General features: G+C 61.1%; 59 protein-coding genes (2 of these 59 only partly in view). 29 read left to right on the forward strand and 30 right to left on the reverse strand.

The genetic code is table 11. The features are described from left to right. Positions 1-297, reverse strand: partial view of an N-acetyltransferase DgcN gene (gene dgcN / locus GTF44_RS16135; RefSeq protein WP_171560003.1) — the 5' portion only. Its footprint begins 705 nt before the window's first position; only the first 297 of its 1,002 coding nucleotides appear in the window; the start codon lies at positions 295-297; its stop codon lies off the left edge, out of view. A 175-nt stretch (positions 298-472) separates the two neighbouring features. Next, positions 473-820 carry a hypothetical protein gene (locus GTF44_RS16140; RefSeq protein ID WP_171560002.1) on the reverse strand — a complete coding sequence of 116 codons (348 nt, stop codon included), beginning with the start codon at positions 818-820 and terminating at the stop codon, positions 473-475. Positions 821-1,022: 202 nt separating this feature from the next. On the opposite strand from GTF44_RS16140, the gene GTF44_RS16145 reads away from it, so the two are divergent. From GTF44_RS16145 to GTF44_RS16160, 4 genes are read left to right on the forward strand one after another with little or no spacing between them, the layout of a single operon-like run. Further along, entirely contained in the window at positions 1,023-2,012 is a 990-nt protein-coding gene (locus tag GTF44_RS16145; protein WP_171560000.1) for a glutathione S-transferase family protein, read from the forward strand. A gap of 21 nt (positions 2,013-2,033) precedes the next feature. Further along, positions 2,034-3,026 carry a threonine-phosphate decarboxylase gene (locus GTF44_RS16150; RefSeq protein ID WP_171559998.1) on the forward strand — a complete coding sequence of 331 codons (993 nt, stop codon included), beginning with the start codon at positions 2,034-2,036 and terminating at the stop codon, positions 3,024-3,026. After that, entirely contained in the window at positions 3,023-3,925 is a 903-nt protein-coding gene (gene cbiB / locus GTF44_RS16155) for an adenosylcobinamide-phosphate synthase CbiB (RefSeq protein WP_171559996.1), read from the forward strand. The genes GTF44_RS16150 and cbiB overlap by 4 nt, the downstream gene beginning before the upstream one ends. Positions 3,926-3,985: 60 nt before the next feature. Beyond that, positions 3,986-5,161, forward strand: a complete 1,176-nt coding sequence (locus GTF44_RS16160) for a lytic murein transglycosylase (protein ID WP_171559995.1) — start codon at positions 3,986-3,988, stop codon at positions 5,159-5,161. Here GTF44_RS16160 and GTF44_RS16165 read toward each other — a convergent pair. Beyond that, complete coding sequence (locus GTF44_RS16165; protein ID WP_171559993.1) at positions 5,158-5,511, reverse strand: hypothetical protein; 354 nt, start codon at positions 5,509-5,511, stop codon at positions 5,158-5,160. The genes GTF44_RS16160 and GTF44_RS16165 overlap by 4 nt on opposite strands. Positions 5,512-5,660: 149 nt before the next feature. On the opposite strand from GTF44_RS16165, the gene GTF44_RS16170 reads away from it, so the two are divergent. Continuing rightward, entirely contained in the window at positions 5,661-7,049 is a 1,389-nt protein-coding gene (locus GTF44_RS16170) for a GntP family permease (RefSeq protein ID WP_171559991.1), read from the forward strand. Here the strand turns inward: GTF44_RS16170 and smc are convergent. Continuing rightward, a complete protein-coding gene (smc, locus tag GTF44_RS16175) occupies positions 7,046-10,501 on the reverse strand; it encodes a chromosome segregation protein SMC (RefSeq protein ID WP_171559990.1) in 3,456 nt (1,151 codons plus the stop codon). The genes GTF44_RS16170 and smc overlap by 4 nt on opposite strands. A 166-nt stretch (positions 10,502-10,667) precedes the next feature. Between smc and GTF44_RS16180 the strand changes: the two genes are divergently transcribed. Both GTF44_RS16180 and GTF44_RS16185 read left to right on the forward strand, forming a co-directional pair. After that, on the forward strand, positions 10,668-11,117 hold the full coding sequence (locus GTF44_RS16180) for a GNAT family N-acetyltransferase (protein ID WP_171559988.1): 450 nt from the start codon (positions 10,668-10,670) through the stop codon (positions 11,115-11,117). A gap of 239 nt (positions 11,118-11,356) precedes the next feature. Then, positions 11,357-12,550 (forward strand): hypothetical protein, encoded by a 1,194-nt coding sequence (locus GTF44_RS16185; protein WP_171559986.1) that lies wholly within the window; start codon positions 11,357-11,359, stop codon positions 12,548-12,550. A gap of 7 nt (positions 12,551-12,557) precedes the next feature. Here the strand turns inward: GTF44_RS16185 and GTF44_RS16190 are convergent, their stop codons facing one another. Beyond that, positions 12,558-12,770, reverse strand: a complete 213-nt coding sequence (locus GTF44_RS16190) for a helix-turn-helix transcriptional regulator (protein ID WP_171559985.1) — start codon at positions 12,768-12,770, stop codon at positions 12,558-12,560. Beyond that, entirely contained in the window at positions 12,770-13,312 is a 543-nt protein-coding gene (locus GTF44_RS16195; protein WP_171559983.1) for a DUF2975 domain-containing protein, read from the reverse strand. The genes GTF44_RS16190 and GTF44_RS16195 overlap by 1 nt, the downstream gene beginning before the upstream one ends. Before the next feature lie 69 nt (positions 13,313-13,381). Here GTF44_RS16195 and GTF44_RS16200 point away from each other — a divergent pair, with 69 nt between their 5' ends. The 7 genes from GTF44_RS16200 (at position 13,382) to GTF44_RS16230 (ending at position 19,515) form a co-directional block, all read left to right on the forward strand. After that, a complete protein-coding gene (locus GTF44_RS16200) occupies positions 13,382-13,906 on the forward strand; it encodes a hypothetical protein (RefSeq protein ID WP_171559982.1) in 525 nt (174 codons plus the stop codon). A gap of 171 nt (positions 13,907-14,077) precedes the next feature. After that, positions 14,078-14,506, forward strand: a complete 429-nt coding sequence (gene rsfS, locus GTF44_RS16205; RefSeq protein WP_145214056.1) for a ribosome silencing factor — start codon at positions 14,078-14,080, stop codon at positions 14,504-14,506. A 9-nt stretch (positions 14,507-14,515) separates the two neighbouring features. After that, positions 14,516-14,986 (forward strand): 23S rRNA (pseudouridine(1915)-N(3))-methyltransferase RlmH, encoded by a 471-nt coding sequence (gene rlmH / locus GTF44_RS16210; protein ID WP_171559977.1) that lies wholly within the window; start codon positions 14,516-14,518, stop codon positions 14,984-14,986. Between the two features lie 39 nt (positions 14,987-15,025). Next, on the forward strand, positions 15,026-16,546 hold the full coding sequence (gene gpmI / locus GTF44_RS16215) for a 2,3-bisphosphoglycerate-independent phosphoglycerate mutase (RefSeq protein WP_171559976.1): 1,521 nt from the start codon (positions 15,026-15,028) through the stop codon (positions 16,544-16,546). Continuing rightward, positions 16,543-17,682, forward strand: a complete 1,140-nt coding sequence (locus GTF44_RS16220) for a murein hydrolase activator EnvC (RefSeq protein WP_171559974.1) — start codon at positions 16,543-16,545, stop codon at positions 17,680-17,682. The genes gpmI and GTF44_RS16220 overlap by 4 nt, the downstream gene beginning before the upstream one ends. A gap of 20 nt (positions 17,683-17,702) precedes the next feature. Next, entirely contained in the window at positions 17,703-19,028 is a 1,326-nt protein-coding gene (locus GTF44_RS16225) for a S41 family peptidase (RefSeq protein WP_145214044.1), read from the forward strand. A gap of 7 nt (positions 19,029-19,035) precedes the next feature. Further along, positions 19,036-19,515 carry an RNA pyrophosphohydrolase gene (locus tag GTF44_RS16230; RefSeq protein ID WP_171559973.1) on the forward strand — a complete coding sequence of 160 codons (480 nt, stop codon included), beginning with the start codon at positions 19,036-19,038 and terminating at the stop codon, positions 19,513-19,515. Positions 19,516-19,656: 141 nt separating this feature from the next. Here the strand turns inward: GTF44_RS16230 and pip are convergent, their stop codons facing one another. Further along, positions 19,657-20,646, reverse strand: a complete 990-nt coding sequence (pip, locus tag GTF44_RS16235) for a prolyl aminopeptidase (protein WP_171559972.1) — start codon at positions 20,644-20,646, stop codon at positions 19,657-19,659. 72 nt (positions 20,647-20,718) lie between these two features. Here pip and ubiG point away from each other — a divergent pair, with 72 nt between their 5' ends. Beyond that, positions 20,719-21,465, forward strand: a complete 747-nt coding sequence (gene ubiG / locus GTF44_RS16240; protein ID WP_171559971.1) for a bifunctional 2-polyprenyl-6-hydroxyphenol methylase/3-demethylubiquinol 3-O-methyltransferase UbiG — start codon at positions 20,719-20,721, stop codon at positions 21,463-21,465. A 914-nt stretch (positions 21,466-22,379) separates the two neighbouring features. Here the strand turns inward: ubiG and GTF44_RS16245 are convergent. From GTF44_RS16245 to GTF44_RS16280, 8 genes are all read right to left on the reverse strand, one after another. Next, positions 22,380-23,222 carry a fumarylacetoacetate hydrolase family protein gene (locus GTF44_RS16245; RefSeq protein WP_171559970.1) on the reverse strand — a complete coding sequence of 281 codons (843 nt, stop codon included), beginning with the start codon at positions 23,220-23,222 and terminating at the stop codon, positions 22,380-22,382. Between the two features lie 9 nt (positions 23,223-23,231). Further along, complete coding sequence (locus GTF44_RS16250; protein ID WP_171559969.1) at positions 23,232-23,969, reverse strand: SDR family oxidoreductase; 738 nt, start codon at positions 23,967-23,969, stop codon at positions 23,232-23,234. After that, entirely contained in the window at positions 23,966-24,793 is an 828-nt protein-coding gene (locus GTF44_RS16255; RefSeq protein ID WP_171559967.1) for an amidohydrolase, read from the reverse strand. Before GTF44_RS16255 ends, GTF44_RS16250 begins: the two co-directional genes overlap by 4 nt. Then, the gene (locus GTF44_RS16260) at positions 24,793-25,125 is read right to left on the reverse strand and encodes an L-rhamnose mutarotase (protein WP_171559966.1); all 333 of its coding nucleotides are present in this window, start codon (positions 25,123-25,125) and stop codon (positions 24,793-24,795) included. The genes GTF44_RS16255 and GTF44_RS16260 overlap by 1 nt, the downstream gene beginning before the upstream one ends. After that, positions 25,122-25,943: a carbohydrate ABC transporter permease gene (locus GTF44_RS16265; protein WP_171559964.1), complete on the reverse strand. Its 822-nt coding sequence runs from the start codon at positions 25,941-25,943 to the stop codon at positions 25,122-25,124. The genes GTF44_RS16260 and GTF44_RS16265 overlap by 4 nt, the downstream gene beginning before the upstream one ends. Positions 25,944-25,953: 10 nt before the next feature. After that, positions 25,954-26,874, reverse strand: a complete 921-nt coding sequence (locus GTF44_RS16270; protein ID WP_171559962.1) for a carbohydrate ABC transporter permease — start codon at positions 26,872-26,874, stop codon at positions 25,954-25,956. A 61-nt stretch (positions 26,875-26,935) separates the two neighbouring features. Next, positions 26,936-28,195: an ABC transporter substrate-binding protein gene (locus tag GTF44_RS16275; protein ID WP_171559961.1), complete on the reverse strand. Its 1,260-nt coding sequence runs from the start codon at positions 28,193-28,195 to the stop codon at positions 26,936-26,938. A 31-nt stretch (positions 28,196-28,226) separates the two neighbouring features. Continuing rightward, on the reverse strand, positions 28,227-29,369 hold the full coding sequence (locus GTF44_RS16280; RefSeq protein WP_171561168.1) for a mandelate racemase/muconate lactonizing enzyme family protein: 1,143 nt from the start codon (positions 29,367-29,369) through the stop codon (positions 28,227-28,229). Between the two features lie 164 nt (positions 29,370-29,533). On the opposite strand from GTF44_RS16280, the gene GTF44_RS16285 reads away from it, so the two are divergent. Genes GTF44_RS16285 through GTF44_RS16295 form a run of 3 tightly spaced genes read left to right on the forward strand, consistent with a single transcriptional unit; the run spans position 29,534 to position 32,212 of the window. Then, the gene (locus GTF44_RS16285; protein ID WP_171559957.1) at positions 29,534-30,166 is read left to right on the forward strand and encodes a GntR family transcriptional regulator; all 633 of its coding nucleotides are present in this window, start codon (positions 29,534-29,536) and stop codon (positions 30,164-30,166) included. Between the two features lies 1 nt (position 30,167). Continuing rightward, positions 30,168-31,226, forward strand: a complete 1,059-nt coding sequence (locus GTF44_RS16290; RefSeq protein ID WP_171559956.1) for an ABC transporter ATP-binding protein — start codon at positions 30,168-30,170, stop codon at positions 31,224-31,226. 5 nt (positions 31,227-31,231) lie between these two features. Then, the gene (locus tag GTF44_RS16295) at positions 31,232-32,212 is read left to right on the forward strand and encodes an aldo/keto reductase (protein ID WP_171559954.1); all 981 of its coding nucleotides are present in this window, start codon (positions 31,232-31,234) and stop codon (positions 32,210-32,212) included. A 313-nt stretch (positions 32,213-32,525) separates the two neighbouring features. Here the strand turns inward: GTF44_RS16295 and GTF44_RS16300 are convergent, their stop codons facing one another. Genes GTF44_RS16300 through GTF44_RS16310 form a run of 3 tightly spaced genes read right to left on the reverse strand, consistent with a single transcriptional unit; the run spans position 32,526 to position 34,039 of the window. Continuing rightward, positions 32,526-32,969, reverse strand: a complete 444-nt coding sequence (locus GTF44_RS16300) for a MarR family winged helix-turn-helix transcriptional regulator (RefSeq protein ID WP_145213994.1) — start codon at positions 32,967-32,969, stop codon at positions 32,526-32,528. A gap of 53 nt (positions 32,970-33,022) precedes the next feature. Then, a complete protein-coding gene (gene grxC, locus GTF44_RS16305; RefSeq protein WP_145213989.1) occupies positions 33,023-33,280 on the reverse strand; it encodes a glutaredoxin 3 in 258 nt (85 codons plus the stop codon). Between the two features lie 36 nt (positions 33,281-33,316). Next, positions 33,317-34,039, reverse strand: coding sequence for a ComF family protein (locus GTF44_RS16310; RefSeq protein ID WP_171559952.1), 723 nt, complete (start codon positions 34,037-34,039; stop codon positions 33,317-33,319). Positions 34,040-34,082: 43 nt separating this feature from the next. Here GTF44_RS16310 and GTF44_RS16315 point away from each other — a divergent pair, with 43 nt between their 5' ends. Both GTF44_RS16315 and hemH read left to right on the forward strand, forming a co-directional pair. Next, positions 34,083-34,937: a methyltransferase domain-containing protein gene (locus GTF44_RS16315; protein WP_171559951.1), complete on the forward strand. Its 855-nt coding sequence runs from the start codon at positions 34,083-34,085 to the stop codon at positions 34,935-34,937. 17 nt (positions 34,938-34,954) lie between these two features. Beyond that, positions 34,955-36,001, forward strand: a complete 1,047-nt coding sequence (hemH, locus tag GTF44_RS16320; RefSeq protein ID WP_171560524.1) for a ferrochelatase — start codon at positions 34,955-34,957, stop codon at positions 35,999-36,001. A gap of 6 nt (positions 36,002-36,007) precedes the next feature. Here the strand turns inward: hemH and GTF44_RS16325 are convergent, their stop codons facing one another. From GTF44_RS16325 to GTF44_RS16340, 4 genes are all read right to left on the reverse strand, one after another. Beyond that, a complete protein-coding gene (locus GTF44_RS16325) occupies positions 36,008-36,145 on the reverse strand; it encodes a hypothetical protein (protein ID WP_171559949.1) in 138 nt (45 codons plus the stop codon). Between the two features lie 111 nt (positions 36,146-36,256). Then, on the reverse strand, positions 36,257-36,655 hold the full coding sequence (locus tag GTF44_RS16330; RefSeq protein ID WP_171559947.1) for a (deoxy)nucleoside triphosphate pyrophosphohydrolase: 399 nt from the start codon (positions 36,653-36,655) through the stop codon (positions 36,257-36,259). Beyond that, positions 36,652-37,917: a bifunctional glutamate N-acetyltransferase/amino-acid acetyltransferase ArgJ gene (gene argJ / locus GTF44_RS16335; RefSeq protein ID WP_171559945.1), complete on the reverse strand. Its 1,266-nt coding sequence runs from the start codon at positions 37,915-37,917 to the stop codon at positions 36,652-36,654. The genes GTF44_RS16330 and argJ overlap by 4 nt, the downstream gene beginning before the upstream one ends. Positions 37,918-37,927: 10 nt before the next feature. Then, entirely contained in the window at positions 37,928-38,758 is an 831-nt protein-coding gene (locus tag GTF44_RS16340) for a peptidylprolyl isomerase (RefSeq protein ID WP_171559943.1), read from the reverse strand. A gap of 226 nt (positions 38,759-38,984) precedes the next feature. On the opposite strand from GTF44_RS16340, the gene secA reads away from it, so the two are divergent. From secA to GTF44_RS16355, 3 genes are all read left to right on the forward strand, one after another. Further along, entirely contained in the window at positions 38,985-41,693 is a 2,709-nt protein-coding gene (gene secA, locus GTF44_RS16345; protein ID WP_171559941.1) for a preprotein translocase subunit SecA, read from the forward strand. A gap of 183 nt (positions 41,694-41,876) precedes the next feature. Then, on the forward strand, positions 41,877-42,992 hold the full coding sequence (locus tag GTF44_RS16350; RefSeq protein WP_171559940.1) for a hypothetical protein: 1,116 nt from the start codon (positions 41,877-41,879) through the stop codon (positions 42,990-42,992). A gap of 21 nt (positions 42,993-43,013) precedes the next feature. After that, positions 43,014-44,576, forward strand: a complete 1,563-nt coding sequence (locus tag GTF44_RS16355) for a phosphate ABC transporter substrate-binding/OmpA family protein (protein WP_171559938.1) — start codon at positions 43,014-43,016, stop codon at positions 44,574-44,576. An 85-nt stretch (positions 44,577-44,661) separates the two neighbouring features. Here GTF44_RS16355 and map read toward each other — a convergent pair whose 3' ends face one another. Further along, complete coding sequence (gene map / locus GTF44_RS16360; RefSeq protein ID WP_171559936.1) at positions 44,662-45,474, reverse strand: type I methionyl aminopeptidase; 813 nt, start codon at positions 45,472-45,474, stop codon at positions 44,662-44,664. A gap of 69 nt (positions 45,475-45,543) precedes the next feature. Continuing rightward, positions 45,544-46,260 (reverse strand): DNA/RNA nuclease SfsA, encoded by a 717-nt coding sequence (sfsA, locus tag GTF44_RS16365; protein WP_171559935.1) that lies wholly within the window; start codon positions 46,258-46,260, stop codon positions 45,544-45,546. A 49-nt stretch (positions 46,261-46,309) separates the two neighbouring features. Between sfsA and GTF44_RS16370 the strand changes: the two genes are divergently transcribed. From GTF44_RS16370 to GTF44_RS16385, 4 genes are read left to right on the forward strand one after another with little or no spacing between them, the layout of a single operon-like run. Next, entirely contained in the window at positions 46,310-47,038 is a 729-nt protein-coding gene (locus GTF44_RS16370; RefSeq protein ID WP_171559933.1) for a molybdopterin-binding protein, read from the forward strand. Continuing rightward, complete coding sequence (locus tag GTF44_RS16375; protein ID WP_171559931.1) at positions 47,035-47,769, forward strand: N-acetyltransferase; 735 nt, start codon at positions 47,035-47,037, stop codon at positions 47,767-47,769. The genes GTF44_RS16370 and GTF44_RS16375 overlap by 4 nt, the downstream gene beginning before the upstream one ends. After that, a complete protein-coding gene (locus tag GTF44_RS16380) occupies positions 47,766-48,341 on the forward strand; it encodes a peroxidase-related enzyme (protein WP_171559930.1) in 576 nt (191 codons plus the stop codon). Before GTF44_RS16375 ends, GTF44_RS16380 begins: the two co-directional genes overlap by 4 nt. Then, positions 48,338-49,276, forward strand: coding sequence for an OmpA family protein (locus GTF44_RS16385; RefSeq protein ID WP_171559928.1), 939 nt, complete (start codon positions 48,338-48,340; stop codon positions 49,274-49,276). The genes GTF44_RS16380 and GTF44_RS16385 overlap by 4 nt, the downstream gene beginning before the upstream one ends. Before the next feature lie 78 nt (positions 49,277-49,354). On the opposite strand, the gene GTF44_RS16390 is transcribed toward GTF44_RS16385, so the two are convergent. Next, positions 49,355-50,260 (reverse strand): LysR family transcriptional regulator, encoded by a 906-nt coding sequence (locus GTF44_RS16390; RefSeq protein ID WP_145213944.1) that lies wholly within the window; start codon positions 50,258-50,260, stop codon positions 49,355-49,357. 254 nt (positions 50,261-50,514) lie between these two features. Between GTF44_RS16390 and GTF44_RS16395 the strand changes: the two genes are divergently transcribed. Together GTF44_RS16395 and arsC are read left to right on the forward strand one after the other, a co-directional pair. Beyond that, a complete protein-coding gene (locus GTF44_RS16395; RefSeq protein ID WP_171559927.1) occupies positions 50,515-51,240 on the forward strand; it encodes a class II aldolase and adducin N-terminal domain-containing protein in 726 nt (241 codons plus the stop codon). 4 nt (positions 51,241-51,244) lie between these two features. Then, a complete protein-coding gene (gene arsC / locus GTF44_RS16400; RefSeq protein ID WP_171560521.1) occupies positions 51,245-51,646 on the forward strand; it encodes an arsenate reductase (glutaredoxin) in 402 nt (133 codons plus the stop codon). A gap of 82 nt (positions 51,647-51,728) precedes the next feature. On the opposite strand, the gene GTF44_RS16405 is transcribed toward arsC, so the two are convergent. The 5 genes in view from GTF44_RS16405 to paaB are tightly spaced (at most 53 nt apart) and all read right to left on the reverse strand, a layout consistent with a single transcriptional unit that may run on beyond the window. After that, positions 51,729-52,544 (reverse strand): class I SAM-dependent methyltransferase, encoded by an 816-nt coding sequence (locus tag GTF44_RS16405; RefSeq protein ID WP_171559925.1) that lies wholly within the window; start codon positions 52,542-52,544, stop codon positions 51,729-51,731. A gap of 53 nt (positions 52,545-52,597) precedes the next feature. Next, positions 52,598-53,647, reverse strand: coding sequence for a 2Fe-2S iron-sulfur cluster-binding protein (locus GTF44_RS16410; RefSeq protein WP_171559923.1), 1,050 nt, complete (start codon positions 53,645-53,647; stop codon positions 52,598-52,600). Between the two features lie 10 nt (positions 53,648-53,657). Beyond that, positions 53,658-54,146 carry a 1,2-phenylacetyl-CoA epoxidase subunit PaaD gene (gene paaD, locus GTF44_RS16415; protein WP_145213929.1) on the reverse strand — a complete coding sequence of 163 codons (489 nt, stop codon included), beginning with the start codon at positions 54,144-54,146 and terminating at the stop codon, positions 53,658-53,660. Next, positions 54,140-54,886 (reverse strand): 1,2-phenylacetyl-CoA epoxidase subunit PaaC, encoded by a 747-nt coding sequence (paaC, locus tag GTF44_RS16420; protein WP_171559922.1) that lies wholly within the window; start codon positions 54,884-54,886, stop codon positions 54,140-54,142. Before paaC ends, paaD begins: the two co-directional genes overlap by 7 nt. Further along, positions 54,886-54,920: the final stretch of a 1,2-phenylacetyl-CoA epoxidase subunit PaaB gene (gene paaB / locus GTF44_RS16425; RefSeq protein WP_171559920.1), read on the reverse strand. 250 nt of this gene lie beyond the right edge of the window; 35 of the gene's 285 nt are visible here — the last part of the coding sequence; its start codon lies beyond the right edge, outside the window — the gene reads right to left on this strand; its stop codon occupies positions 54,886-54,888. Before paaB ends, paaC begins: the two co-directional genes overlap by 1 nt.

Raw genomic sequence — 54,920 nt, forward strand, 5'->3', positions numbered from 1 at the left:
GTTGTGCAAGCCGGAGGCCAGATCGAACCCTTCCTCCAGCGCCATCACCAGCACCTTTTTCCACGCCGCAGAGATCACGCCGCCCCGGTTCGCCACCCCGATCACAAGCGTCTTGGCACCCGCGGCTTTTGCTTCGGTCAGGGTCATATCCGGCAAGCCCACATCGGCCTTACACCCCTCCATCCTGATCTGCCCGACGCAGTTGCCGGGCCGCCAATCGCGTATCCCTTGCGCAACCTTCGCGGCCAGTTGATCCGGCGCGTCGCCGAGAAAAAGCAGATAGGGGGTCTGAATCATCGAATAGGTCTCCTGCGGGGCAAATGTTGCAGAAAGCTACGCGGAAGGCATGGGGATTGCTTTGCAGATTCGCAGGCGTGATGGCATCTCTGATGGAGAATCTCTCGGCAGAACGGTCATCCACGCCAAAAAATCGCGTGGAATCCCCCTGAGAAGTCAAGATTTCCGAATCGCATCAGCGGGTCAGCAAACCCGCCACCTTTGTCACAGGCTGCTCAAAATCTACTGGCGCGTGATCGGCGGCCGGCGTGTTGCGCTTATACTCGTAGCGCATCAAGTCACCCTCTTTGGCCGAGGCGACGATCAAGGCCTGATAGAGATGCCGGGGTCCGTCATAGATATCCACCAATCCGCGCAGGCGAGGCGCGTTCTCTGCATCTACCGCAAAGCCTTCCTCGGCATATTCGAGAATCGGATAGACGTCTTCGCCCACATGCACACGGCGATGGCTGCGCCGTTTCAGGTCGCGTTTGCGCGCGGCGTTCAAACCGTCGAGCACTTCTTTCGGCAGAAAATCGGTCATGGCAGCACCTTATCCCTAGCAAGGTTAACATGCCGTAACCTCTTGGCAGGTCAACAGTTTCCTCTAGACATGTGCGTGATCGTCGCGTGAGCGCCACAGTTGAGTTGTGCGCCGATGCGGATATCCCTCTGCGTCTGTCTCTGTTTCCTGCACAAACCCCGCGCGCTACCTCCATTGTCACGCAAACAGAAAGGAGATCGGGATGGGTTTGTTGGTCGACGGTCAGTGGCAGGACACATGGTATGACACCAAATCCTCCGGTGGCGCCTTCAAACGGCAAGAGGCGTCATTCCGCAATTGGGTCACCGCAGATGGAAGCGCCGGGCCAAGCGGCAAGGCCGGGTTCAAGGCCGAGAGCGGACGCTATCATCTCTACGTTTCCCATGCCTGCCCCTGGGCCAATCGCACGTTGATTTTCCGCAGTCTGAAGGGGCTGGAACCGCATATCGATGTTTCTGTCGTACATCCCGATATGCTCTCCGAAGGCTGGACCTTCGCGCAGGATTTCGATGGCGCGACCGGAGATGCACTCTTCGGCTCCGCCTTCATGCGGGAGATCTACCAACGCGCCGATCCCAATGTGACCACACGTGTGACAGTACCCGTCCTCTGGGACACCGAGACGGATCAGATCGTCTCCAATGAAAGCTCCGAAATCATTCGGATGTTCAACAGCGCCTTCAACGACATCACCGGCGATACCCAAGATTTCTATCCGGACCCGCTGCGGGGCACGATCGACGAGATCAACGCCCGCATCTATTCCGACATCAACAATGGCGTCTACAAATCTGGTTTCGCCACCAGCCAATCCGCCTATGACAAAGCCGTCACGACGCTGTTCGATGGGCTCGATTGGGTCGAGGGCCTCCTATCGAAAAACCGCTACCTCACCGGCGCGCAGATCACCGAGGCCGATTGGCGGCTCTTCACAACGCTCGTCCGGTTCGATCTGGTCTATCATCTGCATTTCAAATGCAACCGGCGGCGGATCATCGATTATCCAAACATCTGGGCCTATACGCGCGAGCTTTACCAATGGCCCGGCGTCGCGGACACGATCCATTTCGACCATATCGTCCGGCACTATCATTACAGCCACGAAAGCATCAATCCGCACCGGATCATCCCGATCAACCCGGTGATCGATTGGATGGAGCCACATGGGCGAGAGGCGTTGCAGGCCGCCTGAAAATAGGCCAACCCTCGGGGCATGACGGACAGAACCCCACCGCGCGACCATGGCGGCGGCCTTGATGCTGCCATATCCCGCTATGGCGGCACCCGGGCGGACTGGATCGACCTGTCCACCGGGATCAACCCGGTGCCCTATCCGGTTGACGATGTTCCCGCCGACGCATGGACGGCCTTGCCCGACGCAGGCGCAACAGCCGCGCTCGTGGCGGCGGCGCGCAGGTTCTGGGGCGTGCCTGAAGGTGTCGGTGTTCTGGCCGCGCCAGGTGCCTCGGCGCTGATCGCCCGCCTGCCATATCTCGCACCTCCTGGCACCGTCACGATCCCGGGTCCAACCTATAACGAGCATGAAGCCGCCTTTCGCGCTGCCGGGTGGCATATTGGGGCGGCAGGCAGGGCGCAGGTCATCGTCCACCCCAACAATCCTGATGGCAAGATCTGGACCGAAGCCGAACTTTCTGGTCACGATCTCTCAGTGATCGACGAGAGCTTCTGCGATGTGATGCCCGAGCACTCCTTCATCCGCCGCGCCGCCGAACCCGAAACAGTAATCCTAAAGAGCTTTGGCAAGTTTTGGGGCCTCGCCGGTCTCCGTCTTGGTTTCGCGATCGCGCGCCCCGAAACACTCCAAAAGCTCTCGGATATGCTCGGCCCCTGGCCCGTCTCCGGCCCTGCCCTGACGGTGGGCACCCAAGCCTTGGGCGACACGGCATGGGCCGACGCCACACGAAACCGCCTCAACAAGGACGCCGCCCGTTTGGACCAGCTCATGACCCAAGCTGGCGCCAAGCTCATTGGCGGAACCCCGCTTTTCCGCCTCTACAAAACCAACGACGCAGCAGTTTGGCAAACCCACCTTGCGCAACACCAAATCTGGTCCCGCATCTTCCCCTATTCCAAAACTTGGCTCCGCCTCGGACTGCCAAACCCAACCCACTGGCCGCGCGTCGAAACCGCCCTCGGGACGGCGGGTGGGGCGATGGCGCAGCCGAGCGACACCCGCCGTCCATGACCCTGACCCTCGCCCTCCTCCTTGACGCGCTGCTCGGCGAACCCCGCTGGCTCTGGTCCCGCTGGCCCCACCCGGCTGTCCTCATGGGCCGTGCCGTGGCGTGGTGCGATGCGCGTTTCAACGCGGGACCCAATCGGCAACTCAAGGGCCTGCTGACGATCACCATGCTCGCGACAGCAACCGGCACACTCGGCCTGATCATATCCGCCCTGCCGCTCGGCTGGCTTTGGTCGGCGCTTGGCGCTGCAATCCTCTTGGCGCAGCGCAGCTTGGTCCAACATGTCCAAGCGGTCGCCGATGCCCTCCGCTATGGTCTATCCTCAGGCCGCAGTTCCGTCGCAATGATCGTCGGCCGCGACACCGCTGAGATGTCAGAGTCCGAGATCGCCCGCGCTGCCATCGAAAGTGCGGCCGAAAACCTGTCCGATGGGGTCGTGGCCCCGGCGTTTTGGTTTCTGGCCCTCGGCCTGCCCGGCATTCTGATCTACAAGACCGTCAACACCGCCGACAGCATGATCGGCCACCGCACCCCCCGCCATGAAGAGTTCGGCAAGGCCGCTGCGATCCTCGACGATATCCTCAACTGGGTCCCCGCCCGCCTGACCGCATTGCTCATTGCGCTCGCCCACGGCGCGCCGCGGGCCTGGACCATTGCGCGGCGCGAGGCCCATCTGCATCGCTCCCCCAATGCTGGCTGGCCCGAAGCCGCGATGGCGGGCGTTCTCAATATCGCCCTCTCCGGCCCCCGCAGCTATCACGGAGAACGCCAAGACTTCCCCTTCGTGAACCCTACCGGCCGCCGCAGCCTCGGCCCCGCCGATATCGACGCCACCGCCGCCGCACTTTGGCGAACCTGGGCGCTTATGGTCGCGCTGATTTTCGCTCTCGCGCTCTTCTGAGTGTTCCCGAACCGCGCCGTCCTTGCTACTTTGTTGGAAATTAAAAAACAGGATTATCCCATGCGATTTTTGACCGCCTCTCTTTTTGCTTTCACTCTCACAGCCACGCCCGCTCTGGCGCAACAATGCGGCGGAGATTTTGGGAGTTTTGTCGATGGACTCCGGTCTGAGGCCCTGCAACGCGGTCATTCCCAAACCAATGTGGACGCGTTCTTCCGCTCCGCCCGCTTCGATCAATCGGTGATCAATGCCGACCGTCGCCAGGGCGTCTTTCAACTGCCCTTTACCGAATTCTCGCAACGGGTGATCAGCCAGAACCGCATCCAAAACGGTGCCCGCAACAACCAACGCTATGACAGTGTTTTCGACATCGCGGAGCGGCAATACGGCGTCTCGCGCGGCGTGCTTCTGGCCTTCTGGGCGCTCGAGACCGATTACGGCGCGGTCCAGGGCGATTTCAATACGCTGAACGCATTGGTGACGCTCTCGCATGACTGCCGCCGCCCGCAGCTTTTCCGGCCACAGATCTTCGCCGCGCTGGAGCTGTTCGAGAACGGCGATTTCGACCCGGCCCGCACCACGGGGGCCTGGGCGGGCGAAATCGGCATGGTGCAGATGCTGCCCGAAGACATTCTGACCCGGGGGGTCGATGGCGATGGTGATGGCCATGTGACGCTGAAAACCTCGCCCGCCGACGCGTTGCTTTCCGGGGCCAATATGTTGCGTGGGCTTGGCTGGCGCGCCAATGAACCCTGGCTGATCGAGGTCACCGTGCCCAGCAATTTGGATTGGTCGCAAACCGGCCTCGACACCACGCAGCGCGTCTCGCAATGGGAAGCGGCGGGCGTGCGCGCCCGCTCAGGCAGCTTACCTGGTGGCAATCTGCAAGCCTCGGTCCTGCTGCCGCAAGGGCGCAACGGCCCCGCCTTCCTCGCCTACCCGAATTTCAACGTGTTCTTCGAATGGAACCAAAGCTTCGTCTATGTCACCACCGCCGCCTATTTCGCCACGCGGCTGGAAGGCGCGCCGGTTTATAATGCAGGTGGTGCAACCGGCGGGCTCAACCCCGATCAGATGCGGCAACTGCAAGAGCGCCTCGTCGCGCGCGGTCATGATGTCGGAGGGGTCGATGGGATCTTGGGCCGGATGACCCGCGCGGCAGTGCAGGCTGAACAGCAACGCCTTGGCCTGCCCGCCGATGCCTGGCCAACGCTGGATCTCCTCCGCGCGCTCTAATTCGGGCGGATCGGAAACCGCTGGCCGTCTTCCGTCACCAGGATCAGACGGCCAGCGTTCTCCACAAACAGATCGCAGCGCGAAAACCCGTTGATGAACTCGATGCAGACCGTGCCATCTTCATTCACCGCGTAATAGCCATACGCCACGCCACCGCCATTCGGATAGGTGTAGGTGTAGCGATCATCCTCGAAAAACCGCGATTGGCCATCATCGAAGAAGGTCAGAACCTGGCCCCGCAGACGCTCGTCGAGCGCCTCCAACCCAATCCGGGTATCGTCGTCGCGCAAGAACCAATCCTGCGCCGTCACCGGCGCGGCCATCACACATAAGATCAAAGCAAGACGCATCAGACCCTCCATTTGCATCAGCCTAGCGGACCTTTGCGCTCACCCGGTGACACGTTTCCGCGACCGCTTCGCCGCGCTGCGGCATTTCGACGGGTTTCACATCGCATGACATCCCCCACATTGGCGGTATCGCCGCCGCCGGAGCCGCCATGCTGACCCTCACGACGATCTTGATCCCGCTTGGCCTTCTGATCTGGCTTGCTTGGCGCGGCGTCTCGGTCTTGATCCTCGCACCGGTCATGGCGCTTTTGGCCTCGGCCATGGCGCGCGAGCCGCTTCTGGCGAGCCTCACACAGGTTTTCATGCCCGCGACAGGCGGTTTCATCACCGCCTATTTCCTGCTCTTCCTCCTGGGCGCTGTCTTTGGCCGGATCATGGAAGATAGCGGCGCTGCCCGCCGGATCGCCGATGGCATCGTCCGCGCGCTTGGCACCGACCAGGCCATCCCGGCGGTCGTCCTCTCTTGCGCGATCCTGACCTATGGCGGTGTCTCACTCTTTGTGGTCGCTTTCGCGGTCTACCCGCTGGCTATGGCGCTCTTCCGCAGCGCCGATTTGCCCCGGCGTCTGATCCCCGCCGCCATCGCGCTCGGGGCCTTCACCTTCACCATGACCGCGTTGCCGGGCACCCCCGCGATCCAAAACGCGATCCCGATGCCCTATTTCGGCACAACCGCCTTCGCGGCCCCTGGGCTTGGGGTGATCGCGGCGCTGATCATGGCCGGTCTCGGTCTCCTCTGGCTCACAACGCGCGCAGGCCGCCTCCGGGCTCAAGGCGAGGGCTTTCTGCATCTCACCAGCAGCGAGGATAACAGCGCGCCCGCACCGATCCGCAAACCGCTGCGGTTTTGGCCGGCCTTCCTGCCCATCGCCGCCGTTCTCGGCCTGAACCTCCTCTTCAGCACTCTGATCTTGCCCGCGCTCGACACCAGCTATCTGGCCGACCCGCGATGGGGCGGAACCAACGCCGCCAGCGTGATCGGTATCTGGTCGATCATCGCGGCGCTGATCTTGAGCATCCTGCTGGCCCTGGCGCTCTTCCGCAAAACACTCACAGAGCCGAGCCAATCGCTCAGCAAAGGCGCGGAGGCCGCCCTTCTGCCGATTTTCAACACCGCCGCACTGGTCGGGTTTGGCGCGGTGATCGCGGGCTTGCCGGCCTTTGAGGTCATCCGTGACAGTGTCTCGGCGCTGCCCGGTGGCGCGCTTGTCTCGATGGCCGTCTCCGCGTCGATCCTCGCTGGCGTGACCGGCTCTGCCTCAGGCGGGATGAGCATCGCGCTCGACACACTCGGCACGCAATATCTGGCGCAAGGGGCTGAGGCAGGGATCGCCACACCCCTCATGCATCGGGTGATCGCACTTTCCACCGGCGGGCTCGACGCGCTTCCGCATAACGGCGCGGTCATCACGCTCCTGTCGATCGGGCGGCTGACGCATCGGGAAAGCTATGGCGACATCTTCATGGTTGCCGTGGCAATCCCACTCGTCGCGTTGATTTCCGTACTTGTCCTGGGGAGCTTGTTTGGCAGCTTCTAAGCCACCATTTGCTCCGCCTTCTTCAGATCAACGCTGACCAATTGGCTCACGCCCTGTTCGGCCATCGTCACCCCAAAGAGCCGATCCATTCGCGCCATCGTCACCGCGTGGTGGGTGATGATCAGGAAACGAGTGTCGGTCCGGCGGCACATTTCATCGAGCAAATCGCAGAACCGCGTGACATTGGCGTCGTCAAGCGGCGCGTCCACCTCGTCCAGCACGCAGATCGGCGCGGGATTGGCCAAGAACACCGCAAAGATCAAAGCCAACGCCGTCAGTGTCTGCTCGCCGCCTGATAAGAGCGACAGAGTCGAAAGCTTCTTGCCTGGCGGCTGACAGAGAATCTCCAACCCGGCTTCCAGCGGGTCGTCGCTTTCGACCAGCACCAGCTTGGCTTCGCCGCCCCCGAAAAGATGGGTGAAAAGCACACCAAAATTCCGGTTCACCTCTTCGAAAGCGGTCAAAAGCCGCTCCCGCCCTTCGCGGTTTAGCGCAGCGATCCCGGCACGCAGCTTCTTGATCGCCTCTTCCAGGTCCAGCTTCTCGGCCTCTAGCGTGTCATGCTCCTCGCGCACGGCCTCCGCGTCCTCTTCTGCGCGCAGATTCACTGCGCCAAGCGCATCGCGCTGCCGCCGCAGACGCACGACATCGCTCTCGATCCGCTCTGCGCCCGGCATCTTTTCCGGGTCTGCGTCCAGGCTCTCCAACAGCGCGGCGGGCGTGACCTCCATCTCCTCCATGATCCGCTCGGCGGCCTGGTCCACGGCCTCACCCGCTGCATCGCGGCGCGCTTCGGCCCGGGCGCGGGCTTCGCGCGCATCCGACGCCGCGCGCTCCGCATCACGCTCCGCCGCCACCGCCGACCGCAAGGCCCCTTCCGCCACCGATAGAGCATCCGCAGCTGCCGCTCTCCGTGTCTCGGCCTCGGCAATCGTTGCGGCCATCGCTTCGCGCCGTGTCCCAATCTCCGCCGGCAAAGCCTGGGCATTCTCAAGCTCGGCTTCAGAACTCGACTTGCGATGCTCCAACTCGCCGATCCGCGTCTCGGCATTGGCCAGACGTTTGCCCCAGGTGTCCATCTCGCCCGCGATCTGCCCGATCCGCTTGTCGCGAGCCTCGCCATCGCGTTTCAACTCGTCAAACCCGGTGCGTTTGGCCAGCATCGTCAGCCGCGCCGCTTCAACCGTCGTCTTTGTGTCGGTGACTTGGGCGCGCACGCCGTCCAAATCATCCAGGTCCGCCTGCGCGGCCTCCGCTTCGACCAAATCGCGCCGGGCGCTGGCCGCTTCGTCCTCATGCCGTCGCGCGGCACCGCGGAGCGTCTCCAGCTTGCCGGCCAGGATATTGCGCTCCGCCTCGGCCCGGCTGAAGGCGCGGCTGGCCTCGGCCACTTGCGCGTCTGCCGCCCGGCGTGCGTCCCGTGCGGCTTTGTCCGCCTCGGTCAGATCGGCTAGACGCGCCGCATTGCTCTCATGGGTCGCGCGTGCCCGGTCTGCTGCGGTCGTCGCGCGTTCCAGCTCCGCAGACAGGTCATTGAGCTGGTTCACTTGGCTCAGCCGCCGCGCCGCCGTCGAAGACCCCTCCGACGCGGGCAAAGCGAACCCGTCCCACCGCCACAGGTCTCCCTCTCGGCTGACCAATCTCTGCCCAGGCAAAAGGGCCGCCTGCAAGCGCGGACCATCCTCGACCGAGACGACACCGACTTGCGCAAACCGGCGGCTCAGCGCATCGGGCGTATCGGCATAGCCGCTCAACGGCGAAACCCCCTCCGGCAACGCCTGCTCAGTGTCATAGGAGGGCAGCGCGGTCCAACCACTGGCCCCGGCTTCGGTGGCAACGGGCGCCTTCAGATCGTCGGCCAACGCGGCGCCAACGGCCGCTTCGAACCCTGGTGCCACCTGGACTTGATCCAACACCTGATCGCCGCTGCCGCGCTCCCGATCCAACAATTTGGTCAGTGCGCGCACCTCGGCATCCAATGTGCCCAATTGCCCCTCGGCCTCGGTCCGCGTCGCACGAGCCTCCCCCTCCGCCGTCTGCGCCAGGGCCCGAGCGGCTTCGGTCTCTGTCAGCGTCTCATCGGCCCGCGCCGCAAGATCAGTCGCAGCGCTCAGCGCCGTTTCCGCCGCTTCATGATCGCGGGTCAGTATCGTCAACCGATCTTCGGCCTCAGCCGCCGCGCCTTTGGCCTTTTCCGCCTCGGCGGCATTCCGGGCCTCCGCCCGGGTCGCATCTTCGACCAGACGCTGCGCCGATTGGTGCCGCGCGGCCAGACGTGCCGCATCTTCGGTCAATTGGCTCAGCGCTGTCTCGCGTTCGGCCAGAATGCGCGCCGCGTCCGTGGCTTCAGTCGAGGCTGCGGCCAGCGCGTCCTCATGCCCTGCGCCCGCCGCAACAAGCTCCGCCTGCTCCGTCTCCAATCGCGCGATTGTCTCGCCGGCATCCGCGTTCAGGCTCTGCTCGCGACCGATATCGTGGCTGAGTTGTTCGATCCGCGCGGTCAGAGTCTCAATCGTTTTGGCGGCCCGGGCGTCTTCGTCTTCCAGCGCCGCCCGCTCGACCGTCACCCGTTGCAGCAGAGCCGCCGCAATCGCCTCTTCTTCACGCTTGGGTGGCAGAGCTTCGTCTGCCTCTTCGCGGGCCTTTCCGGCCTGACGCGCCGCCGTTTCGGCACCGGCCGCCGCTGTCACCGCCTCTTGCAACGCGATCTGCGCCGTCAGGCGCGCTTGATCCGCTTCGCGCCAACGCAGATAGAGCAACAGCCCCTCCGCCTGTCGCAACTCCGTCCCGATCTCGCGATAGCGTGCCGCCTGTTTCGCTTGCCGGGCTAGGGCCGCAAGCTGGGTCGCAAGCTGCTCCAACACATCATCGATCCGGGCCAGATTGGTTTCCGCCCCTTTCAGCTTTAGCTCCGCCTCATGCCGCCGCTGATAGAGCCCCGAAATCCCCGCCGCCTCTTCCAAGATTCGACGGCGCGATTTTGGCTTGGCGTTGATCAGTTCCGAGATTTGCCCCTGCCGCACGAGCGCAGGCGAATGCGCCCCAGTGGATGCATCGGCAAACAGCATCTGCACATCGCGCGCCCGCACATCCTTGCCATTTGTCTTATAGGCACTTCCGGCATCGCGGGTGATCCGGCGAACGATCTCAAGCTGATCATCGCCATTGAAATTAGCCGGTGCCAGCCGCTCGGAATTGTCGATAATGATCGACACTTCGGCGAAGTTCCGGGCGGGCCGTGTTGCGGCCCCGGCGAAGATCACATCTTCCATCCCGCCGCCACGCATCGCGGTCGGACGGTTCTCGCCCATCACCCATCTCAGCGCTTCCAACAGATTCGACTTGCCGCAGCCATTGGGGCCGACCACGCCGGTCAACCCGTCCCCGATCAAGAGATCGGTCGGGTCCACAAAGCTTTTGAAGCCATTCAGCCTGATCTTGGAAAAGCGCACGCCGCCATCCCGCATGTGATTCCGTTGGTCGGGGATTGTCTGGCCGCAATTGCGGTCAAGTCAACGGGGAACCCCCGTATCTGGGGATATTCCGCCGGTTATCCACAAAATATGGGCGAATTCACGGCATATTGCGGTGCAGGCCCGGTCAGGGCAAGCTCAACACATGGTAACCGTGACCCGCACAGACCCCCTCTCTCCCGATGCGCTGCGCTTGATCGAAGGCAGCGAGGCGGAGCAATCGGCGCTCTATCCGCCGGAGGACCGCTTCGCCTTTTCGCCGCAGCAACTTGTCGATGAGGAGGTCCGGTTCTTTGTCGCGCGGGTCAAAGGCCGTCCACTTGGGTGTTGCGGCTACGCGGTTTACGACGGGTATGCGGAACTCAAGCGTCTCTTCGCCGAGCCGGAAGCGCGCGGCACGGGCGTCGCCGCAGCGTTGATCGAAACCATCGAAGATGCCGCGCGCGCCGAGGGTGTCCACCTCATGCGGTTGGAGACCGGACAACTCAGCCCCGCCGCGATCGGCTTCTACACCCGACACGGCTATATCAGGCGCGGCCCCTTCGGCGACTACCCTGAAAACCCAAGCTCCGTTTTCATGGAGAAGCCGCTTTAGCGTTGGGCTAGACCGGCTGGTCATCTGACGGTTTCCGCGCTGCTTAGGCCGCAAGGTAACCGCAGTCACGCCCAGCTTCCTCAGTTGCTTCGCCCCTGATCAAGCTGGTCGGTGATCGCACCATATCCTGGCTGTGTCTTCGGGATCGGATCGTCAAATAGGCTGCGACAGCGTGTCTGTTGTATCCAAGGCCGGTTTACTCATATACTTTGCAGTGTCAAATATAAGGAGTGTCAATCATGACTCTCGCGTCCACACGCTATTCGCCGCTCTACTTCCTCGCCTCGCTCGGCGCGGGCGGTCTGACGGTGACCTTTTTCATGTGGCTGATGTTCTGGGTGCCGCATCCAGATCAGCCGGTGCCAATCTTCGAAAACAACCTTGCACTGATGACCCAAGGCACGCTCCTGCAACAAGCCATGGTGCTTGGCGCAATGGCGGGGATCGCGATTTTCGCCTTCTTCAATGTCAAACTCCTGATCTGGAACTTACGGCAATTCGCAGATTTCCGGCAGTCCGAGGGCTACGCGGCCTTCGCTGCCTCCAATGCGGGAAGTCAGATCCTCGCCATGCCGCTTGCCTTGGCAATGACCGTCAATGTCGGCTTCATCTTGGGCCTGACCTTCGTGCCCGGCCTCTGGAACGTTGTGGAATATCTGTTCCCGTTGGCTCTGATTGCATTCTTGGCGATCGGTGTCCTCGCGCTCCGGATGTTAGGCGGCTTCATTGGCGCACGTCTGGCCCAGGGCGGGTTTAGCTGCGAGGCGAATAACTCCTTCGCGCAGATGCTGCCCGCCTTCGCGCTGTCCATGGTTGCCGTCGGCCTGGCGGCCCCCTCGGCCATGTCCGGCAATGCCACCGTCGCAGGCGTCAGCATCATCGCCTCCAGCTTCTTCATGATCGCGGCGGTCCTAATCGCGCTTGTTGCAGGCGTTCTTGGCCTCCGCTCGATGATGGAGAATGGGGTGAATACTGAAGCGGCACCGACGCTCATGGTGGTGATCCCGCTGATGACCGTGATCGGCATCGCGATGTTGCGGATTAATCACGGGCTGCATGTGCATTTCGATGTTCATGGCGGTGCCGGCGAAACCCTGATGATGTTGACCCGGCTCTTATCGGTCGAGGTGCTCTTTGCACTCTTCGGCGTGATGGTGCTCTCGCGCGTCGGCTATGCAGCGCAGTTCCTCTCGGGCACAGCAGCGTCGGCCGGGTCTTACGCGCTGGTCTGCCCTGGCGTCGCCCTTTCGGTTCTGACCCATTTCTGGCTCAACAAGGGCCTGGTCGCCGCTGGTCTTGTCGCCCAATTTGGTGTCGCCTATTGGGCCATCTCGGGCATCGCCATCGCATTGCAATTGGGGATGATCTTGTTGGTCTGGCAGTTGGGCCGGAAACATTTCACCACTCTCGCGAGCCCGACCGTCCCCGCCTAAGGGCCTCTCAATCGCTTAGCGGGGCGGCCTCAAGCAGGTCGCCCGGCTGACACTCCAAGACCTCGCAAATCTTGGCCAAGGTCTCAAAGCGGATGCCTTTGACCTTGCCACTTTTCAGCAAGCTCAGATTCTGCTCGGTGATGCCGATCTCCGCCGCCAGATCGCGGCCCTTCATCTTCCGAAGCGCCATCATCACATCTAGCCGGACGATGATCTCCATCAGACAAACCCCCGATTCTCTTCGGCAACCTGTACCGCCTCGCGCATCACCCACCCGATGACAACGATCAATCCGCCTGCCAAGAAGAACCCGATATCGCCATCGGTGAAGGTGAAGGCAAGTGTGCGCGTCCCGACCTCATTCGCCATCGTCAAGAGCAGCACAATGACGGTGTTCGACAAGAAGCCGATGATGCCCACGGCCAGCAGGCCTTGACCGATCCGCAAGATCTGATCGGCACAGCGGGCGCTTAGCGTTTCGCCGGATTTATAGAACCCGAACAAGGTGCGCATGTGCCAAAGGATATACGCCACAATAACAACCGAGACCATTTCGATGGCCAGAATGGTGAGATAGAGACCGGTGCTGATCACGTCTGGCAGAATATAGTCGGAATAGGTGTCGCGAACATCGTCGATGCCCATCTCGCCGATGGCAAAGGCGACGATCAGAATCACCGGAAGCATGAGTAAGCCAAAGCTGGTGGCCAGATGAAGGAGCCGCGCCACTTTGATGATGCGGCCCAATTCTCGTTTCGTCATTTCTTCTTTCCTTTCGAGATTTACTTACTGTAATACAGTAAATAATGATTCTTGTAAGAGGAAAATTCAATGCATCCAAAACATCTCTCCATTGCCGCCATCGCGGCCTTATCCATCTTATTAAGCACCACCCTGGCGCGCCCCGACACAACGGACCCGCTCACAGCCGACCCGCGCGGTATCGCGGCCCTCGTGACGCTGCCTGATGGCGTTGCCTTGCCCGAAGATGGGGCCGTTATGACGCTCTCTGCGGTCAACACCGCAACTGAGGCGGTCTCGCGCGAGCAATATGTTCTGATTCCCTCGGAAAACGGCGACCTCTATGTCCTGTCACGTGGAGATCAGGCCCGCCTCTCCGAGCAACAGGGGATGATCTTGGGCTGGATGGCGCAAGAGATTGACGTCGATGGGACATTCAATTTCGTGATCGATCCGTGCCAGGTCGGCGACGGGCCAGACCGCCAGGCCCGGGTGTCCGTCCAGTTGCGCGCAGATACCGAAGGCCCCTTCCTGCCGGTGATCGACGATATGCGTCTTCGCAGGATCTTGGATCACGATCTGGACGAGATGCCGGTCTGCCCCCAGGCCGGCTGAGAGAGAGCCCCACTCTCTCTCCTTGAGCGGGTCGCGGCACGTCCACCAGACGGCGCTCGTGCCCTTTGCGCCACCGTGACCCGCTCAATTTTTGCGGAACCGTTGAGATCGCCCTAGGCCGATGTTATCTTGGACACAGGCTCGGCGCCGGGGCCTTTGACGGCGCGCAATATGGAGGACAGAGTCCTGACTGGACCAACCCTTGCGGCATCTAACAGAGCCGCACCTGCGGCGCCCAAGGCGCCTCTGCAAGACCTGACAAGCGAAGAGCTTCTTCAGCGTATTCTTGCCTCTCTCGACGATGACAAAGCCGAAGACGTTGTGCAGATCGACCTGCGCGGCAAGTCGTCCATGGCCGATTACATGGTGATCGCCACCGGGCGCTCGACACGGCAAGTCTCGGCCATCTCCGAAAAACTGGTGGATCGGTTGAAAACCGTCACCGGGCGGCGGTGCAAGATGGAGGGCAAGGACGCCGGCGATTGGGTGCTGATCGATGCGGGCGACATCATCGTCCATGTCTTCCGCCCCGAAGTGCGGGAGTTCTATCAGCTTGAAAAGATGTGGATGCCCGCTGACGGCACAACCGCACCGCAATAAGCGCGGCACATGCGGGTACATCTTTGCGTCGTGGGCCGGCTTCGGGCCGGTCCGGAACGCGATTTGATTGACGATTATCTGACACGGTTTGATCGGACCGGGCGGGCGCTCGGCCTTGGCCCCGCACGCGTCGTTGAAGTGGAGGACAAGAAGGGCGGTGGCCAAGTTGCCGAGGCTGCGTTGCTGCAGAAAGCCATCCCAGAGGGCGCCGCGATATGGGCGCTTGATGAACGCGGACGCATGCTCAGCTCCCCCGATCTTGCCACACAATTGTCTGGGCTGCGAGATCAGGGCCGCGGCGATTTGGCCTTTGTAATCGGCGGCGCGGATGGCCTCACGCCGAGCTTCCGCGACCAAGCCGACAAGGCCATCTCCTTCGGCCCGATGGTCTGGCCGCATATGCTCGCCCGCGTCATGCTCGCCGAACAACTCTACCGCGCCGCCTCAATTCTCGCCGGAAGCCCATATCATCGGGTCTGATCCTTGCCCCGGCCTGGGGCCTTGCGTAGAACCACGGATATGAGCAGTCCAAAACCCGTTGTCCTTTGTATTCTCGATGGCTGGGGCCTGAACCCCTCACCAGAGGCCAATGCCCCGCATCTGGCCGCAACGCCGCATTTCGACCGGCTGATGGCGACCTGCCCGAACGCGACCTTGGTCACTCATGGTCCCGATGTCGGCCTGCCCACCGGGCAGATGGGCAATTCCGAGGTTGGGCATACGAATATCGGCGCGGGTCGGATTGTGGCGATGGATCTCGGCATGATCGATCTGGCCATCGAAGACGGCAGTTTCTTTGAGAACGCCGCGCTTCTGGCCTTCATCAACGATCTGAAGACCTCCGGCGGCACCGCGCATTTGATGGGCGTGGTCTCCGATGGTGGGGTGCACGGGCATCTGACCCATATCCTCGCGGCGGCCAAGGCCGTGACCGAGGCGGGTGTCCCGCTGATGATCCATGCGATTACCGATGGGCGCGACGTGCCGCCAAGTTCCGCTGACACATTCATCGAAACCCTGGTCAACATGCTTCCCGTGACGGCGCCCATTGGCACGATCATCGGGCGCTATTACGCGATGGACCGTGATAATCGGTGGGATCGGGTCGAGCAGGCCTATGACGCCATAATCAAAGGCCAAGGCGCGATGACGGCGGACACCCCGGTCGATGCGATTGCAGACGCCTATGCCCGGGGCGAAACCGATGAGTTCATTCTGCCCACCGTCCTGGGCGGCTATCAGGGCGTCAAAGACGGCGATGGCGTCTTCTGTCTCAATTTCCGTGCCGACCGGGCGCGGGAGATTCTCCGCGCGATCGGCGAACCGGGGTTCGCGGAGTTTACGACCGGCCCTCGACCCAAGCTCGCGGCGTTCCTTGGCATGGTCGATTATTCGACCGAGCACACCGCTTATATGACCACCGCCTATCCGAAACAGAAGCTGACCAACACGCTCGGCGAATGGGTCGCAAAACACGGGCTGCGGCAGTTCCGCCTGGCAGAAACCGAGAAATACCCGCATGTGACTTTCTTCCTGAACGGCGGCAAAGAAGCCCCGGAAGAGGGGGAAGATCGTTACATGCCGAAATCGCCCAAAGTCGCGACCTATGACTTGCAGCCCGAAATGTCTGCACCTGAGGTTAGCGACAAATTCGTCGAGGCGATTGAGGCGGGATATGACCTGATCGTCGTCAACTATGCCAACCCCGATATGGTGGGCCATACCGGCGATTTGCAGGCCGCGATGAAAGCTTGCGAGGCTGTTGATACAGGGCTTGGTCGTGCCTTGGTGGCGTTGGAAAAGGCCGGCGGCGCGATGATCGTCACCGCCGATCACGGCAATTGCGAAGTGATGATCGACCCGCAAACGGGTGGGCCGCACACCGCACACACCTTGAGCCCGGTGCTAGTGATTCTCGTCGGCGGGCCGGAGGGCGCCACACTGCGCCAGGGGCGTTTGGCCGATCTCGCGCCGACCCTTCTGGAGCTGATGGGGCTGGAGCAGCCGTCCGAGATGACCGGGAAAAGCCTGATCGCATGAGTGCCTGGGCCGCCCGGTTTGCCCTGATCCTCGGCCTCGCTTGGCCGAGCCTGACCCTATCGCAATCCGACCCGGCGCTGACCGCGCAACGCGCCGCGCAGATGCTGGATGCCGCCGCCACCTCGCTTGTGGAGGCCGATGGCGCCCGCGACCGGGTAGAAGCGCTCACCGAAACCGTGCGGGCCTATGAAGAGGGACTCCTGGCGCTCCGCGAAGGCATCCGCCGCGCCGCGCAACGAGAGCAAACCATTCTCGTGGTGTTCGAGGCGGAACGGGACCGTCTGGCCCGACTCTTGGGGGTGCTGCAAACCATGGAACGTGCGCCTGCGCCGCTGTTGATGCTGCACCCTTCCGGCCCGGTCGGCACCGCCCGGTCTGGCATGATCTTGTCTGATGTCAGCCCCGCCATCGCCAGAGAAGCCGCCCGGCTACAAGCGCAGCTTGAGGAAATCGCGCTCCTGCGGGCGCTGCAAGACAGCGCGCTTGAGCAGTTGAGCGGCGGGTTGATCGGCGCACAAGACGCCCGGTCGCAGCTGTCGCAAGCCATTGCCGACCGTCGTGTTCTGCCTGATCGGTTCGAGCTGAACACCGACGCCATGCTGCAATTGATGGAAAGCGTCGATTCGCTCGACAGTTTTGCCGAAAGCCTGCGCGCTCAGCCTGCTGAGACCGACCTCAGCGGCTTTGATCTCCCCGACTTCACCGATGCCCGAGGGACACTTCCGCTGCCGGTTCTGGGCCGGGTCTTGCGAGGCTTCAACGACGAAGATGCCGCCGGAATCACCCGCCCCGGCCTGGTTTTGGCGACTCAAGCCCAAGCGATGGTCACCACGCCTTGGCCCGCAACCGTGCGCTATGCCGGGCCGCTGCTCGACTACGGCACGGTCGTGATTCTTGAACCCGATGGCGATTATTTGTTGGTTTTAGCGGGTTTGGCCGATGTTTTTGTCCGTGCCGGTGAAGTCTTGTCGCCCACAGCCCCGATCGGCTTGATGGGTGGCGCGCCCGAAACCAGCGACAACGTGATTGTCACAAATGCGCAAGGTGGTGGCGGAGACCTATCAGAAACGCTTTATATAGAGCTAAGAGAAGCAAACGTGCCCGTGGACCCGACCGAGTGGTTCATCACTGAATAAGAGATGAGGAATAGGTTTCTATGAAAAGATTTGTCATGGCGGCCCTTGGTGGAACGGCAGCGGGTATCCTGCTGACAACGCAAATCGCCGGCCCGCTGATTGCCCAGGAAAACGCCAATAACGCGTCGGTCTATGAGCAGCTTGACCTGTTCGGCGATATCTTCGAGCGGATCCGCGGCAACTACGTGGAAGAGGTAGATGAGGCCGCGCTGATCGAAGCGGCGATCAACGGTATGCTGACCTCGCTCGATCCGCATTCCAGCTATCTCCCCCCCCGCGACTACGACACGATGCAGGTGCAGACCCGAGGCGAATTTGGCGGCTTGGGTATCGAAGTGACCCAGGAAGAGGGTTTCGTCCGCGTCATCACACCGATGGATGACACACCCGCGATGGAGGCTGGCGTCGAGGCCGGTGATTTCATCACCCATGTGGATGGTGAGGCGCTTCTGGGCCTGACCCTGGAACAATCCGTGGATCTGATGCGCGGGCCAGTTGGCTCGGAGATCGTGATTACGGTCGTGCGCGAAGAGGTTGACGAGCCTTTTGACATCACGATTGTCCGCGACCGCATCCGCCTGACCGCCGTGCGCACAAGGCTTGAAGGCAACACGGCGATCCTACGCGTCTCAACGTTCAACGATCAGACCTATCCAAATCTGCAAGAAGGGCTAGAAGAACTGGTGACCGAAGTGGGGGGCTTGGAAAATCTCGACGGTGTCGTGCTGGACCTGCGCAACAATCCTGGTGGCCTCCTGACCCAGGCGATCCGCGTCTCTGACGCCTTCTTGGAGCAGGGCGAAATCGTCTCGACTCGCGGGCGGGAGCCGGGCGATGGCGAGCGCTTCAACGCCACACCTGGCGATCTGATCGAAGGCCGTCCCGTTGTCGTTCTGATCAATGGTGGCTCGGCCTCAGCCTCTGAGATCGTCGCGGGTGCCCTGCAAGATCACCGCCGTGCGGTCGTCGTCGGCACCAACAGCTTCGGCAAGGGCTCGGTTCAGACCGTCATGCCGCTCCAGGGCGAGGGCGCGATGCGTTTGACGACGTCGCTCTACTACACGCCGTCCGGTCGCTCGATCCAAGCACTTGGCGTCGCCCCCGACATCTTGGTTGAGCAGCGGGAGCCGGTGGAGGTGTCCGACGAAGATCAACCGCTGCGGACAGAAGCCAGCCTGCGCGGCTCGCTACAAAACTCGACCCTGACCGAGGATGAGATTCGTCAGTTGGAAGAGGAGCAGGCCGTGGCCGAAGCCACCGCCGAGTTGCGAAATCAGGATTATCAACTGGCCTATGCCATCGACATCCTGACCGGCCTGAACGCGCTCGCCCCTGGCAGCCAGTAAGCCGCCGATGACGCCGGGCGAGATCGCGGCGCTGCCCTACCGGCCTTGCGTCGGCGTTGTGTTGATCAACGCCGACGGATTGGTTTTTGCCGGTCAACGCGCCGATATGGAGACGCCCGCCTGGCAGATGCCGCAAGGCGGGGTCGATAAAGGCGAAACGCCAAAAGCGGCCGCGTTTCGCGAGCTTCTTGAGGAAACCGGCGTGGCAGCCAATCATGTGACACTTCTGGGACAGACCGCCGATTGGCTGCCTTATGATCTGCCGCCTGAGGTTGTCCCCAAACGATGGGGCGGCAAATACCGCGGCCAGAAACAGATGTGGTATCTGATGCGGCTCGACGCAGGCGACGAGGTGATCAACCTCACCTATAAAGATGTCGAATTCTCGCAGTGGCGCTGGATGACCGGCCAGGATTTGCTCAATGTGATCGTCCCGTTCAAACAGCCGATCTATGAGGCGGTTTTGACGGAGTTCGGGCTGGTTTGAGCTTCGGTGATCTTTGGCCGGTCCACCCCCGCTAAGCGCACCACTGTGCACAAGATCGTGACGCCAACCGCAGGAACATAAACTGATGAAAGTGATTTGCGGCCTAGACGGCGAGACCCGCAGATCGGCGCAGAAACACGGCTAAAGCCCGAATTTCCGACGCCGCTGTCCGACGGCTTTCATCACCCGGACCAACTCATGGCTGATCCCCGGTTCTGACAGGGCATGACCGGCGGCTTTGATCATCTGCAACCGGCCATTGTGCCACCCATTGGCCAGCATCTGCGCCGAGAGTGGCGGGCAGATCATGTCATAGCGCCCCTGCACAATAGTGCCGGGGATATGGGCGATGCGGTAGAGATCACGGAGAATCTGCCCGTCTTCCTGCAAGAAACACCGGTTTATGAAGTAGTGATTCTCCAGCCGCGCAAAGGCCCGCGCATAATCCGCCGGGCTTTCGCCACCGCCGCCATCGCTATCCATCGAGGCCAGCGCGTTTTCCCAACTGGCCCAGGCCCGGGCAAACCGTGTCTCGACCATCAAATCGCCGGAAAAGAGCCGCCGGTTATAGGCCGCGATCAGGTCGCCGCGCTCTTCCTCCGGGATCATGTTCCGAAACTTCGCCCACTGCTCGGGCCAAAACTGCCCGGCACCGCCACCATAGAACCATTTTAGCTCCCGCTCGGTGGACAGAAACACCCCACGCAGCGCCAAATAGGCCACTGATTGCGGATGGGTTTCGGCGTAAATCAACGCGAGTGTCGCCCCCCAAGACCCACCAAACACCGCCCAACGGTCGATCCCAAGGGTTTCTTGAATGCGCTCGATATCGTCGACGAGATCCCAGGTCGTGTTGGCATTGATCGCCGCATGGGGCCGCGACCGGCCACAGCCCCGTTGATCAAACAGGATGATGCGCCAATCCTCAGGGTCAAAATAACGCCGCATCGCCGGGCTACATCCGCCACCCGGCCCGCCATGCAGCACCACAACCGGCGCCCCTTTAGGGTTGCCGCATTGTTCGACATAGATCTGATGCCCGTCGCCCACGTCGAGCATCCGCTGATCATAAGGGTCGATCGGCGGAAACAGATGCGCGGCTGCGCGCTTTTGGCCAGAGAATTTGTCCATCGCCGTCCTATATAGACCTCTGTAAAAGGTCTGACATGGCCGACACAGTGCCAAGATCGGAAAGGGAAGTCCATGAGCACCGCGACGCAAACTGTCGATGCTGGCGAGATTGCTAAATTTGAGGCAATGGCGGCGGAGTGGTGGGACCCCCATGGCAAGTTCAAACCGCTGCATATGCTGAACCCGACGCGGCTGGACTATATCACGACGCAGATCGCCGCCGAATTTGGGCGTGACCTAAAGACCGACATGCCCTTCGCCGGTTTGCGGATTCTCGATATCGGCTGCGGCGGCGGGCTGTTGTCGGAACCCATGGCGCGACTCGGCGCCGAGGTGGTCGGCGCCGATGCCGCCGAGCGCAACATTCCCGTCGCGCAGGTCCACGCAGAACAATCCGGCCTCGACATCGACTACCGCCATACGACTGCAGAGGCCCTGGCCGAAGCTGGAGAGCAGTTCCACGTGGTTCTCAACATGGAAGTGGTCGAACATGTCGCCGACCCGCAGGGTTATCTGACCGCCTGCCAGCAGCTCCTGAAACCCGGCGGGCTGATGATCTGCTCCACCATCAACCGAAACCCCAAAAGTTTCGCGATGGCGATTGTCGGCGCGGAATATGTGATGCGCTGGCTGCCGAAAGGCACCCATGAGTGGCAGAAATTCATCACGCCCGATGAGCTTTTTGGTCTCATCGCGAACGCAGGCCTCACGCCCGTGGACCGCAAAGGCTTCGTCTTCAACCCAATCGCCTGGACCTGGAGCCTCTCCGACCGCGATCTGAGCGTGAACTATGTGACGGCCAGCACGAAGCCGGCTTGAGAGCCGATTTACTGGGCGAGGCCGTCGCAAGGATGAACCCAAAAGGACCATCTTGATAGGCGGTTCGACAATCTCGGACGGAAATCCCAGAATACCATTCGAAGGTCGGAACGTCTCTTAGGACCTCTGTTCGGCCGGTTATCGTGCCGACATCTGTGAACTGCCGGTACCCATTGGATGTCACGACGAAGAGCAATTGGTTGCCGACATGATCGAACTGGCTCGGCATACCGACGCTACGGTTATCGTCGGTTTGCAGCCTTGTTAAGAAATGCCGGATGGTAAGCAAATGACAAGCATCGCACGCCCATGGCAGAGAGACGTGGTCAAACTGCCAATGAAACGACTAAGAAAGGGCGGCTTTGGCCACATAACAGATCATGTGACCGGCCACGCCCAGAATATCGCGACCGCGTCTGGTGCTATGGCTTCCTAGATTGCGGAACCGACGATGGTAAGGTGCTCCGTATGCTCAACGTCATAGATGCATATAGCATGGGTTGCCTGGCTGTCCCGGTGAATCGCAAGCTGACGTCAGGCAGTGTGATCGATACCTTGAAAGACTTGTTCATCTTGCGAGCCGGCCTTCATTCCTTCGGTCTGACAGAGGGTCTAAGTTCGTTGCCTGACTAAGCATGGATCAAAACCTAGGCGTCATCGCGCCGGTAGCCCCTCGGAGAATGAGCATTGCCAGAGCTTCAATGTCCGGCTCCCAGAAGAGTTTCTCAACGGTGGAACCTTTTACAGCCTGCACGAGTCGTAAATCCTGATCTATGGACAAAGGAAACACTACAATGCCGTCAGGCTAAACCGCACTCGAGGATAGTGTCCGCCAGCCCTGGAAACCATCATCTCGATGGATCAAGGGCTGGCCATGCTCTAACAATCAAATTGAACCACTAGGGTGGGGATGATCAGCCCGCAACAACCCTTTGACGCTGTACGCCCAGGCCTCTGATGCCCAACACCATGCTGTCGCCGGTCTGGAGGTATTGCTCAGGCTTTTGCCCCATGCCCACACCCGGTGGCGTGCCGGTCGAGATCACATCGCCTGGCTGCAGGCTCATGAACTGCGACAGGTGAGACACAACGGTCGCCACGCCGAAGTGCATGGTGCGGGTCGACCCATCCTGAAAGCGCGTACCATTCACCTCGAGATACATCGGCAGGTCCTGCGGATCGGTCACCTCATCGCGGGTCACCAACCAGGGGCCGATCGGGCCGAACGTGTCGGCGGATTTTCCCTTTACCCATTGGCCGGAGCGATGCAGCTGAAAATCCCGCTCGCTCAGGTCATTAACCACACAATAGCCCGCGACATGATCCAGCGCCTCGGCTTCGGAGATGTATTTGGCGGGCTTGCCTATCACAACGCCCAGTTCGACCTCCCAATCGGTTTTGACCGACCCGCGGGGGATTTCGACATCATCGTTTGGGCCGACAATGGCCGACGTCGCTTTGAAGAAGATCACCGGCTCTTCAGGCAATGCCATACCTGCCTCCGCCGCATGATCGGCGTAGTTCAGGCCGATGCAAATGAACTTGCCCACGTGCCCCACGCAGGGCCCGATACGGGCATCGCTCGGCAGGGCGGGCAGACTTTCGGGGTCAAGCTGACGCAGCCGGGCAAGGCTCTCGTCGCTCAGCGCATCCCCCGACACATCGTCGATATGGGCCGAAAGATCTCGCGGCATGCCCGACGCATCCAGCAAGGCCGGTTTTTCTTGGCCCGCTGGGCCAACACGTAGCAGTTTCATGGTATCTCCTTAAACGTTGGACCAGCCACCATCGATGACATGGGCAACTCCGGTCGTATATGCGCTCTCGTCGGAGGCCAGATAGACTGTGAGCGCCGCAATTTCTTCGGGCGTGCCGATCCGGCCAATGGGCTGCCGGGCAACAAAATCGGCATGGGCAGCTTCGTAATTGCCGGTAGCGCGCAACCGGTCATGCAATGACGGACTGTCCACCGTGCCTGGGCAGATCGCATTGCAGCGGATGCCTTGCCCGATATGGTCCGCCGCCACGGCTTTGGTCATACCGATCACGGCGGCTTTAGTGGTGCCATAGACAAAGCGGTTTGGCGCCGCGATGACCGAAGAGGCGACCGAAGACATGTTGATGATCGATCCGCCGCCCGCCGCGATCATGCCGGGCAGGAAGGCGCGGATCATCCGGTACATCGCCGTCACATTGAGTTCGACCGAGCGTGCCCAGGCAGCCTCATCACAATCCAGGATCGTGCCGTTGTCAACGAAGCCGGCACAGTTGAAAAGAACCGAGGGCGCGGCGATTAGATCGCGGAACCCCGCAATGGCGTCGGGGTCGCAGACATCGAAAACCGCGGTCTCGATCCCATCTGCGGCCAAACTCTCCAACGCCCCGGCATTGATATCGGTGGCCAGTACCTGCGCCCCCTCCGCTGCCATTGCCAGGGCGCTGGCCCGCCCAATGCCCTGCCCCGCTGCCGTCACCAGGCAGGTCTTGCCATCTAATCGTTTCATGTTGTCTGTTCCTCGTTCAAACCGTAACAACGCGCGGCGGTGCCTCGGAAGACCTGGTCCCGCTCGTCCTGTGACATCCCGATTGCCAGCCTCTCAGACAGATCAAACCATGCCTGATAGGTCGAGGTTTCCTGCAAGACCGGAAAGTCGCTGCCCCACATCATGCGGTTCGAGCCGAAGACGCCATAAACCATATCCCAGACATGTTGATGAAACGCGTCGTCCCGGCTCTGCGCTGTGAAACCCGACATTTTGCATATGACATTGGGCAGATCGGCGAATGCGGCCAAGTCTTGGCGCCACGCCTCAACCGTCGCTGGCGTCGGTTTCGCTGCGTGGTTTATGATGATCGGCAGATCAATTTGGCATTCGGCGACAGTGGCGAGGCCGCGAAGATGATGCGGCAAGGCCAACGCTTCCAACACTAGATCGGTTTTGGCCAGCGCGGCCAACCCGTCAGCGTAAGCCTCGGTGCTCAGCCATTCTGATCCTGCTGCGACCGCTTCCATCGGGCGTAGGCCCTTGAGCCGGGGATTGCGCGCCATCTCTGTGATCACATCGCGCGCATCCGGTGCCGTCAGGTCGGCCCATCCGGTCACGCCAACGATCCAGGGATGCGCCGCCGCCTGCTCTAAAAGCCAGTCCGTCTCGGCCCATGTCGGCGCCGCCTGAACCGCTATGATGCCAGAAATTGGCAGATCCTCTTGCGCCGCCCATATATCACCAGGGAGGAAGTCGCGGTGGATGCGCGGTCGCGCAGGCGTCAGCCAGTCATAATCCCCGCGATCGAGCCTCCAGAGATGGACATGAGTGTCGATCACCATCAGCGCTCCCCTTGAAGGGGATAGATCTGCTGCAATGGAGACCAGACCGGCGCGTTTGGCGCTTCTGACAGTGGTGCCTGACAGGCTTTGGTGCAGGCCATCCAGTCGGCAAGCTCCGGCAAGGCCCGCAACCGTGCGCGGTCGGCATCCAGATCACTGCCCAGATAGTCGAAGCTGGCGATTGCATAACCCCCAAGCAAGTGCAGCCGATAGTCCGCATGCCCATGGGCCAGAAGCGCAGGCCCGACCGCAGGATCAGGGGCGCGGTGCATCGCCAGATACTCCTGCACATGACTCGGCAGGATTCGCGTGGCCATCAGATGTCGGGTCATTTGGTTGCCCCCTGCGTTAGGCCCGAGACCAGCTTCTTCTGCAAAGGCAGGAACAAGAGCAGCGTTGGCACTGTCGCGACCACGGAGCCCGCCATAACTGCCCCCCAATCGACCTGCACATCGCCGAAATACTGGTAAAGGCCCAGAGGAATGGTTTTCAGCCCATCCTCGGTGATCAGAGCCAGCGCCAACAGGTATTCCGACCAGCTTTGCAGGAAGCCGAAGGTGGCCGCCGCAACCAGACCGGGCCACATGATCGGCAAGATCACCAGGCGGATCACCTGAAACCGGTTCGCCCCATCGACAATCGCCGCTTCATCGAGCGCCTTGGGGATCGTCGTTAGATAACCCACCAGCAGGTAGATGGTGAACGGCGTGACAAAGGCCGCGTAACATAGGATCAAGCCGATATGGCTGTTGATCAGGCCGCTGCGGGCGAAAAAGATAAAGATCGGATTAACCAGGATGATCCAGGGAAAGAACTGCCCCCCCATAATCGCGCCAAAGACGAAGCCCCGCCCCGGGAAGCGGAACCGCGACAGCCCGTATGCGGCAAACAGCGAGATCGTGCAGGCGAGCACTGTCGCCGCCGCGCAGATATAGAGCGAATTGAAGACATAGACGAAATACCCATCCGACAGGATCGACAGGTAGTTATCGAGAGTGAAGCCCCCGTCGCTTGAGACCAGTGACACCGAGATATTCTGGATCGAGCCCCGGAAGACGAAGGCTGCGGGGGCCAGGAGAAACACCATGAAGAGGGTGACGGCCAGAAACATGCCACCATTTTCAATGGTTCTTGCCAGACGTTCGCGCATTGCCATTTCCTCAACCCACCTTGTCCTGCATGTCGCTCAACCCGAAGAAGCGGAAATAGAGCGCGCCGAACAGAGCCATGACCACCGCCATGACAATCCCGATGGCGGAGCTGTACCCGATCCTGAGATCTACAAAGGCACGCAGGTAAATCTCGGTCGCGAGCACATTGGTATAGGTACCGGGTCCCGCGCCCGTGGCGAGCCAGACATAGACAAAATTATTGAACGTCCAGATCACCGACATCAGCCCTAAGACGGAGATCGTCGGCATCAGGTAAGGCAGCGTGACAAAGCGGAATTGCTGCCACGTTGTGGCACCGTCAATCGCCGCGGCCTCGTCCAATTCTTCTGGGATCGTTTGCAGAGCAGCCAACAGAGAGACAGCGATCAAGGGCGTGGTGTTCCAGACAATGATTGTCACGATGGAAGGCCAAACGGTTGTCAGCTCGGCGAGAAACGCCACCGGATCGTCGATCAGACCGGTCCAGAGCAGCGCTTGATTGATCGCGCCATGGGTCGGATCAAACAGCCAGCGCCAGGCGATCACAGCGACCACCGGCGGCGTCGCCCATGGCACCAGCAGCATCAGCCGGGTGACCGTGGTCAGTTTCAGCCCCGCTACAAAACGCGAGTTCAGCAGCAACGCAAACAACAGCCCCAGAAGCAGCTTCAGCGACACGCTGATTGCGGTCAGCCAGACCACCGTGTTGAAGGCGATGTCAAAGAAGCTCGGGCTGGTCAAAAACTCGGTATAGTTCGCAAGCCCGACATTTTCGCCCCCCTGCCGCAACTGCAGCAGCGTGATGTCGGTGAAGCTCAACTCCAGATTATACAGCGTGGGATAGAGGTAGAACCCGACGAGGATCAGGAAGGTTGGAAACAGCATCCAGAAGGCATTGATCCGGTCACGGGCGGTTGGGGAGAGTGCCATCGAGGGCTCCTGTCTGCGATGAATGAGGGCCGATCAGCACGGACCGGCCCTCTATCATGGGTCAATTATCGAGCACACGCTCGATCTCTACCAGCAACTGCTCCGCCGCTTCGGTCGAGGTGACCTGACCCGACAAGGCCGAGCCAACAGACCGCGCGGTCAGGTTCCAAAGCTGCCCGACGCCCGCGCCGCTTTCGGCATAGGCACCCCAAGTGCGGGTATGGTTGGCGAGCTGATCGGCAAAGCCCAGCTCTTCGCTGCGATACTCGATCTGCGACAGCAACGTGCGCTGCGCCGGGAACTGGTTGGTGTAATAGGTCTCGAACAGGCCCGCCTCGGTCAGATACTGCAGCAATTGCCACGCCTCGGCCGGGTGATCGGTGTTGGAGTTCACCACCAAAGTGCGCCCACCCAGATGAGTCTGCGGCCCTTCGCTGCCACCCATCATCGTACCGGAGGCAAAAGGCACCTCAGCGCCCGGATTGGCCTCCTCAAAGGCCGAAAGAAGCTGACGATAGGTGTTTGTCGGCATCACCGCCATTGCCTGCGAGCCATCCAAGAGCGCTTGTAAGAGCGCCGGGTCATGTGGCACCTCAATGGCCAGAACCGAACGCGGCACAAGCTCTTCGTTGATATAGGTGCCGAAATAGTCGAGCGCAGCAGCGAGTTCCTCGACGCTGACGCCGGGCTGATATCCACCCGCGCCATCCTCTTCGACAAGTGTCAGGCCGTTGGACCACAGATAATAGTTGAACGGGAACCAGACCTGATCGGCAGCCGGGAAGGCAAAGCCAGTCTTGCCAGTCTCTGCCGCGACGGTCCGGCTGGCGGCCAGAAGCTCATCCCAGGTTTCAGGCATCGCCTCGATCCCAGCCTCGGCCAGGACGTCGGTGCGGTACACCATGGCCCATGTATCGGCAGACCAGGGCACGCCCCAGGCGCGACCGTCATACATCGTCAGGTCGGTGGCGATGAAATCGTCGAACCCATTGGCGAACTCGCCATACTGGGTCAACTCGTCGATAGGCATCACGATGCCCGCCTCGGCCATTTCCTGGGTCCAAACAAAAGCGATATGAACCACATCGGGGCCCTGCCCCACCGCACCCTCGCGCAGGAACTGTTCGCGAGAATCGCCCCAGGCAATGGTTTGAAGCTCGACTGTGATCCCCGGGTTGTCGGCCTCGAACGCGTCCAAGGCGGCGCGCATTTCCTCGCGCTCACCATCGTTAAACCGGAATGTCAGCTCGACATCCGCAAAGGCCGCGCTTGCGGCCAGTAAGGCCCCAGCCGCGGATGTAAGAGTTAGAAACTTGCGCATGATATCCTCCCTTTGATGAACAGCGCTATCGTCAGTGCACATCTGCCTGAGCAACTTTGAACCTCTTCAGGGCCTCGGGGTCGGGCACAAAGCCAATCCCCTCGCCTCCGGGCAGCTGCATTTTTCCATTGGTGACGCCCAGGTCGATCTCCCCGAGCTCGGTGCGAAGCGGGTTGGGGTTGGCATCTAGTTCGAGCGGTCCCGTACCGCCGACCGCCGCCAAGACATGGGCACTGGCCGCAAGACCAATGGCGGTGCCCATGTAGTGCATGGCACAGGTGCGCCCTGCGGCATGAATCTCACTCCCCACCGCATAGGTGCCACTGACGCCGCCCCATTTCGCAACATCGGGCTGTAGCACCGTCAACCCGCCCAAATGGGTGTAGTCTCGAAAGGCCAGCGCCGATGTAATGTTCTCGCCGGCCGCGATCGGGATCGGGCTGACGGCGGTCAGTTCAGCCCAGTGATCCTGCGGCGCATCTGCGGCGATCGGCTCTTCGATGAAGCCAAGGTCAAACTCGGCCAGCGCTGCCACCGCTTCCTTTGCCTCACTCAGACACCAGTTCTGGTTCGCATCCGCCATCACCGCCAACTGCCCTCCCGCAAGGTCGCGAAAGCGCCGCAGCAGGCTCATATCGGTTGCACGGTCAAAGCCGATCTTCAGCTTGGTCGCGACATGCCCATCGGCCAACACCTCTCCAATCGAGGCTTCAAGTCGCGACACATCCGGGGTGCTGGCATAAACGGAAATTTCGGCCTTAGGAGCGTCGGCGAGAAAAGAGGCCAAAGGCCGACTCTGGGCTCGCGCCGCGATGTCGGCCAGGGCCGTGTCGATGGCGGCAAAGCAATGGGCAAACGGGCCAGGCTCGCCAGTATGGCGGGCCATTCGACCAAGATCGCGCTCCAAAACCGGTCGACATTGATCGAAACGGTCGATCTTCCGACCCAACAACATCGGCGCGATGACATCTTCGATCAGGAACAACCGGGAAAGATTGCCCCGGGGCGGAAAGTTGCACCACGCCTCACCCCACCCCTCGACGCCATCAAGCGTCGTCAGCTTCACCAGCAACCCATTGCGCACCGGCATGGAGCCCAGTGACGATTCAGGTCCGCGAGGGGGTGTCACAGACACTGCAAACACTTGGATTCTATCAATGATAATCGGTTGCATTCACAGTCAGCCTTGATGTCGATCACTGACTGGATAATTGATTAATCAGTAATTGACAAGTGATTCATTTACCCGTTATCACTGACTGCGAACTAGTAGATCTATGAGAAATGAATAAACTCGTCGCACCTAACCCAAGACAGAAGTGACCGGACCGCAAAATCATGTCTCGCATCTCAGCCTATGAAAGTTTCCGCGACCGGCTCTTTGCCGGGGATTTGAAACCTGGTCAGTTTGTGACCCAACGCGAGCTTGCAGAGCTGGCCGGTGTCTCGCTTGGCAGCGCGCGAGAAGCGATCCAAAGGCTGGAGCACGACTCGCTTCTGAAAGTGCACCCTCAGCGCGGCATTCAGGTGGCCGATGTAACCCTGCGCTTCATCCGCGAGGCGTTTCAGCTCCGGTCTATCCTCGAACTCGCGGCTATCCCAGATTACTGCGAGTTCCATCAGGATAAGGCCGAGGCGACCCTGAGGGATACCAATGACGTGTTACAGCGCGCACAGAAGGAAGCCTCCGCCGAGGTTTTGAGTCAGGCGGTGGATGTGGATTGGCGCTTCCACGATGAGCTTGTCGGCGCGATCAACAACGAATTGGTGGAAGAAACCTATCAGATCAATGCCGTCCGCCTACGCCTGATCCGCACTAATATTCGACTGAGCGCGAAACGGGTCTTTGGCGCGCTCGAAGAACATATCGCGATTTTGGAAGCCTGCGCCCGGGGCGATGCCGAGGCCGCGCAATCGAAACTGTCCGACCACCTAAGCGTGGCGATGCAACGGGCCATGGAAGGCATTTGAGATGAAACCAATTGCGCTGCACGACGTCCGCAAATCCTACGGCGCCATGCCTGTTATCCACGGGGTCGATATCGACATTGAACCGGGAGAGTTCGCGGTTCTGGTCGGCCCGTCAGGGTGCGGAAAATCAACCCTGCTGCGCATGCTGGCCGGGTTGGAATCGGTAACCGGCGGCGAGATCGTGATCGGCGACAGTGTGGTAAACAACGCGCTTCCGAAAGAGCGCGATATCGCCATGGTGTTCCAGAATTACGCCCTTTATCCGCATATGACCGTCGCCGAAAACATGGGGTTTTCGCTGCGCTTGGCACGGGCCGACAAGGCCGAGTCCCGGGCGAAGGTCGAAGCGGCGGCTGAAATTCTAGGACTTGCTCACCTTCTCGACCGTTATCCGCGCCACCTGTCCGGTGGTCAGCGACAGCGTGTAGCGATGGGGCGTGCGATTGTACGGGCCCCATCGGTGTTCCTTTTTGACGAGCCGCTTTCCAATCTCGACGCAAAGCTGCGCGTTAAGATGCGAACCGAGATCAAAGAGCTACATCAGAAGCTGAAAACAACAGTTGTCTATGTGACCCACGATCAGATCGAAGCCATGACCATGGCCGACAAGATCATTGTGCTTGATGGCGGCCATGTCTCGCAGATCGGCTCCCCGCTCGAGCTGTATAACCAGCCGCAGAACAGTTTCGTGGCATCTTTCATCGGTTCCCCTTCGATGAACCTGTTTCCGGCAAAGACAGAGGCTGGCGGCACGGCGCGGTTGGAAGATGGTCAGGCCGTCTCTTTGCCCCAAGCCGTGGCACCGGGTCGGGACATCCTGTTTGGCATCCGTCCCGAGCATCTTTTGCAAGACGTCTCAGCCCCCCGCATCCACATCCGCGTGGCGGTGGTTGAGCCCACCGGGGCGGAAACGTTGATATCGGCGCATCTGGGCGAGACCGACGCGCTAGCCGCCCTGCGTGGTCACGCGAACCTTTCGTCAGGTGACCAGCTTGGTCTGTCCTTCGATGACGCCCATGTGCATCTTTTTGATGCCGAAAGTGGCTTACGGATCGGGTGACCAAGATGGCATTGGAGTTGCCGCAAATCGGCCTCGGCACGGCGGCGGTCGCGGGGCTCTACAAAGAGGTGGCGCGCGACACAGCGCTTCAAACGCTTGAGACCGCATGGGACCTTGGCATCCGGTATTTCGACACCGCCCCGCATTACGGGCAAGGCAAGGCCGAAAGACTCCTCGGCGATTTCTTACGAGACAAACCGGATGAGGAAATCATCACGTCCACCAAAGTCGGGCGATTGTTATCGCCGTCCGCAGTAAGGCACGCGGCGCTGAACGGCTTCGTGAACCCGCTGCCCTTCGATCAGAACTACGATTACTCCTATGACGGGATCATGCGGTCCTATGAAGACAGTCTGCAGCGGCTTGGATTGAACCGGATCGATATCCTCTACGTCCATGACATTGGGGAACGGACCCATGGTAGACGCAATGACATCTACATGGCGCAACTCGTCAATGGCGGATTTCGCGCGCTAGCGGAGTTGAAAGCCTCAGGTACCGTACAAGCCATTGGAATCGGTGTGAACGAAGTCGAGATCTGCGAGACAATTCTTGCGCAGGTCGAGATAGATCTAATCCTGCTTGCTGGCCGCTATACATTGTTGGATCGTTCCGCTGAAGCGCACCTCTTAGAGATGTGCGACCGTTCAGGCACGCGTTTGGTGATCGGTGGTGTCTTCAACTCCGGCATTCTCGCCACCGGTGCGGTGGAGGGGGCCCACTGGGACTACGGGCCAGCACCGGAAGAAGTATTGGTCAAGGTCAGTGCACTTGAGGTACTTTGTAAGGCTTTCGACATAACATTGCCCGAGGCAGCACTCACCTTCCCGATCCGACGTAAACAGGTTGCCAGCCTTCTTCTTGGCAACGGTCACCCGAGCCGGTTGAAAAGCAACGTCACTGCGATCAAAAATGCACAGGTGCCGCCAGCGTTCTGGGATCTGGCCAACCGGCTTATCACCGGGAAAACCTGCACGACGAAATGATGGAATGACATACCGTTCAGCACGAGTCCGTTGGAGAGATTGAAGACGGCTCTGGTGTGATCGTTGTTGTATAACCCTATCCATCTTCTCAGGCGAACTAGCCATCCGAATCTCGAAGGATGGTATCGCAGAAGAGTTTAGCTGACGTTGCGACGCGCGCCGCTGCGTCGCAAGCTTTGTGCAGCGGAGACATCTCGCCATCACTGGGAGATACCAATCCTAGGCCCACAAAACAAAGCCGTCATCAAGTCGGTACTCGATGGGTTAAGATCGCCATTCCTCGAAGCAAGCCTCTAGAGCCAAAGCCGTTCCATCAGCCCTCGTCTTCCAGACGCAGCCGCATCTCGCGGATCACCGGGAGGGCCGACCGCACTCGGTCGGCGCCAATCTCTGTCACCGTTTCCGATAAGATCGGCGCAATCACCTCAAGCGCCGCGTCTCTCGCTCGTTTGCCGGAGGGGCTAATCGAGACGAATTTCCGCCGCGCATCATCCCAATCGGGGCGAATATGCACATGGCCGGCCCATTCCAGCTTGCCCAATGTGTTGGTCATCGCGCCGCGAGTGACGTGGAACACGCGGGCCAATTGCGCCGGTGTCTTTTCCTCACCGCTCCGCGCCAAATGGTTCAACACCGAGAAATGACTCAGCTCCATGCCTTTCGGCAACGCCTTCGACAGCCGGTTGCGCGCCAGCTGATCGGCCATGAACATTTCACTAAAAAGCGCAATGGCAAGGGGGTCTTCGGTCGAACTCATAGCGCGCATAACACATAAACCCCTGCCGCTCGGCAAGGGGTCTCAGCGTCGCGTCACGCGGCGAGCAGGGGGTCGAGCTTGCCGTCCCGTTCAAGGGCGGCCATCTCATCATAGCCGCCGACATGGGTCTCCCCGATGAAGATCTGCGGCACCGTGTGGCGGCCATTGGCGCGGCTCAGCATCTCTTGGCGCTTTGCCGCATCACCCGACACGTTGTACTCGGCAAAGCTGACACCCTTGTCAGTCAACATCCGCTTGGCGGCGTGGCAATAGCCGCAAAGCGGCGACGTATAAATTTCAACAGTTGGCATGATCTTCTGTCCAATCAATCCCGCAATCAGGGTGATTTAGGCGTCCTTGGCGGCGCGCGCTAGGGCTATCACGCAGACGTTTTTTGCGCCCGCAACAAAAGCTGCATCGGTCGCCGCGGAAAATGTCGCGCCCGAGGTCATCACATCGTCGATCAACAGCACATCGCGTCCCGCCAAAACCGCGCCATGTTTCGGGTGCGGTCGGATCGCGCTCTCAAGGTTTTCAAACCGCTTCTCATAGCCGAGCCCGTCTTGGCTCTGCGTCGCGGAGGGCCGGATCAAAGCGTCAGGTAGAACCTCCACGTTCGCGGCCCGTCCCAACGCATGAGCCAAGAGCGCTGATTGGTTGTAGCGCCGCTTCAAGAGCCGCCAGCGGTGCAACGGGATCGGCACGATGAGGCTCTGCTCTGTCAGAAGCGGTGCGGCGCGTGCCGCCATCCACGGCCCCGCCGCTTTCGCCACGTCGGCCCGATCACCATGTTTCAGGCCCAGAACCAGCCGCCGCGCATTTCCGCCATAGACGAACACCGCCCGTCCCCGCGACCAGGGCCGCGCCACCTGCAAACATTCGTCGCAGCGCAGCACCGTCTCCTCCTCGGCCCCGGGCAGCGGCACACCGCATTGATCGCAAGCCGTGCCGTGGATAAACGGCGTATCGCCCCAGCACGCCCCGCAAATTGCATAATCGCTTTCGACCCGCGCGCCACAGCAGAGGCATTCGGGCGGAAACACCGCATGTATCGCGGTTTGCAATCTCATATCACGCCCCTAAGTTGCAGCGGGTCAGCGAACGGAACCTCACGTGTCACACCCTACGCCAGCCGCCTTGGTGGACAGAGCCACCCTTGCCCGCCGCCGCGCCCGCGCCCGGCTGGATCAAGCGGGCTTCCTGCATGACGAGGCCAAGTTCGAGCTTCAGGAAAGACTCATCGACGTTAACAGATCGTTTACGACACCCGCGATCGTGACGCCGTTCCGAGAAATCTGGGCCGATTTCCTGCCAGGCGCGACACTGGTCGCGGATAAAGAGACGCTCGATATTGCGCCGGGCGCTCATGATCTGGTGATCCACGCCATGGGCCTGCATTGGGCCAATGATCCGGTGGGCCAGATCGTCCAATGCCGCCGCGCGCTCAAGCCCGATGGATTGTTCCTCGCCGTCTTCTTTGCGGGGGACACATTGGCCGAACTGCGCGCCGCCATTGGGCAGGCCGAGATCGAGACACTCGGCGGCCTCTCGCCCCGCATCGCGCCGATGGGGGAGCTACGCGACCTTGGCGGGTTGTTGCAGCGCGCCGGGTTCGCCTTGCCCGTGGCCGACAGCACGCGCCGCGATGTCAGTTATGCCGATCTGCCATCGCTGATGGCCGATCTCCGCGTCATGGGGGAGACCAACGCTCTGGCGACGCGGCACCGTCGCCCAACGCCCCGCCGCCTCTTCACCCGCGCGGCAGAGATTTACGCCGAGAGCTTTCCCGCCGAAAACGGGCGCATCCGCGCGACCTTTGAACTGGCCTTTCTGACCGGCTGGTCCCCGCATGACAGCCAGCAAAAACCGCTCCGCCCGGGCAGTGCGACATCCCGCCTGGCCGATGCCCTGAAAACCACCGAATTCGACGAAACGGCCATGCCGGTTCAGACCCGAGATCAAGAGTGAAAGACGAACACCAGATGATGATGAACGAAGTGCCCCCCCATGCCGCCGCCGACCACCCCAAGGTCTCCTTCGGCAAAACCGGCGTGCTGTTGGCCAATCTCGGAACGCCGGATGACTACAGCTATTGGCCGATGCGGCGCTATCTGAACGAGTTCCTCTCCGACAAACGCGTCATCGACTATCCGTGGTGGAAATGGCAGCCGCTTTTGCAGCTCATCATCCTGACCAAACGCCCGTTCAGCTCGGGCGCGGCCTATAAATCCATCTGGAATCACGACAAGGGCGAAAGCCCGCTGATGACGATCACCAAGGACCAAACGGCCAAGATGAAGGCCGCGCTTGAGGCGCGTTATGGCGATCAGGTCGTGGTCGATTTCTGCATGCGCTACGGCAATCCCTCAACCAAATCCAAGGTCGACGCCATGATCGCCCAGGGGTGCCAGAAGATCCTCTTCTTCCCCCTCTACCCACATTATGCCGGGGCCACTTCCGCCACAGCCTGCGATCAATTCTTCCGGTCCTTGATGGATGTGAAATGGCAGCCTATCGCGCGCACGGTCGAGCCCTACTTTGAACATCCGCTTTACATCGAAGCCTTAGCGCAATCGGTGGAGAAAGCCTATGGCGCGCTGGAAGACCGGCCCGATATTCTGGTCTGTTCCTATCACGGCGTGCCGATCCGCTATCTGATGGAGGGGGACCCCTATCACTGCCAATGTCAGAAAACGACGCGGCTCTTGAAAGAGCGTTTGGGCTGGGCCGATACGGAGATCACCACCACCTTCCAGTCGCAATTCGGCCCCGAGGAATGGCTGCAACCCTACACGGTGGAAGAGGTCGCGCGCCTCGCCGAGCAGGGCAAGAAGAAGATCGCCGTGGTCGCCCCGGCTTTCTCAGCCGACTGCATCGAAACGCTGGAAGAGATCAACGAAGAGATCAAAGAGAGTTTCGAGGAAGCCGGTGGCGAGCAATTCACCTATATCCCCTGCCTCAACGATGACGACGCCCATATCAAAGCGCTTTCCGCCGTGGTCGAGGACAATCTGAAAGGCTGGATCGACTAGAGCGGATCAGGCCGCTTCGGCGCTGACCGGGTGCCCGGTGAAGATCCGGTCACCCACGCGGACGACGATTTTGCCGTTCTGAAGCGCGCGAACAAACACGCCTTGAACAGATACGCAGGTGCCCAATGTGATGGTTTTCAGCACAGTCTTATCCCCCGATTGGCTGTTGCTGGCCACATGTTAGACGCTTATTGCCACGAAAACGCATAAAATTTATGACATGCAGTCAACCCATTGGGGACCCTGCCGAAAATCCTACAACCAATCCCGCAAAATCGGGATGAGGGGGATGTCCGCCGCTGGCATCGGGTAGTCTCGTAGGTCCTTCGGCCGGACCCATTTCAACACTTGGTTTTCGCGCGCCGCCGGGATCCCCTCCCATTTCCGGCAGGCGAAAAGCGGCATCAATAAATGGAAACTGTCATAGCTGTGGCTGGCGAAGGTCAGCGGCGCGAGGCACGAGGCCCATGTGTCGATCCCCAGTTCCTCATGCAGCTCCCGAATGAGCGCAACCTCAGGCGTCTCGCCCGGTTCCACCTTGCCACCCGGGAACTCCCAAAGCCCCGCCATCGATTTGCCCTCGGGGCGCTGCGCCAAAAGCACGCGACCGTCAGGGTCGATCAGAGCCACGGCGGAAACCAAAACCGTCTTCACGACCGATAATCCGCGTTGATGGTGATATAGCCATGGGTCAGGTCACAGGTCCAAACCGTCGCGGCGCCATCGCCCAGGCCCAAATGAACCGCAATCAACAGCTCGTTGCCTTTCATATAGCTGGCGCCAGCCTCTTCGCGATAACTCGGCGCCACCCAGCCCCGCTCCGCCACCAGGATATCGCCGAACCGGATGCTAAGCAGGTCGCGATCCGCCACCGCGCCGGATTTGCCAACCGCCATCACGACACGGCCCCAATTCGGGTCCTCTCCGGCAATCGCAGTCTTTACGAGCGGCGAGTTGGCAATGGCGCGTGCGACCTTCTCGGCATCGGCGGCGTTGGCTGCGCCGGTGGCCCGAACCTCGACCAGTTTCGTAGCACCCTCACCATCGCGGACAATTTGCAAGGCGAGGTCTTTCATCACCGCTTCCAATGCCGCGCCGAAGGCGCGGGCCGTGGGGGTCTCCAAAGACGTGATGGGCGCATGGTCCGCAGCCCCCGTGGCCACCACCATCACCGTATCGGAGGTCGAGGTGTCACTATCGACGGTGATGGCGTTGAAGGTCCGTTTCGTTTGATCCGACAGCATCGCCTGCAACACCGGCTGATCAATCGCCGCATCGGTGAAGACATAGCTCAACATCGTCGCCATATCCGGCGCAATCATGCCGGAGCCTTTGGCGAAACCGGCAATGCTCACCATCGTGCCATCAATCTCGACCGTTGCTGCCGCGCCTTTGGCGAAAGTGTCAGTCGTCATGATCGCCCGCGCGGCAGCTTCAGCACCGCCGGGCGCAAGCGCTTCTTTCAACCCCGCGACAACGCCCGTAATCTTTTCCGGCGGCAAGGGTTCGCCAATCACCCCGGTGGAGGCCGTGAACACATGCCCCTCGGGCACGCCCATGACCTGCGCCACCTCGGCGCAAACGGCTTGAACCGTGCTCTCGCCTGCGCCGCCCGTGAAGGCATTGGCATTGCCGGAATTGACCAAAATCGCAAAACCCGCACCGCTTGGGGCCAAACCCGCCAGCTTCGCCTCGCAATCGAGAACCGGTGCCGCGCGGGTTGCCGAGCGCGTGAAAACACCGACCACAGACGCGCCCGGCGCGATCTCTGCCAGCATCACATCATCGCGGTTGCGATATTTGACCCCAGCAGAGGTCGCGGCAAAGCGGACGCCGCCGATCTCCGGCATCTTCGGAAATCCGGCCTTCGGGGCAAGCGGTGAGACCGCTGGCCCGGTGTTTTCTGCATCACTCATCTTGGGCGGCTTAGTTTTCCAGCAGACCCATGTCACGGATCAGCGCCGGATCGATCTCAATCTCAGGCCGCTCAACCTCAGCCTCAGAGACCAGTTCCTCCATCCGTGTCTCGACCCGTGCGTTGCGCAGGCCGTTGATCAATTCGGCACGCACATCGTCAAGCTCGGGGGCATCCTGCAACCGGCTGTCATTGAGGATGATCACATGCCAGCCAAACTGGGTCTCAACCGGGGCCGAGACTTCGCCAACCTCCAGCTCGAACACCGCTTCTTCGAAGCTTGGCACCATCATGCCCGCGGTGAACCAGCCCAATTGCCCACCATTCGGACCTGACGGGCCGGTGGAGTGCTGCTGCGCCAGTTCGGCGAAATCCGCACCGCCCGCCAGCTCCTCGACCAGCGCCGCAGCGGCCTCTTCCGTTTCAACCAAGATATGCGAGGCGTCGAATTCCCGCGCCGGTTCGGCAGAGCCATAGACGCGATCATACTCAGTCTGGAGATCCTCCTCGCTGATCTCGGCCATCGCGATCATCTCCATCATCGCCGCAGCCATGAACGCGCGCTCTTCGTTTTCCAGGCCAAGCTCCATCCGCGGCGTGACCATCTGGCGTGCGGCACCGGCCACAACCTCTTGCTGCACCAGCTGTTCCAGCATCCCATCGAACAAGACTTGATCGGGCAATTGTTGATACTGCTCGGGCAAAAGCGCCTGCATCGCGATCAAGTGACCCAGGGTGATATCGGCCCCGTTCACCGTCGCCAAAACCGTGTCTGCGTCTTGAGCCTGGGCGGGAACCGCCATCAGCGCGGCAAGCGCCGCACCCGCAAGAAATCGTTTCATCCAAGAAATCCTTTGTTACGAAGGCCCAATGATCTTTGGGCCGCGTTGACACATATCCGGCGGCCCCTTATGTCCCTGACGGGTTTTGCACCGGGGCCGTGCCGGTCTTGCCGCCGTTGATAGACTGCAGCGGTAGACCAAACAAGCCGCGTGCAACACACGAATTGATGATCCGGGGAACGCCGTCGACACGGGGCCACCCCGAAAGAAAAAGGCGTTTAAACGTATGCTCGGGCTTGGAACGATCGCGAAAAAGGTTTTTGGAACGCCAAATGACCGCAAAGTGAAATCCGTGCGGCCGGTGATCGAAAAGATCAACGCGCTGGAGCTCGAGTTCGAAAAACTCTCCGATACAGACATCGTTGCCAAAACCGCCGAACTGCGGAATCGCGCCCAGAACGGCGAGGCGCTGGATGATCTGCTGCCAGAAGCTTTCGCCAACTGCCGGGAGGCCGCACGCCGCGCCCTCGGCCTGCGCGCCTTTGATACACAGTTGATTGGCGGGCTTTTTCTGCACCAAGGCAATATCGCCGAGATGAAGACAGGCGAGGGCAAAACCCTTGTCGCGACCTTCCCGGCCTATCTCAACGCACTGACCGGCAAGGGCGTGCATATCGTCACCGTAAATGACTACCTGGCCAAGCGGGACGCCGATTGGATGGGCAAGGTCTATACCGCTTTGGGTTTGTCCACCGGTGTGGTCTATCCGCGTCAGCCCGATGAAGAGAAGCGCGCGGCCTATGCCGCCGATATCACCTATGCGACCAATAACGAGCTTGGGTTCGACTATCTGCGCGACAATATGCGGGCCTCACTCGCCGATATGGCGCAACGCGGTCATAACTTCGCGATTGTCGATGAGGTCGACTCGATCCTGATCGATGAGGCGCGGACACCCCTGATCATTTCCGGTCCGTCCGAGGACCGATCAGAGCTTTATGTCACGATCGACAAGCTGATCCCTGGCATCGAAGAAGATCACTACACGTTCGACGAAAAAACCCGGGGCGTCACCTTCACCGATGAAGGCAATGACTTCCTCGAAGAACGCCTGCATGCCGAAGAGATTTTGCCTGAGGGGCAGAGCCTCTACGACCCGGAAAGCACGACCATCGTGCACCATGTCACCAACGCGCTCCGTGCGCATAAAGCCTTCCAGAAGGACAAAGACTACATCGTCCGGAATGGCGAGGTTGTGCTTGTCGATGAGTTCACGGGTCGGATGATGCCGGGCCGCCGCCTCTCCGATGGCCTGCACCAGGCGATCGAGGCCAAAGAGGGCGCCAATATTCAGCCTGAAAACATCACCATGGCTTCGGTGACCTTCCAGAACTATTTCCGCCTTTACGGCAAACTCGCCGGCATGACCGGGACCGCCGCCACCGAGGCCGAAGAATTCGCCTCGATCTATGGGCTTGGCGTGGTGGAGATCCCCACCAACCGCCCAATCGCGCGACTTGACGAAGACGACCAGGTTTACCGCACCGGCGAGGAGAAATACGCCGCCATCGTCGAGCAAATCCGCGAGGCGCATGAGAAGGGGCAGCCGGTTCTCGTCGGCACCACCTCAATCGAGAAATCCGAGATGTTGGGTCAGCTTCTGACCCAAGCCAAGCTGCCGCATAACATCCTGAACGCGCGGCAGCATGAACAAGAGGCGCAGATCGTCGCCGACGCGGGCAAGCTCGGCGCGATCACCATCGCCACCAACATGGCCGGGCGCGGCACCGACATCAAACTGGGCGGCAATGTCGAGTTCAAAGTGATGGAGGCCATCGCCGCCGATCCCGAGGCGAACCCCGATGAGGTCCGCGCCAAGATCGAGGCCGAACATGAGGCAGATGAAGAGGCGGTGAAAGCCGCAGGCGGGCTCTATGTTCTGGCCACCGAGCGCCATGAGAGCCGCCGGATCGACAACCAGCTCCGTGGTCGCTCCGGCCGTCAGGGCGACCCCGGTCGCTCCTCCTTCTTCCTGAGCCTCGAAGACGATCTGATGCGGATCTTCGGCTCCGACCGGCTCGACAAAATGCTCTCGACCCTCGGCATGAAAGAGGGCGAGGCCATCGTGCACCCTTGGGTCAACAAATCGCTCGAGAAGGCGCAAGCGAAGGTCGAAGGCCGCAACTTCGACATCCGCAAACAGCTCCTCAAATTCGATGATGTAATGAATGACCAGCGGAAGGCGATCTTCGGCCAACGCATGGAAATCATGGGGGCCGAAGAGATCGGCGAGGTCACCCGCGACATGCGTCATCAGGTGATCGACGACCTGGTTCATATCCATATGCCGCCAAAATCCTATGCCGATCAATGGGATACGGAAGGCTTGCAAGAAGAGGTTCGCGCAAAGCTGGGCGTTGATGCGCCCGTTGCCGAATGGGCCGATGAAGAAGGCGTTGACGATGAAGACATCCGCGAACGCCTCGAACGCTCGGCTGATGAATACATGGCCAGCAAGGCCGTGCAATTCGGCCCAGAACAAATGCGTAATATCGAAAAGCAGGTGCTGTTGCAGACGATCGACGGCAAATGGCGCGAACATTTGCTGACACTGGAACATCTGCGCTCGGTCGTTGGGTTCCGCGGCTATGCACAGCGCGACCCGCTGAACGAATACAAGACCGAGAGCTTCCAGCTGTTCGAAGGCATGCTCGACAGCTTGCGCGCCGATGTCACTGAGCGCTTGGCCAAGATCCAACCGCTGACGCCGGAGCAGCAAGAACAGCTGATCAAACAGCTCCAAGCGCAGCAGCAGGCGCAACAACAGGCCGCAACCCAAGCGACCGAGGCCGCAGCCGGGGCCAGCGAGGCAGCGCCAGCGGCCAATGGTTTTGTCGAAGATGACCCAAGCACCTGGGGTAACCCGGGCCGGAACGATCCCTGCCCCTGCGGGTCTGGCAAGAAATTCAAACACTGCCACGGGCGGCTCACCTGACGGGTGGGCGCCCCAAAGGCCCCATTTTCGCCACAATCTGCCTCGGCGTTGTTGAGAATTTCGCAACAATCGAGCGCAATAACAGGTGAGCGGCGGGATTTTCACGAAATTCCGCCAATGCGACCCCAAATTCGCCCTATTCCGTGAACAGTCTCCGCCGCAGCAAGAGGGACGGAGTCTGAGATGCCGAAACGTCAAATTGTTCGCCTGGTCGCCGTGGGCCTGATGACCGTCTCCGGCGGTATATTCGCCGTGAATGCCGGGCTCATTCCCGGATTTGGCAATGGTGGCAGCACGCCGCCATCGACCCCCGACGCCGTTACCAACGCAGTCACTGAGACGGCAGAGCCTGACCAAGATCAGGCAGAACCACCGATCACCGCTGCCGCACTGGCCCCCGCGCCGACCCTGCCCGCACCCATTACCGAGGCATCAGAGACGATCCCCGCCGCGGTGACAGATCCCGCGCCGACGGATGCGCAGGACCTACCAGAAACACCCGATTTCACGCTGACTCAGCCGGACCTCGCGCAGCCCGGCAATCTGTCGGATCGGATGGCCGCGACGCCCGATCTGAACATGGCCGCGCCGGACGACAACGAGGTCAGCCAGTTCGGCCTGCCCTGCGGCCTCTCGGTCAGCGCCACGGCCGCGCCCGCCGCGATGGTCGCGCTGGACATCATGAATCCCTGCCAACCCAATGCGCGCGTGGTGATCGAGCATTCCGGCCTCACACTGACCGAGCAAACCGATGCGATGGGCCTTCTCGCCGCCGATATTCCGGCGTTCGAAACGCCCGCATTCTTCACGATCCGTGTGGAGGGCAGCAGCGAAACGGCGCTTGCAGTTGTCCCCGACCTGGCGGAGTTCGACCGCGTCGCCGTCGCCTGGGAAGACACCCGCGATCTTGAGCTGCACGCCATGGAGTTTGGGGCCGATTATGGCGAGACCGGCCATATCTGGCAGGAAAACGCCGGCACGCCCGCGCGCGCTCAAGCCGGCGAGGGCGGGTTCGTCACCCAGCTCGGCAATGATGCCGTCGACGCCCCGTTGATGGCGCAAGTCTACACCTTCCCGCGCGACACGCTGACCCGTCAGGGCGCTGTGCGCCTCTCGATTGAGGCCCCAATCAACACCCGCAATTGCGGCCAAGACACCATGGCCCGCACGCTGCAAACCGATCTCGACGGGGCGGTCGCGGTGACGGAATTGACCTTCACACTTCCCGCCTGCGACGCGATGGGCGACTATCTGGTGTTGCAAAATCTGCTGCAGGACCTGAGAGTCGCCTCGAATTGACCTAACCCGGCGCAGGTACCCATGCGATCCATGCTGAGGGCGGCCATCACAGCCGCCCTTTTTGCTATCTTGCCCCTGTCCCCTGCCATTGCGCAGGACGTGACCCTGCGCTCGCTCGACGGCAGTATTGAACTAGACGGCACACTCATCGGCTTTGATGGGGAGTTCTACAGGGTCGACACGATCTATGGTCCTTTGACCGTCAATGCCCAAGGCGTCTCCTGCCTCGGTCCCGGTTGCCCCGATCTGGAAAGCTTCATCGCCGAAGCGCGATTTGCGGGCGCCCGCGTGATGGCGGACACGCTGATGCCCGCACTCATTGAGGCTTTTGCCCGTGACCGGGGCATGAGCGTCTCCCGTGCCCTACAGCCCGAGGGTCGCTCGGTCTTTACCCTCACGCGTATCTCTGACAACAGCGTCGCGGCGCGCTTCACGCTTCTCCCCGGCACCACCGATACAGGGTTCGACGCACTTTTGAACCGCGATGCCGATCTGGCCCTCGCGCTCCGCCAACCTTCTGAGGCCGAACGCCAGGCCGCCCGGATCGCCGATCAAGGCGATATCACCCTGTCACAACGCGCGCGTGTGCTGGCCATCGATGGGTTGGTCGCCGTGACGGCACCGCAAAACGCGCTCCGTGAGATTACCATCCCCGATCTTGCCCAGGTCTTCGCAGGCGAGATCACCAACTGGGCCGATCTCGGCGGCGGCGACGCCCCCATCGCCCTCCATTTGATGGAAGACAGCTCCGGTCTCGCGCAAGACTTCATCAACCGCGTCCTTCTGCCCGAAAACGTCACTCTCGGCCCCGGCATCATCCGTCACTCCGACCCTGGCGATCTGGCCGGTGCGGTCGCCCGCGACCCCTACGCGATTGGCGTGACCTCTTTCGCCTCTATCGACAACGCCCGCGCTCTGGCGCTCGGCGGGCCCTGCGGCTTCAATCAGACCGCAACCCATGAAAGCCTCAAGGCCGAAGACTACCCGCTCACCGCGCCGCTCTTTGTCTACACGCCTGCACGCCGCCTGCCGCAACTGGTCCGCGAGTTCCTTGCCTTCTTCGAAAGCCAAACCGCCGAGCGGGTGATCCGCCGTGCCGGCTTCGTGAACCAATCCTTGCGCCGCAGCCCCGCAGCCGCCCAAGGCGCCCGCCTGGCCAATGCCATTCAAGCGGCGGGCGCGGAAATCACACTCGACGATCTGCAACGCCTCGCCGCCCGTGTGGCCAGCAGCCAGCGCCTCTCCCCCACCTTCCGCTTCGCCCCCGGTACCACAGACTTGGATCCGCAGTCGCGTAGCTCCGTCTCCCGCCTGGCCCGCGCCATCGAGCAGGGCGAATTCGACGGCCAAACCCTGGTTTTCGTCGGCTTCTCCGATGGCGATGGCAACGCCGCCACCAATCTTCGCCTCTCGCGAGGCCGGGCTGAGACCGTCCGCACCGCGATTATCGAGGCCGCCTCCGCCGCTGATCTCAACCGACTGCAACTCCGCGTCGATGCCTTTGGCGAAGCCATGCCCATGGCCTGCGACGACACCGATTGGGGCCGCGCCGTCAATCGCCGTGTCGAAGTCTGGCTAGAATAGCCCGCCCCTTCTCTGCTTCAAAAATATCACGGGGAGTACGAGGGGCTGGCCCCTCGCTCCTCAACCCACAACATGAACAGACGGGTCAAACCGCGTAGGTCGGGTGAAACAAATTGCCGGGCGACAAGGTGAAAATCTCACACCCGGTCGCGGTCACGCCAATCGAATGCTCAAACTGCGCACTCAAGGATTTGTCGCGGGTCACGGCCGTCCAATCATCGGCCAGAACCTTGGTCTCGGGCCGCCCCAAATTCACCATCGGCTCAATTGTGAAGAACATGCCCTCTTCCAGAACCGGCCCGGTGCGAGCCCGCCCATAATGCAGCACATTCGGCGGCGCATGAAACACCTGCCCCAGCCCGTGTCCGCAGAAATCCCGCACGATCGACATCCGATGCCCCTCGGCATAGGCCTGAATCGCGTGCCCGATATCGCCAAAGGTGTTGCCCGGCTTCACCGCCTCAATGCCCTTGAACAACGCATCATGAGTGACTTGGATCAACCGCTCGGCCCGGCGGTTGAGCTTACCTGCCACAAACATCCGGCTTGTGTCGCCAAACCAACCATCAACCACGACCGTGACATCGATATTCAGAATATCGCCGTCTTTCAAAACCTTCGAACCTGGAATCCCGTGACACACCACGTGGTTCACACTGATACAGCTCGCATGCTGATAGCCGCGATAGCCAATCGTGGCCGAGGTCGCACCGGCCTCGTCCACCATCTCGGTGATCCGCGCATCCAACGCGCCCGTGGTCACACCCGGCACCACCATCGGCGCGATCTCGTCCAAGATGCGCGCCGCCAATCCACCAGCCTTATGCATGCCAGCGAAGTCTTCGGGTCCATGAATGCGAATGCCGTCTTTCGTCAAACGGCCGCGGAAATCGTCCAAAACCAGTGCTCCGGTGTTGTCTTTCGCGGAACTTATGTCATGAAGCGGGGATTTTCCAGAGATGGCGGGTCAGATCTGTGGTCTTGTGTCGACCGGGATCGACTGATCAATCTCAACACCTTCGGGACCAATATCCGTGCCGTAGCAGATCATCTCCACCCCTGCCGCCCGCGCCGCGTCAAATGCGGCCGCATAACCCGGGTCAAGATCGGCGGCCATTTTCAGCCGCCTGCAATCGGTCCGCTGCAACAGATAGAGCATCACCGCCCGTTTCCCGTCGCGGACCATCTGCGACAATTCATCCAAATGCTTGGCACCCCGCGCCGTCACGCTATCGGGAAACTCGGCCCAATCCCCGTCTCTCCGCAAGGTGACATTCTTCACCTCGACGTAAGCCTCAGGCAGGCCACCACCGGAGAGCAAGAAATCCACCCGGCTGTTCTGTCCGTATTTGACCTCCGGCGCGATCTGCGGATAGCGCGCCAGTTCTGCAATCGCCCCTGCCGCCAAAGCCTCAGAAACGACCTTATTCGGCAGACTCGTGTCGATTCCGACCCAATGCCCACCCGGCTGTTCCGCCAATCGCCAGCCATATTTCAGCTTCTTGCGCGGGTCCTCATTCGGCTCCACCCAAATCCGCAGCCCCGGCTCTTTCAAACCCATCATCGAACCTGGGTTCGGGCAATGCGCTGTGACCTCCCGCCCATCTTCCAATCGGATGTCCGCGAGAAAGCGTTTGTATCGCTTGAGGAGGGTCGCCGGGACCAGTGGGGTTTGAAAGCGCATGGCGCTGCCCCTATACCCGAGCCAAAGCACTGGCAAGGAGCCAACGACCATGCCCAACCCCACCGCCGCCATGTTGGTGATCGGCGACGAGATCCTCTCGGGCCGGACCCGGGATGCAAATATGCACTACCTCGCGGGTGAGTTGACCAAACACGGCATCCGCCTGGCTGAGGTCCGCGTGGTTTCGGACGACGCAGAGGCGATTGTCGGCGCGGTGCAAGCGCTGAGCGCGAGCCATGACACGGTCTTCACCTCCGGCGGCATCGGCCCGACCCATGATGATATCACCGCCGAGGCCATCGCAGACGCATTTGCCGTGCCGGTCAGCATCCGCGACGATGCCCGCGCGATTCTTCAGGCGCATTATGACCGCCAAGGCTCGGAACTAAACGAGGCGCGCCTGCGCATGGCGCGCATTCCCGATGGCGCCTCGCTGATTGAGAACCCGGTCTCGGCCGCGCCTGGCTTCACGCTGCACAATGTCCATGTGATGGCTGGCGTCCCGACCGTGTTCCAAACCATGGTCGCCTCGATCCTGCCGACGCTGACCGGCGGCGCGCCGCTTCTATCGCAAACCCTGCGTATTCCACGCGGCGAAGGTGATATTGCCGGCCCCTTGGGCGATCTGGCGACGGCTCATCCCAAGGTCGAGATCGGCTCCTACCCCTATCTCAAAGACGGCGTCTATGGCGCGAACATCGTCGTGCGCAGCACCGATGGCGCGGCGGTCGATGCGGTGATCGGCAAGCTCGTCACGCTTTTCCCAGAGGCGCAATGACCCTCCCTACTGCGTCTGATCTCTATCCCGTCGTTGAACGCACCTGGCCTGCGGCGAAGGTGATGCAGCATGGGCCTTGGACGATCCGCGACGGCCAAGGCGGTGGCAGTCGCGTTTCGGCGGCAACTCTCACGGGAAGCGCGGCAGACCCAGCAGACGTCGCGCAAGCCGAGACCGCGATGCGCGATCTGGGACACGCCCCCCTCTTCATGATCCGAGATGGCGAAACGGCTCTAGACCGCCTGTTGGCGACGCTTTCTTACCAAATCAAAGACCCCGTCATCCTCTACGCCGCGCCGATCGACGCGCTTGATACAACGCCCCTGCCACCGATCACCTGTTTCGAGGTCTGGCCGCCTCTGGCCGCGCAAACGGAGATCTGGGCCGCCGGTGGCATCGGCCCTGAACGCCTCGCCATCATGCACCGCGTCACAGGCGCCAAAACCACAATCTTCGGACGGATCGATGACCACCCCGCCGGCACCGGCTTTGTCGCGATGGATGGCAAGATCGCCATGCTTCATGCGCTCGAAACCCTGGGCGAGCATCGCCAGAAAGGCCTGGGCCGCTACATGATGCGCGCGATGGCGATCTGGGCCAAAGCGCAAGGTGCCAGCCATCTTACGCTCATGGTGACGCGCGCAAACCTGCCGGCCAACGCGCTCTACACTTCCCTCGGCTTCAAGCCTGTGGGACACTACCATTATCGCATCAAGCCAGAGGCCCAATGAGCAAACCGGACCCCAACGCCACCGCGCTAGACCTGCCGCCCCTCGACCCGCTCCCGGAGGACACGCAGAAATACTTCGATATCTGCCAAGAGAAACTGGGAATGATCCCCAATGTGCTCGCGGCCTATGCCTTCGATGTCGAAAAGCTAAACGCGTTCACGGCGATGTATAATGACCTGATGCTGGGCCAAAGTGGGCTCAGCAAGCTGGAACGTGAGATGATCGCGGTCGCGGTCTCGGCGGTGAATAAATGCTTCTATTGCCTGACTGCCCATGGCGCCGCCGTGCGGCAGCTCTCCGGCGATCCCGCCTTGGGCGAAGCCCTGGTGATGAACTATCGCGTCGCCAAACTCGACCCACGTCAAAGGGCCATGTTGGATTTCGCCGTGATGATGACCGAGAACAGCGCCAAGATCGAGGAGCCGGACCGGCAAGCGCTCCGCGATGTCGGCTTCTCCGATCGCGACATCTGGGACATCGCGGCGACAGCTTCCTTCTTCAACATGTCCAACCGCATGGCCTCGGCCATCGATATGCGCCCCAACGCTGAATATCACGGGCAATATCGGTGAGACGCCTGGCGCATATCCTTCTGGCCTGCGCCATCGCCTCGCCCGTTCAAGCGTTGGATTTGCGCCTGCCCGCGGCGGCGCAACTGACCTTCGAAGAGACTGAGGCGATGGGCCGCTATGAAATGCCCATCGGGCCGTGGTCAGCAGCAAGGTTTGATCGGCTTAGCGCAGAAGGCAGCGTGACACGCTTGGTCTGGCAAATCTCCCCCTATAGCGGGACCAGCGCACAGTTGATGGCGCAGCTTCGCGCGCAACTGGTAACCGATGGCTATGACGTCCAGTTTTCCTGCGCCGATCGCGATTGCGGCGGGTTCGATTTCCGCTTTGGCATCGACGTGGTGCCCGAACCGGCGATGCATGTGAACCTGGGCGATTTCGCCTATCTCTTCGCCGACCGCACGATGGATGACAGTCCCGATAGACTCGCCCTCCTGATCTCGCGTGGCGGCGGCAATGCCTTCATCCACTTGGTCCATGCCGGCCCGCCAGGCGAAACCTTGCCCGATGTGACCCAGTCCACCCGCGCGCCGGGCGACATCCAGACCGTCTTTGACAGCACCGACCTGATTGCCACGTTGGAAGCGACGGGCATGGTCACCCTTGATGACCTTCAGTTTCAAACCGGTGCCTCGGCACTGTCGGGCGATGACTATGCCTCGCTGGTCACGCTAGCCGCGTATCTCAACACCAATCCGGATCGCCAAGTCGTTCTTGTCGGTCACACCGATGCCGAAGGGGCCTTGGAAAACAACATCGCGCTTAGTCGCTCTCGGGCGGGGGCTGTCCGTGATTTCTTGATCGCCAACTTCGATGTCTCAGGCGACCAATTGCGGGCGGAAGGTGTCGGCTACCTCTCGCCGCGCGCCCCCAACAGTACGGATGACGGCCGCGAGTTGAACCGCCGCGTTGAGGTGGTCCTCACAAGTACCGATTAAAAAGGGCCCGGCTGGCAGATACCACCCGGACCCCAGAAATGCCCCACAATACACACGCGCGGGACGACGGCATGAAACTCACCAGTCTTCGGGACCTTTCTCCCGGAACTGGTCCACAAGGAAATCGATGAAGGCCCGTACCTTCGGCTGCGTATATCGACCCGGCGGATAGACGGCATAGATACCCAGCAAATCGACCGGAAGCTCCGGGATTGCATCCACCAGCAACCCCTCGCGCATGGCATCGGCATAGAGAAAGCTTGGCAGATATGCGATGCCCAACCCGCCGATCGCGGCGTTGAGCAAGGACTGCCCATCATTCACGGTCAGGGACCCGGCGGTGCGGACTTGGCGCCTTTCGCCGGATGGCGCCGTAATCCTCCAAACATTGCCACTGGCCTGATTGGAGTAATGCAAGAGCTTGTGATCGTTCAGATCGTCGATCTTCTCGGGGCGGCCATGTTCCTCGAAATAGCTTGGGGCGGCGATCATACGTTTATGGGTTTCGGTCAATTTCCGGGCGCGCAGCGAACTGTCTTCCAGATCACCCACGCGAATCGCCATATCGAACCCTTCCGAGATCAGCTCCACATAGCGGTTGTTCAGGATCATATTGACCGTGATATCCGGATAGGAGTGCAGGAACTCCCCAAGAACGGGCGAGAGATGGTTGACGCCGAAATCAGTCGCCACCGACACCCGTAACAACCCCGATGGCGCGGATTGCATCGAGGTGACGAGGGCATCGGCCTCCCCCGCATCGTTGAGCACACGGCGGGCACGGTCATAATACGCAAGACCGATCTCGGTTGGGCTGACGCGACGGGTGGTCCGATTCAACAACCGGGCGCCAAGACGGGTTTCGAGGCTGGAAACGTGCTTAGAGACTGCGGATTTCGAAATCCCCAGCTTCCGCGCCGCATCTGTAAACCCACCTTGGTCTACAACTGTGGCAAACGCTTCCATTTCCGTTAAACGGTCCATCTAGTCACCCATCTGCAATATGCTCTTACGTCACCTATCATTATGGTGAAATGCGGCGTCAATGCGGAGAGACCCGGGTATTACGGGGGATCGTTGATGGCGCGGGTGAAAAAATGCGCTCAGCACCCAAAATTTCCATCAAGCCCGATAGCTTTGTCCATCTCGGAAACGGGGATACGGCCATGACACACCCCTTCCCATTCATCTGACGCAACCCTAGGCTCCGCCATAATTGTACCTTTGGGGAGACAGAGATGGATCACGCCACCGCCCGCCAAGACCTCGCCGCCGCCTTCCGCTGGATTGCGCGCGAAGACATGCATGAGGCCATCGCCAATCACTTCTCGCTCGCCGTGAACGAAGACGGGACCGAGTTCCTGATCAACCCCAAACGGCATTTCAGCCGAATGCAAGCGTCGGATCTCTGGGTGATCGACGCCAACAACCCCGACAGCGCCAAGGGCACCGATGCGCCGGATCAAACCGCCTGGGGCCTGCATGCGAGCCTACACCGGCACGTGCCCCATGCCCGCTGCGCGATGCATGTGCATTCCACCTATGCGACGGTTCTGGCCAGCCTCGCCGATAGCCGCCTGCCCGCGATCGATCAGAACTCTGCGATGTTCTACAATCGCCAAGTGGTCGATGAAGACTATGGCGGCCTCGCGCTAGAAGAAGAAGGCGCCCGCTGCGCCCGGCTGTTCCAAGACCCGTCGATCCGCACGATGATCATGGGCAATCACGGTGTGCTGATCATCGGGGAAACCGTGGCCGAAGCGTTCACCCGGCTCTACTATTTCGAACGCGCGGCGCGGAACTACATCCTCGCGCTGCACACCGGGCGGCCCTTGCGCGAGCTATCAGATGAGGTGGCCTCGAAAGCCGCCGAACAGATGGAGGGCGCAACCGACTCCGAAGCCGCCTTCCTGGCCGAGATCCGCGCCGTCCTCGACGCCGAAGAGCCCGATTATGCCCACTGATCCGATGCAGATCGTGATCCATCACAACCCCGATTGCGGCACATCTCGCAATGTCTTGGCGGCAATCCGCGCCGCAGGCTACGATCCGGTCGTGATCGAGTATCTGAAAACCGGTTGGACCCAACCGCAACTCCAGGCGCTTTTCGCCGCCGCCGATCTCACCCCGCGCGACGCGCTCCGGGTCAGCAAATCCCCGGCAGAAGAGCTCGGCCTCACCAATCCGGCGGTGAGTGACGTCGCGCTTCTGGAGGCCATGGTCGCGCACCCGATCCTGGTCAACCGTCCGATCGTGGCCTGCAAAAACGGCACCCGCCTCTGCCGCCCCTCCGAGGCGGTGCTGGAGCTCTTGGACCAGAAACCGCCGCCGGAGTTCACCAAGGAAGATGGCCAGCCGCTCAAAGCGTGACCCCGGTCTTCTCTGCTTCTCAAATATCCCCGCCGGAGGCATCCAACTCGGCGGCCTCACGCCTGCAGTCCGATTGGAGCGCCTAACTTGCCACGCGCTCCAAGACGACCAGCCGATATTCATGCTCGCGGGCAAACTTCTCCGCCCGCCCGGTGCGCCGGTTCAGCTTGTCCAGAACCCGGCCTAGCATCTTTTCCATCAGCCAGGCGCGCCACGGATATTCCCGCGCAATCTCCGCCCGGAACCGCGTCACGAAGGGTGCCACCTTATCGTTCTTAATGCTCTCATGGATCACAAAGGTCGGGGTGATCGCATCGGTCATGTCCTCATCGCTGACAATCCGAAACGCGCCCTGCGCCGCCACCGCGTCCAGAAACGCCTGATGCGTGCCGCGCGTGCCATCGCCATGCGCAAATCCAGGCCGGCGGAAATAGTCGAACATCACCATGCCCCGTGTGGCGTAACGATCAACCTGAGCCAGCGCTTTCTCCAGATCGATATAGTGAAAGCTCTCTGCGAAGAGGCAGATATCGAACCGCGCGTCGCTCTCAAACTCTTCAAACAGCGCGTCGTAAACCCCCGTGCCGTCCGGCAGCTTCGCCCGCGCCATTTCGTTCATCTGTACCGAGGGAGAGACACAAGTGACCTCAAAGCCCCGCGCGATCAGCGCCTTGGCGTTCGCCCCCGTGCCGGAACCCACATCAAGAACACGCGACACCCCCTCGGGGATCACCTCAACCAGCTTCTCAAAATAAGCCTGCTGCGCCCGGCCCATCGCCTCGGCGGAGAGAACCTCCGGCACACCATCGGGGAAATAGCCATAATGCGCAAAGCCATGCCCAAAGATCACTTCAGACATCAACGCCGTGGCTTCGAGTTCAAGATTTTTAAGTTTCATGGCCGCTCCATAACGCAAAATCGCGTCAGGAACAGCCAGTTTTCAACGCCCGATCAGGCCGCGTCAAAATCCAAACGCAGCTTCTTGCTGGTCGGTCGCGATTGACAGGCCAGCGTGAACCCCGCCTCCAACTCCCAAGGCTCCAACGAGTAGTTCACCGCCATCTCGGCGCTGCCTTCCTCCACCTTGCAGCGGCAGGTGCAACACATGCCGCCCCGACAAGAATAGGGCAGTTCCAAACCCGCGCGCTCCGCCGCCGCGATCACCGTCTCATCCTCGGGGCCATAGGTGAACACCCGCCGCGCCCCATCCAAGACGACTTCCACCTCAACGCCCTCCGCCGCTGCGGCCTCCGCCTCGGCCGATTTCGGCATTCGGGGCGCCTCTCCCGCCATGAAAAACCGCTCGTGATGAATGAGGTCGCGATCGATGCCAAGCGCCGTTAACGCCCCCTCCACCGCGTCAATCATCTCGCCCGGCCCGCAAAGGAACACCCCATCCGCATGCGCCAAATCCACCGCGCCCGCCTGCACCAGCCGCGTCACCTTCTCCGCATCCACCCGGCCCGACAGAAGCGCCACATCCTGCGGCTCCCGGCTCAGCACATGGATCAGCGTAAACTGTCCCAGATAGCGATCTTTCAACGCCTCCAGCGTCTCGCGGAACATGATGGTCTCGCTCCGCCGATTGCCATAGATCAGCGTTACATCGGCGCCACGCGCCAGCGCGTCGCCCGCAATCGAGACCATCGGCGTGATCCCCGAGCCCGCCGCGATCAATACAACCCGCTCCTGCTTGTCGCAGATAAACCGCCCCTCCGGCGGCATCACCTGCACCACATCGCCGGGCTTCAGCCCTTGCGCGAAGGTCGAAAACGCGCCGTCCTCGACACGTTTCACCCCAACGGTCAGCGGTTCCCCAGGGAGGGAGGCAATCGAGTAGTTCCGCCGCATATCCGCGCCGTTCACCTCGGCGCGCAGCGTCAGATATTGCCCAGGCTGATAGGCAAAGGTCTCGGCCAGCGCCTCGGGCAACTCGAAAGAGATCGCCACCGCCTCATCGGTTTCCGCACGCACCTCCGCCACGGTCAGGTCATGAAACATGGGCTCCCCCTCAAATGCATTTGAAATAGTCAAACGGCTCGGCGCAGCTCAAACAGCGATACTGCGCCTTGCAGGCCGTCGACCCGAATTCGCTGATCTTCTCGGTCTGCTCCGAGCCGCAACGCGGGCAGGCCACCGTCACTTCCCCAAAGAGCGCGCGCACGGAGCCCGACGCCTCCACCGGCGGCGCAATCCCATAGGCGCGCAGCTTCTCGCGGCCAGCTTCGGTGATCCAATCTGTTGTCCAGGGTGGCGACAACACCCGCTCGATCCGCACATCAAACCCGGCCTCGCGAAGCGCGACTTCAATCGCCATCTCAATCGCCATCGTCGCGGGGCACCCGGAATAAGTCGGCGTCACCTTGGCCACCGCAACCCCATCGACCAGATCGACGCTACGCAAAATGCCAAGCTCTTCGACATTGACGCAGGGCACCTCCGGATCCGGCACCGATGCTGCCGCGTCCCAAGCGCGTTTCTGGTCCAGAACCGCTACCATTCCGCCCCCGGATGCGCGCGCTGAAGATACTGCATCTCGGCCAGAAGATGGCCCAAACCTTCGCCATGAATGCCGTCGCGACCGCCCGCTTGCGGATAGGGCACATCGGGCAGCTCCAACAACGCCTCGCCAAACACCATCCCGATCACCCGGTCCCATTCGCCGCGCATCTCGGCGCGAACCGGCAAGATCCCATCGGCCTCGCAAGATACCGCCGCCGCGCTGCTCTCGAAAAGTTCTCCGGTGAACCGATGCAGCTCGACGACAGCCGCCTGCATCTTCGCGGCACTTTCCTCGGTGCCATCGCCTAGCCGGATCACCCACTCCCCCGCATGGCGAATGTGATACGCCATCTCCTTCACCGCCTTGCCCGCGACCCCACGGATCACCTCATCGGGCGAGGTCAAGGCCGCCTTCCAAAACGGCTCCATAAAGGCGGCGAAATAGAGTTGCCGCAGCATGGTCTGCGCAAAATCCCCGTTCGGCCGCTCGACCAACAGGCAGTTGCGATACTCCCGCTCCACGCGCAGCATCGCCATATCGTCTTCGGACCGACCTTTGCCCTCTAGCTTCGCGGCATAGTCATAAAGCACCCGCGCCGTCCCGATCAGATCCAGCGCCATATTCGGCAGCGCGAGATCCTCTTCCAACATTGGCGCATGGCCGCACCATTCGGAAATCCGGTGCCCCAGGATCAGATGATCGTCGGCCAGCTCCAAAACCGCGTTGAGCAAGGCCATCACATATGCCCCACATCTTCGGGGATCTCATAGA

The sequence above is a fragment of the Roseobacter sp. HKCCD6576-2 genome, from assembly GCF_013179285.1.
GTDB lineage: Bacteria > Pseudomonadota > Alphaproteobacteria > Rhodobacterales > Rhodobacteraceae > Rhodophyticola > Rhodophyticola oceani.

What these genes read in the sequence shown, in the direction of transcription:
- pip (WP_171559972.1), bottom strand. Translation starts at nt 20,646, where the DNA reads ATGGACAAATTCTCTGGCCAAAAGCGCGCAGCCGCGCATCTGTTTCCG.
- GTF44_RS16395 (WP_171559927.1), top strand. Translation starts at nt 50,515, where the DNA reads ATGGATCACGCCACCGCCCGCCAAGACCTCGCCGCCGCCTTCCGCTGG.
- GTF44_RS16180 (WP_171559988.1), top strand. Translation starts at nt 10,668, where the DNA reads ATGGTAACCGTGACCCGCACAGACCCCCTCTCTCCCGATGCGCTGCGC.
- GTF44_RS16225 (WP_145214044.1), top strand. Translation starts at nt 17,703, where the DNA reads ATGAAAAGATTTGTCATGGCGGCCCTTGGTGGAACGGCAGCGGGTATC.
- GTF44_RS16380 (WP_171559930.1), top strand. Translation starts at nt 47,766, where the DNA reads ATGAGCAAACCGGACCCCAACGCCACCGCGCTAGACCTGCCGCCCCTC.
- gpmI (WP_171559976.1), top strand. Translation starts at nt 15,026, where the DNA reads ATGAGCAGTCCAAAACCCGTTGTCCTTTGTATTCTCGATGGCTGGGGC.
- hemH (WP_171560524.1), top strand. Translation starts at nt 34,955, where the DNA reads ATGATGAACGAAGTGCCCCCCCATGCCGCCGCCGACCACCCCAAGGTC.
- GTF44_RS16195 (WP_171559983.1), bottom strand. Translation starts at nt 13,312, where the DNA reads ATGACGAAACGAGAATTGGGCCGCATCATCAAAGTGGCGCGGCTCCTT.
- GTF44_RS16165 (WP_171559993.1), bottom strand. Translation starts at nt 5,511, where the DNA reads ATGCGTCTTGCTTTGATCTTATGTGTGATGGCCGCGCCGGTGACGGCG.
- sfsA (WP_171559935.1), bottom strand. Translation starts at nt 46,260, where the DNA reads ATGCGCTTTCAAACCCCACTGGTCCCGGCGACCCTCCTCAAGCGATAC.
- GTF44_RS16405 (WP_171559925.1), bottom strand. Translation starts at nt 52,544, where the DNA reads ATGAAACTTAAAAATCTTGAACTCGAAGCCACGGCGTTGATGTCTGAA.
- grxC (WP_145213989.1), bottom strand. Translation starts at nt 33,280, where the DNA reads ATGCCAACTGTTGAAATTTATACGTCGCCGCTTTGCGGCTATTGCCAC.
- GTF44_RS16260 (WP_171559966.1), bottom strand. Translation starts at nt 25,125, where the DNA reads ATGACCCGACATCTGATGGCCACGCGAATCCTGCCGAGTCATGTGCAG.
- secA (WP_171559941.1), top strand. Translation starts at nt 38,985, where the DNA reads ATGCTCGGGCTTGGAACGATCGCGAAAAAGGTTTTTGGAACGCCAAAT.
- GTF44_RS16375 (WP_171559931.1), top strand. Translation starts at nt 47,035, where the DNA reads ATGACCCTCCCTACTGCGTCTGATCTCTATCCCGTCGTTGAACGCACC.
- GTF44_RS16290 (WP_171559956.1), top strand. Translation starts at nt 30,168, where the DNA reads ATGAAACCAATTGCGCTGCACGACGTCCGCAAATCCTACGGCGCCATG.
- GTF44_RS16230 (WP_171559973.1), top strand. Translation starts at nt 19,036, where the DNA reads ATGACGCCGGGCGAGATCGCGGCGCTGCCCTACCGGCCTTGCGTCGGC.
- GTF44_RS16300 (WP_145213994.1), bottom strand. Translation starts at nt 32,969, where the DNA reads ATGAGTTCGACCGAAGACCCCCTTGCCATTGCGCTTTTTAGTGAAATG.
- GTF44_RS16340 (WP_171559943.1), bottom strand. Translation starts at nt 38,758, where the DNA reads ATGAAACGATTTCTTGCGGGTGCGGCGCTTGCCGCGCTGATGGCGGTT.
- GTF44_RS16170 (WP_171559991.1), top strand. Translation starts at nt 5,661, where the DNA reads ATGCTGACCCTCACGACGATCTTGATCCCGCTTGGCCTTCTGATCTGG.
- GTF44_RS16255 (WP_171559967.1), bottom strand. Translation starts at nt 24,793, where the DNA reads ATGGTGATCGACACTCATGTCCATCTCTGGAGGCTCGATCGCGGGGAT.
- paaD (WP_145213929.1), bottom strand. Translation starts at nt 54,146, where the DNA reads ATGGTAGCGGTTCTGGACCAGAAACGCGCTTGGGACGCGGCAGCATCG.
- rlmH (WP_171559977.1), top strand. Translation starts at nt 14,516, where the DNA reads ATGCGGGTACATCTTTGCGTCGTGGGCCGGCTTCGGGCCGGTCCGGAA.
- GTF44_RS16245 (WP_171559970.1), bottom strand. Translation starts at nt 23,222, where the DNA reads ATGAAACTGCTACGTGTTGGCCCAGCGGGCCAAGAAAAACCGGCCTTG.
- GTF44_RS16145 (WP_171560000.1), top strand. Translation starts at nt 1,023, where the DNA reads ATGGGTTTGTTGGTCGACGGTCAGTGGCAGGACACATGGTATGACACC.
- GTF44_RS16220 (WP_171559974.1), top strand. Translation starts at nt 16,543, where the DNA reads ATGAGTGCCTGGGCCGCCCGGTTTGCCCTGATCCTCGGCCTCGCTTGG.
- argJ (WP_171559945.1), bottom strand. Translation starts at nt 37,917, where the DNA reads ATGAGTGATGCAGAAAACACCGGGCCAGCGGTCTCACCGCTTGCCCCG.
- GTF44_RS16295 (WP_171559954.1), top strand. Translation starts at nt 31,232, where the DNA reads ATGGCATTGGAGTTGCCGCAAATCGGCCTCGGCACGGCGGCGGTCGCG.
- cbiB (WP_171559996.1), top strand. Translation starts at nt 3,023, where the DNA reads ATGACCCTGACCCTCGCCCTCCTCCTTGACGCGCTGCTCGGCGAACCC.
- GTF44_RS16150 (WP_171559998.1), top strand. Translation starts at nt 2,034, where the DNA reads ATGACGGACAGAACCCCACCGCGCGACCATGGCGGCGGCCTTGATGCT.
- GTF44_RS16410 (WP_171559923.1), bottom strand. Translation starts at nt 53,647, where the DNA reads ATGTTTCATGACCTGACCGTGGCGGAGGTGCGTGCGGAAACCGATGAG.
- paaC (WP_171559922.1), bottom strand. Translation starts at nt 54,886, where the DNA reads ATGGCCTTGCTCAACGCGGTTTTGGAGCTGGCCGACGATCATCTGATC.
- rsfS (WP_145214056.1), top strand. Translation starts at nt 14,078, where the DNA reads ATGGAGGACAGAGTCCTGACTGGACCAACCCTTGCGGCATCTAACAGA.
- GTF44_RS16350 (WP_171559940.1), top strand. Translation starts at nt 41,877, where the DNA reads ATGCCGAAACGTCAAATTGTTCGCCTGGTCGCCGTGGGCCTGATGACC.
- GTF44_RS16265 (WP_171559964.1), bottom strand. Translation starts at nt 25,943, where the DNA reads ATGCGCGAACGTCTGGCAAGAACCATTGAAAATGGTGGCATGTTTCTG.
- GTF44_RS16250 (WP_171559969.1), bottom strand. Translation starts at nt 23,969, where the DNA reads ATGAAACGATTAGATGGCAAGACCTGCCTGGTGACGGCAGCGGGGCAG.
- GTF44_RS16185 (WP_171559986.1), top strand. Translation starts at nt 11,357, where the DNA reads ATGACTCTCGCGTCCACACGCTATTCGCCGCTCTACTTCCTCGCCTCG.
- GTF44_RS16275 (WP_171559961.1), bottom strand. Translation starts at nt 28,195, where the DNA reads ATGCGCAAGTTTCTAACTCTTACATCCGCGGCTGGGGCCTTACTGGCC.
- GTF44_RS16355 (WP_171559938.1), top strand. Translation starts at nt 43,014, where the DNA reads ATGCGATCCATGCTGAGGGCGGCCATCACAGCCGCCCTTTTTGCTATC.
- GTF44_RS16190 (WP_171559985.1), bottom strand. Translation starts at nt 12,770, where the DNA reads ATGGAGATCATCGTCCGGCTAGATGTGATGATGGCGCTTCGGAAGATG.
- GTF44_RS16140 (WP_171560002.1), bottom strand. Translation starts at nt 820, where the DNA reads ATGACCGATTTTCTGCCGAAAGAAGTGCTCGACGGTTTGAACGCCGCG.
- ubiG (WP_171559971.1), top strand. Translation starts at nt 20,719, where the DNA reads ATGAGCACCGCGACGCAAACTGTCGATGCTGGCGAGATTGCTAAATTT.
- GTF44_RS16310 (WP_171559952.1), bottom strand. Translation starts at nt 34,039, where the DNA reads ATGAGATTGCAAACCGCGATACATGCGGTGTTTCCGCCCGAATGCCTC.
- GTF44_RS16285 (WP_171559957.1), top strand. Translation starts at nt 29,534, where the DNA reads ATGTCTCGCATCTCAGCCTATGAAAGTTTCCGCGACCGGCTCTTTGCC.
- GTF44_RS16270 (WP_171559962.1), bottom strand. Translation starts at nt 26,874, where the DNA reads ATGGCACTCTCCCCAACCGCCCGTGACCGGATCAATGCCTTCTGGATG.
- arsC (WP_171560521.1), top strand. Translation starts at nt 51,245, where the DNA reads ATGCAGATCGTGATCCATCACAACCCCGATTGCGGCACATCTCGCAAT.
- GTF44_RS16160 (WP_171559995.1), top strand. Translation starts at nt 3,986, where the DNA reads ATGCGATTTTTGACCGCCTCTCTTTTTGCTTTCACTCTCACAGCCACG.
- GTF44_RS16390 (WP_145213944.1), bottom strand. Translation starts at nt 50,260, where the DNA reads ATGGACCGTTTAACGGAAATGGAAGCGTTTGCCACAGTTGTAGACCAA.
- GTF44_RS16200 (WP_171559982.1), top strand. Translation starts at nt 13,382, where the DNA reads ATGCATCCAAAACATCTCTCCATTGCCGCCATCGCGGCCTTATCCATC.
- GTF44_RS16370 (WP_171559933.1), top strand. Translation starts at nt 46,310, where the DNA reads ATGCCCAACCCCACCGCCGCCATGTTGGTGATCGGCGACGAGATCCTC.
- GTF44_RS16280 (WP_171561168.1), bottom strand. Translation starts at nt 29,369, where the DNA reads ATGCAACCGATTATCATTGATAGAATCCAAGTGTTTGCAGTGTCTGTG.